This window comes from Streptosporangium sp. NPDC087985 (genome assembly GCF_044741965.1).
In the GTDB taxonomy this organism is placed as follows: domain Bacteria; phylum Actinomycetota; class Actinomycetes; order Streptosporangiales; family Streptosporangiaceae; genus Streptosporangium.
On sequence record NZ_JBIUTQ010000002.1, the window covers coordinates 113,626 to 169,240 of the forward strand.

Sequence of the window (55,615 nt, forward strand, 5' to 3'; positions counted from 1 at the left end):
GACCCGGTCGTCACCCAGGGCCAGTGAGGCCTGCGCGATCTCCAGGCACGGGAGTGGGAGCCCGCGCATGACGGCCATCACCGCGAACCCGTTGCCCAGCCGCTGCGCCAGGGTGTCCAGGCGGCGCGGCCACGGTGGGGCGATGGCGTCCGGCCGGTTCGCCAGCACTCGGGTGAGCCGTTCTTCGTCGAGGGTTTTCAACCAGCCGAGCAGGTGATCGTCCATCTCGCAGCTCTCTCAGGAATCTCGCGCGGGGACTCTCCGTGAGCCATAGGAATCCACGGTAATGCAGAGGGCATCCCCGACGGCATGTACCGCGCAGAATGCAACGCGTTCCGGAGGTGTTCTCTCGCATTCTTGACCGGTCCCGGGACCGCCGGCGGGGGGGACGCGGCGGTCCCGGAACCGATCGGCGCCAGGCGAGGGAGGAGACGGCGCCTTTCGGGAGGGTCTGGTGATGTCCGGAAAAGCCCTGAGGACCTTCCCGCAGGCCCTATCGGAGGATGGCCCAGACGATCTTGCCGTAGGGAGCCAGCGGCGCCCAGCCCCAGCGGAGGCTGAGCGACTCGACGATGTGCAGGCCGAGGCCGCCGATGTCCAGCGGTGACGGGTCGCGGAGCGTGGGGAGGCCGGCCCCGGGATCGTTGAGCGCGCAGGCGACGAGGCCGTCCCGGCGGAGCAGGGAGAGCCTGATCGGTTCCTTGGCCCGTGATTCGGCCAGCCTCAGGCCGTGTCTGAAGGCATTGGTGGCCAGCTCCGAGACGACCAGCTCCATGTTCTCGCTCAGCTCGGTGAGCCTCCAGCCGGCGAGGGTGCCCGTCGTGAAACTGCGGGCGGAATGGACGGACTCGGCCTGTGGGGGGAGCACGAAGGTGGCACTGGCCATGGCGGGGGAGCCGGACAGGAGGTCACGGGCCGTGTCTGGCCACCAGCCGACTGGGGGCCACCAGTCGAGCGCTGTCCAGGACGTTCGAGGGGGCGCGGTTTGGGCGGACTGCACATCGATCATCATGGTGCAAACTCATGTGCAGGTGCAAGAGCGAATGCACGTGCATAAGGGGTGTGCAACCGCTACGGTTACCCCAGATTCGGCAACCCGGAGGGAAAGGGGACCTTGTCCGCGGCTAAGGAATCTTGGGCCGCAAAGTGACAGACTGTCGGTGAGGGAAGCGAGCAAGGAGCACACACGTGTCCATGGACCCGCCCGGTACCGGTTCCACCGTTCGGCGCATCATGCTCGGCGCGAGCCTGCGTCGCCTGCGTGAGGAGAAGGGGCTCACCCGGGAGGTGGCCGGATTTCACATCCGCGCCTCGGAGTCCAAGATCAGCCGAATGGAACTCGGTCGTGTGGGTTTCAAGACACGGGACGTGGAAGACCTGCTCACCCTGTACGGCGTGCTCGACGACGCCGAACGACGTGGCCTGCTGGAGATGGTCCGCCAGGCGAACACCCCCGGCTGGTGGCACAAGTTCGGCGACCTGTTGCCGAACTGGTTCACCACCTATGTGGGACTGGAGGAGGCCGCGGACGTGATCCGCACCTATGAGGTGCAGTTCGTCCCCGGTCTGCTGCAGACGTCCGCCTACGCGCGCACGGTGATGCGGTTGGGTTACCCGGACGCGCCGGAGGTGGAGATCGAGCGCCGTGTGCATATGCGCATGCAGCGACAGGATCGCCTGACCAGAAGGAACGGTCCGCGTCTATGGGCGGTCATCGACGAGGCAGCCCTGAAGCGGCCCATCGGAGGCAAGGAGATCATGCGTGAACAGCTCCAGCACCTGCGGGAAGTGGCCACGTTGCCCAACATCACCATCCAGGTGATGCCTTTCCGGTTCGGTATGCACGCGGCCGAGGGTGGCGCGTTCAGTATCTTGCGGTTTCCTGAGTCCGACCTGTCGGACGTCGTTTATGTCGAGCAGCTCTGGGGTGCCCTCTACCTGGACAAGCGTGAGGATATCGATCCATACCTCACAGCCATGGAGCAGTTGTGCGTGGAAAGCACCACGCCTGGGGGCACCGCCGAGATCCTCGGCGACCTTCTCAGAGAGATTTAAATGGAGCAGACTTACAACGGCATGCCCGCCACGGACCTGGCTGGAGCCAGCTGGCGCAAGAGCCGTTACAGCAATTCACAGGGGAACTGCGTCGAGCTCGCCGAGCTGTCAGACGGCAGTATCGCAGTCCGGAACTCCCGTTTCCCCGAGGGTCCGGCCCTGATCTACACCCGCGACGAAATCCGCGCGCTGGTGCTCGGGGTGAAAGACGGCGAGTTTGACAGCCTGACGGTGTAACACTGTTTTTACGTCCGGCACATCTTTCAACCCGGGTGCGCCGAGGATGTAACCCGAGAAGTAGGCGGGTCAGGAAGAGTCTGAGTTCCCCGAGGGACAGGAAAGCGGAGAAATCGGGGACCAGACCATGCTTGACCAGACGACCTTGTATCCCGTGGCCGACGACATGCTGTCCGCGCCCGAGGTGGCCCGGGGGCGGCTCCCACAGTGAGAGCGGCAGTTGACGACCGGCGCCGGGTGCGGTCACCGACCGTACCCGGCACTCCGCGTGTCCCGGTCAGACGGGAGCGTTCCAGCTGAGGACGACAGGCTCGCCGTGCTCGGAGCCGAGCCGGGAGTAGGTACCGGTGTCCAGGCGGAAGAACCGGCCGTCCTGCGGGGACAGCCCGAGCCAGCGGGCGCACAGCACCCGCAGGAAGTGCCCGTGGGCGACCAGCACCACGTCGCCGTCGACCGCGCGGGCCCGGCCGATCACCCGGTCGGCGCGGGCGCCGACCTTCTCCGCGCTCTCGCCGGGGTGCTCGGCGTCGCCGGGGATGACTCCGTCGCGCCACAGGTACCAGCCGGGACGGGTCCGGCGGATGTCCGGGGTGGTGATGCCCTCGTAACCGCCGTAGTCCCACTCCCACAGGTCGGGATCGGTGTCGTAGGCCGTGAGCCCGGCGAGTTCGGCCGTCCGGTGGGCACGGAGCGCGGGGCTGACAAGAGCCAGGGCGAAGGTCCGGCCCCTGACCAGCGGGGCGAGCGCCCGCGCCTGATTCTCGCCCTTCCCCGTGAGTGACAGGTCGGTGCGCCCGGTATGGCGGCCGTCCCTGCTCCACTCGGTCTCGCCGTGCCTCAGCAGAATCATCTCGTTCATGGTGGAACCCATCATGCCGGTACGGTCTGCGGTGACCGGTCAGCGCCTCGCGCGCTCCGGTGACCGGGAAGTTAACCGGGAGTGAAGATGTCCAGGCCGCCGTCCATCATGTCGGAGGCACTGCCGTGGTCAGGGCACGGGAGCGTGAGAAGCTGAGCCAGTGACGATATCTGTGGGTTTGGTGGGCGCGGGACCCTGGGCGGAGAGGGTGCACGCGCCGATGCTGGCCGCCGGCCCGGACACGCGACTGGTGGGAGTGTGGGCGCGGCGACCCGAGTCGGCCGCGAGGTTCGGCGTCCCGGTCTTCGAGCGCGTCGAGGAGCTGTTCGACAACTGCGAGGCGGTCGCGTTCTCGGTGCCGCCCGCCGTACAGGCCGAGATCGGCGTGCTCGCGGCCAAGGCGGGCAAGGCGCTGCTGCTGGAGAAGCCGCTCGCCGCCGACCTGGCCGGGGCCCGGCGGCTGGCCGAGGCGGTCGGCGAGGCCGGCGTGGCCTCACAGATGGTCCTCACCTGGCGTTATTCGGCCGCCACCCGATCCTTCCTGGCCCGGGTCTCGGCCCTCGAACCATTCGGGGGATACGCGGCCAACATCTCCGGGGCCCTGCTCGGCGGCGACTTCGCCAGCCCATGGCGGCTGGAGCGCGGCGCGATCCTCGACGTCGGCCCGCACATGATCGACATGCTGGACGCCGCGCTCGGCCGCGTCACCGGGGTCCGCGCCCACGGCAACACGCTGGGCTGGGCCGGGCTGCTGCTGGAGCACGAGACCGGGGCGGTGAGCGAGGCCTCGCTCTGCATGAGCGTGCCGGGCGCGACACCGCCCTCCAGGGTGGAGGTCTACGGCCGGCTGGGCCGGCAGGCCATCGAGGGGGACCAGCTCGGCTCCGACGTCTTCGCCGTCATGCTCTCCGAGTTCGCCGAGACCGTGCGCCGGGGCGGGGGGCATCCCCTCGACGCCGCGCACGGCCTGCGCCTCCAGGAGATCATCTCCGCTGCGGAGCAGCAGCTGGGGTAGGGGACAGTGCTGCCGGTCTCCGGGGCGGAAAGGGCGGAACGGCAGCCCGCGGCGCCGGAGTGCCCGGCACACTTGGTAACGTTTGTCCCACGCGCAGCGCATAGCGAAGTCCGGTGTGAGTCCGGCGCTGTCCCGCAACTGTCATGGTCCTCACGGATCGAGCCAGGTCGCCTTCCGCTGCGTCGACGCCGTCAACCCTCGTGGAAAAGGGTGATCCGTCCCTCTGCGGGTCTCTCGGTTCCGGTAACTGAAAGGACCTCGCTTGAGGCCCGTACGTACCGCCTTCGCCGCCGCGCTCCTCGGGATGCTGACTCTGGCCGGATGTGGCCAGAGCACCGCCCCCGCCACCCCGGACGCGGCCACCACGTCTCCCGCCCCGGCGGGCTTCCCCGTCACCGTCGAGGCGGCCAACGGCTCGATCGCCATCGCCAAGAAGCCCGAGCGGATCATCTCGCTGTCGCCCACCGCCACCGAGACCCTGTTCGCCATCGGAGCCGGACCCCTGGTCGTCGCGGTGGACGACCAGTCGAACTACCCGGCCGAGGCACCGAAGAGTGACCTGTCGGGGTTCAAGCCGAACGCGGAGGCGATCATCGCCCAGAAACCCGACCTGGTGGTGCTCTCCAACGACATCGACGACATCGTGGCCAAGTTGACCAAGGTCAACGTCCCCGTGCTGCTGGAGCCCGCGGCAACCCAGCTTGACGAGGCCTATGACCAGATCACCGACCTCGGCGCGGCCACCGGTACCGGGGCCAAGGCCGACGAGGTCGTGACCGGGATGAAGAAGCAGATCGACGAGCTCGTGTCGGCCGCACCCAAGGACAAGAAGCTCACCTTCTACCACGAGCTGGACACCACGCCCTACTCGGTCACGTCCACCACCTTCCTCGGCCAGATCTACGGCCTGTTCGGGCTGACCAACATCGCGGACAAGGCCCCCGAAGCGGCCGGCGGTTACCCCAAGCTCTCCGCCGAGTTCGTCGCCCAGGCCGACCCGGACCTCGTCTTCCTGGCCGACACCAAGTGCTGCGCCCAGTCCAAGGACACCCTCGCCAAGCGCCCCGGCTGGTCCAAGCTCTCCGCCATCAAGAACGACAAGGTCATCGCCCTGGACGACGACATCGCCTCCCGCTGGGGACCGCGTGTCCTGGACCTCGCCCAGCAGGTCGGCGACGCCGTCCAGCAGGCCGCGACCGACTAAGTGGCCGACCTCCCCCACCTCTCCGGCACCGCCAAGGCAGCCGGCCCCCCCATCGGGACCCCCTCCCCGGGCTCCGATGGGGGCAGGGGCGTCCCAGCGCGGATCTTCTCCCCGGCCGCCGACGGGGACGAGGGTGTCCCCGCCTTCCCAAGCCCCGACGGGGACGAGGACGTCCCCGCGCGGACCGTCTCTCCGGGCTCCGGTACGGCGGGGCGTGACGCGGGGACGGCCGGTGTCCCGCCACGGCGGGCGACCGGACTCCGCCCGCGGGCGTCGCTGACAGCGTCGGCCCTCCTGCTGGCCGCCATGCTCGCCGGCCTGCTGGTCGGCGCGGCGGACATCGCGCCGGAGAAGGTGGCGCTGCAACTGCTCGACTGGCTGCCGTTCGTCTCGGCAGACTCCGGGCTGGCGCCGATCGAGCAGGGCCTGCTGCTGGAGCTCCGGCTGCCCAGAGTCCTGCTCGCCGCGATCGTCGGCGGCCTGCTGGCCGCCGCGGGCGCCGGCTACCAGGGCGTGTTCCGCAACCCGCTGGCCGACCCCTACCTGCTCGGGGCCGCCGCGGGTGCCGGGCTCACGACCACGGCGGCGATCGTGTTCATGAAGGGCGACGACAACGCCCTCCTCATCCCGGTCGCCGCGTTCGCCGGGGCCATCGGCGGCGTCCTGCTCGCCTACGCGCTGGGCAACGTCGCCGGCCGGGGCGGCGGCACCGCCACGCTGGTCCTCGCCGGGGTGGCGGTCTCGTCCTTCCTCACCGCCGTCCAGACCTTCCTGCAGCAGCTCAAGGTGGAGGAGCTCCGGCGCATCTACGCCTGGATCCTCGGCGACGTCGGCGGCGGCTGGGACCAGGTCAAGCTGGTCGCGCCGTACGCCGTGATCTCGGTGGTGATCCTGCTGCTCCACGGCAGACTGCTCGACGTGCTCTCGGTCGGCGACGACGAGGCGGTCAGCCTCGGCCTGAACGTCGCCCGCGTCAGGCTGGCCGTGCTGCTCGCCGCCTCCCTGGCCACCGCGGCGGCCGTCGCGGTCAGCGGGCTGATCGGCTTCGTCGGCATCGTCGTCCCGCACGTGGTCCGCCGCCTGGCCGGAGGGTCGTACCGGATCGTGCTCCCGCTCTCGCTGATCGGCGGCGCCGCCTTCCTGGTCCTCGCCGACCTGATCGCCCGGACCGTGCTGGCCCCGGCCGAACTGCCCATCGGCGTCGTCACCGCCTTCTTCGGCGCGCCGTTCTTCGTCGCCGTGCTGCGCATGACCCGGCGGGTGGAGACATGAGCGGACCGGCCGGCGGGGCGAGCCCCGGGAACCCAGAGCGGGGAGACCGGGTGAGCCACCTCAGGGTGCGGGACCTCACCGTCGCCCTGGAGACGCGGACCGTGCTGTCAGGCGTCGACTTCCAGGTGCGCGGCGGTGACTGGCTGGCGATCATCGGGGCCAACGGCGCAGGCAAGTCCACGCTGCTCAGGGCGGTCGCCGGGGTGCTGCCGTGCTCCGGCGAGGTGCTCATCGACGGCACCCCCGCCCGCAGGCTCAGGCCCAGGGACCGGGCCCGGCTGCTCGCCTACGCCCCGCAGGCCCCGGCGCTCCCCGTCGACATGACCGTGTTCGACTACGCCCTGCTGGGCCGCACGCCGTACATCTCCTATCTGGGCAGGGAGAGCCGCCATGACCGCGAGGTGACCGCGTCGGTGCTGGACCGGCTCGACCTGGCGTCGTTCGCCTCCCGCACGCTCGGCCACCTCTCCGGAGGCGAGCGCCAGCGCGTCGTGCTCGCCAGGGCGCTGGTCCAGCAGGCTCCCGTGCTCCTGCTCGACGAGCCCACCACCGCCCTGGACCTGGGGCACCAGCAGCAGGTCCTGGAACTCCTCGACCGGCTCCGCCTGGCCGACGGGCTGACCGTGGTCACGACCCTGCACGACCTGAGCCTCGCCGGCCAGTACGCCGACTCGATGATGCTGATCGCCGGAGGCCGGGTGGCGGCTTCGGGCGCCCCGGCCGAGGTGCTCACGGAGAGACTGATCGGTGAGCACTTCGACGCCCGCGTCCGCGTCGGGACCGGCTCCGGAGGCAGGCCCGAGGTCCATCTGGAACGCCCATGAGGCCGGGGCTCGCCGGCCCGGCCGACACCCGAGTGGAGTCCCCCGTGAAGCTGAGTCACCGTCAGGAGGACGGGGCCCGGCTGGCCTCGCTGCTGTGGGAGTTCGGCCCCGGCCGGCGGGCGATCTCCTCGGCGATGGTCGGCGGCGGCATCGGCCCGGCGGAGTGGGTGCTCAACGCCCAGGTGGCCGGCGGCTACTCGCGGATGGACCCGGTGGACCACCTGCTGGAGATGGCCCCGCCCGGTCCCGGGGTCGGCATGCTGACCGCGGCCTCGGTCGACCGGTTCACCCGGGCGGCAGACGGGGGAGTGGAGGCGGTGGCGACCGTCGGCCTGCGCGTCCCCACCTGGGCCGCGGCCCCCGACGGCGTCGCCGACCCCGAGCTCGCGCCGATGTACCTGCCCGGGACGATCAACATCGTCGTCGTCGTGCCGGTCGCGATGACCGACGCCGCCCTGGTCAACGCGGTCATGACGGTGACCGAGGCCAAGGCCCAGGCGTTACTGGAGGCCGGTTTCCCGTGCACGGGCACGGCCTCCGACGCGGTCTGCGTGGCCGTGCCCGACGACGGCCCCGAGGAACTCTTCGGCGGTCCCCGGTCGGTCTGGGGTGCCCGCATCGCCCGCGCCGTCCACGCCGCCGTACGCAGAGGCGCCCGTGACTGGGGAAATCGTGATGTATCGACTACCCTGAGTCAGGGAATTGCGGGAAGTAGCATGTGAGCGAGGGCCAGACTCCCGATACTGAGCAGGTGACCGCGATGGCGACGACGGAGCCGACGACCAGGCGGACGGTTCTCCAAGGGGAGCCGCCGTTCACCGTCGACGACCTGCTCACGTTCCCCGACGACGGGAACCGTTATGAGCTCTTCAACGGGAGCCTGCTGGTGAGTCCCTCTCCTACCCCCCTGCACCAACGTGCGATCGCCCGTCTTCTGAGAATTCTCGAAGACGCCGCGCCGCCGGAGTTCGAACCGCTGCCGGAGGCGAATCTCCGGGTGGGGCCCCGTGACTTCTTCATTCCCGATCTTGTCGTGGTGCGGGCGGAGGTCGTGGAGGACACGGAGTTGATGTTCGCGCCGGACGATATCCTGCTGGCCGTCGAATTAGTCAGCCCGACCAGTCAGATGCGCGACAGGCACATGAAGAGGTCGGCCTACGCGGCGGCGGGCATTCCGCTGTACTGGCGGATCGAGCTCGGCGACGGTCCCTCCCTCCATGTCCACGAGCTCGCCGGTGACGACTACAAGCCCGCGGCCAAGCACCCTGCGGGGCAGGTGGCGACGCTGTTCGCGCCGTTCGAGGTCTCCTTCGATCCCGCCGCGCTACTGCGCCCGCGCGGCTGACGGGGAGCCGTTGCCCGCATTCTCTGGACCGATCCGTCCTTTTCGTGCGTAAATTTCGTATTTGTGAATGCGGCGGTGCCGTCTGGCCGCCGGAGAATCGCAGGTTGTCTCTCCGGTAATCACTTGTCTGTCCATTGTTCTATTGACATCTGCACTACGGTTGCCACGCTGGTCCTTATCCCCCTTTGGAGTGGCGATGCGGCGATTCGGCTCTGCTCTGACGATCTTTGGCGGCCTCGTGCTGGCGGTCGCCGTGATGCCCCCCGCCATGGCGCACGAGCATCCCAGCGGGATCACCGATCTGGTGACCCCCGCCGTCGTCCGGATCGAGGCGAAGGCGCACGTCGACATCACCCTGCTGGACCACATCGGCGAGCTGGTCCACGTGGAGCGGAGCTACGAGGTGTCGATCGGCAGCGGCACCGGGACGGTGATCAACCCCGAGGGCGGCATCGTCACCCTCACCCGGGTGGTCAAGACCGACAGGAAAGTCGAGGTGTACGCCGCCAACAAGATCTTCGCCGAGCACTACAAGGTCAAGATCCCCGACGACTTCGAGCGGCACACGGTCAAGAACGACCTGCTCAACCATCACCTGCAGGAGTGCTACCCGCCCAAACAGCCCACGGCGACCTGCATCATCGACGTGACCACCGAGATCCACGTCTTCCCCAACATCTCCCCTCCCGACAAGGAAGGGTTCAAGGCCGAGATCGTCCGCGCCGACTCCCGGCCCGACGGCCCCGCGGTGCTGGTGCCCATCGGGCGCGCCGACGGCAGCGCGGGCCTGCCCACGGCGCCGCTCGCGGACACGGTGCCCGACAAGGACGGCTCGCCGGTGGCGGTCGCCGGGTTCACCGGACGGCCCGCCGCCAACCTGCCCGAGACCGTGGACATCGCGCACCTGCGCGCGGAAGTCGCCGGTGAGAACGGGCGGCAGTTCAAGGACCCCCAGGGCAAGGCCAACGAACCGGAGAAGCTCGGCGCCCTCGTCGACAGGGGGCTGCTCGGCGGCCCGGTGATCGAGGACAAGAAGGGCGAGGTCATTGGGCTGCTGACCGGCGGCGGCAAGGACGGCCGGATGATCGGCATTCAGGAGATCACCAGGGCGCTGGCCGAGGCGAAGGTCACGCCCAGGCGCGGCCCGATCGACGCGGCCTTCGAACAGGCGCTGACCCGATTCCACACCAAGTACTACGGCGACGCCGTACCCGCCTTCCAGCGGGTCCTGGACCTGTATCCCGGGCACACCGTGGCGGCGGCGCACCTGAAGACGTCCCAGCAGAAGCGCGGCACCGCCGAGGACGAGGGGGCCAGGAAGACGGACGCCGCCGCCGGTGCCACCGGGGGCGCCGGGCCGCCGCTGTGGACGTTCCTGGTAGCCGGCGGCGTGCTGGTGGTGGCCGTGGTGGCCGCCGCGCTGCTGCTCTGGAGGCGCAGGTCCTCGCCGGAGCCCGCGGGGGGGCCATCCATGAGCACCCGTCCCGGCGGCAGTCCCACCGAGGGCACCCGGCCGGGAGACACCCCCGTGCCGATCCCGGGCGTGGCGCCCACGCTGCGGCACACGCCGGCCGAGGAGGGGGCCGCCCCGACGGTCGTGGTCGGCCGGTCGTTCCCCGCCCTGCCCCGGACGTCCCCCACCTCGCCGGGACAGCCCCTGCTGGTCGCGCGAGATCCCGGCGCCAAGCCCGCGGATCCGCCCGCACAGGGGCATACCGGTGCCCGGCCCGCGGACCCGGCCGCCCAGAAGTACTGCACCGCCTGCGGGATGCGGCTGGGCCCCGCACACCGCTTCTGTGGTTTCTGCGGCCACCCCTCCGAGGGGTGACGGTCGTGAACGAGCGGGCCCTGATCGGGCAGGAGGTGGCCGGTTACCACGTCGAGGACATCATCGGTAAGGGCGGCATGGCCGTGGTCTACCTCGCGGTGGACCCCCGGCTCAACCGCAAGGTGGCGTTGAAGATCCTCAATCCGCTGCTGGGCGAGGACGACCGTTTCCGCCAGCGCTTCGTCCTGGAGTCGCGGACGGTCGCGAGCATGGACCACCCCAACATCATCCCGATCTACGAGGCCGACTCGGCGGCAGACGGAACGCTCTACATCGCGATGCGCTACGTCGACGGCCCCGACCTGCGCCGCCTCTTCTACGACCGGGGGCCGATGCCGATCAGCCAGGTCAACAGGATCTTCGCTCAGGTGGCCGCCGCGCTGGACACCGCGCACGCGCACGACCTGATCCACCGTGACGTCAAGCCCGCCAACATCCTGATCGCCGGTCACACCGAGGGCGACCACGCCTACCTCACCGACTTCGGCATCACCAAGCACCGCACCTCGATCTCCGGGCTGACCCAGACCGACCAGTTCATCGGCACCCCTCGCTACATGTCCCCCGAGCAGATCAACAAGGAGCGCATCGACGGCCGCTGCGACCAGTACGGCCTGGCCTGCGTGGTCTACGAGGCGCTGACCGGGCGGCTGCCGTTCCAGCGCGACAACGAGATCGCACTGCTCTGGGCCCACCTGGCCGAGGCGCCCACCCCGATCAGCACGCTCCGGCCCGAGCTCCCGCTGGAGGTCGACGGCGTCATGATGCGGGCGCTGGCCAAGTCGCCCGAGCAGCGTTACGACACCTGCACGCAGTTCATCGCCGAGCTCCGTGACGCGATCAGCGGCCAGCCCTACCAGCTCGCCCAGAACCCCCCGGCCGCACAGGCGGAGAAGAAGAGGAAGAAGGAGCCCAGGTCCGGCGGCAAGGGCATCCTCGTCGGCGCGGGAGTGGCGATCGCGGTGATCATCGCGTTGGTGGCGGTGCTCGCGATGGTCCTGCGGGGCGGCGACACCTGGGTGTCCTACGAGGGCTCGACCGCCGTGCCGATCGCCTTCGACCATCCCGGTGACTGGACCCTGCGCCCGCACGCGGACGTGTTCGTGGTGGCCTCGCCGAAGGTGGAAGAGTTCGACGCGCTGTTCGGCACACCGGTCACCGCTGACTGGGCGGCCGTCAACGAGATCATCAGGGACGCGCCGGAGAAGGCCACCGGTGTCTACGCGCAGACCCTGGCCACCCTCGATCCCCGTGGCGGCGCCCAGCAGCTCCAGGAGACCCTGCAGTCCTCGCTGCCCGGCGCGGTCAACGTCTACTCCGAGGTGGTCCAGGTGCGTGTGGGCGGCAAGCCCGCCGTACGGCTGGAGGGGTCGATCACGGACCCGCAGCGCGGGGGCCGGCTCGACTTCAGGGGATGGGCCGTGGAACGGCCGGGCGAGCCCGCTCTCATGATCTACTTCTGCGCGCCCAGCAGGTGTGACGACGCGCTCGCGAACCGGCTCGTGCGGAGCGTGTCGTTCCAGACGTCGTGACTTGCGGCCTACTTGCAACCGGCCTGCCCGGGGGGTCTGTCCTATAGGCAACGAGGGGTCGAAGGCTTACCCTCCCCGCATGACGGTTCCCTTCCTCCCCGCCCGGCGGCGTGTCCACGTCACCCCACCGGTGTCCGGTGAGGTGTCCGCGGACGGGCGGCTCGGATGAGCCGATGACAGGGCGACCCTGTGAACGGGCCGATCACCCGCTGGGCGAGGAGAAGAAGTGAGCATCCGCATCGTGATCGCCGACGACCAGGCGATGGTCCGTGCCGGGTTGAAGCTCGTCGTGGAGAGGGAGCCCGGCATGGAGGTGGTGGGGGAGGCGGCCGACGGGCTGGAAGCCGTCACCTTGGCCCGCCGTACCCGGCCGGACATCGTGCTGATGGACATCTCCATGCCGCGCATGGACGGTCTCGCCGCGGCCAGGCAACTGCTCGGCTGGCCGGACCCGCCGAAGGTCGTCATGCTCACCACCTTCGACACCGACGAGAACCTCTACGCCGCGCTCCGCGCCGGGATCAGCGGGTTCCTGCTCAAGGTGTCACCGCCCGAGCAGCTCGTGGAGGCCCTCCGCGTCGTCGTCGGCGGCGAGGCTCTGCTCGACCCGGCCGTCACCACCCGGGTCATCGCCTCCTTCGCCGGCCGTCACGACCCCGTGCCCTCGCCGCGGCTCGCCGACCTCACCCCGCGCGAGCTGGAGGTGTTGCGGTTCCTGGCCCGGGGCCTCACCAACGCCGAGATCGCGGGCGGGCTGTCCGTCGGCGAGGCCACGGTCAAGACCCATGTGGCGCGGGTGCTGATGAAGCTCCACCTGCGGGATCGGGCTCAGGCGGTGGTGTTCGCGTACGAGTCGGGCGTGGTCAGGCCCGGAGCGGGCCGATGCCGTTCATGACGGTGGTGACCAGGTCGTCGACGAAGCCGGACGGGACCTCCAGGGCGGCCGGGGCGGAACCGTGGAACAGGTAGGGCAGGACCAGTTCGTGGCAGGCGCCGATGATCATCGTCGCGGCGGCTTCGGCGTTGACCTCCGGGGCGAGGCGGCCGAGGTCCTTCTCGGTACGGAGGTATGCGGTCAGGTCCGCCTTCAGCCCGCGCCCCTTCCCGGCGGGGCTGGGCATGCCGGTCAGCAGGCTGAGGACCTCCGGCTGGGACAGCAGCCCCGCGAAGGCGGGCAGGATGGCGGTGTGCAGCGCCAGGCCGTAGGTGACGTAGGCGCGCAGGTTGTCCGCGACGGTGCCGCTACCCGCCTCTGCGGGCAGCTCGCCCAGCTCGCGCTCGACGGTTCTGACGTGGGCGTGCAGGGCGAGCGCGAGGAGTTCCTCCTTGCCCGCGAAGTGGTTGTAGAGCACCCCGTCGGCGACCTGGGCCTCCCGGGCGATGTCGCGCACGGTGAGCCCGGCGGTGCCACGCCGGGATATGAGGCGTTCGGCGGCGGCGACCAGGTGCTCGCGCAGACTCTGGCCGCCGCCGTCACGCAGGACGGCTGCTTTTCTCGGTGACATCACCTTGCATCGTAGGCGGTGGCCGGGAATCAGCGGCGGACGGTGGTGACCGGGCGGTCGGTCGGACGGATGGCGGTGACTGGGCGGTCAGGGACGGACGGCGGTGACCAGCAAGGCGGCGCCGCGCAGCCGTACGGCGTCGGGCTCCTCGTAGGGGCGCAGCGCCGCGGTGAGCGCGTCCCGCGCCCGGGTGGCGGCCGCCTGGTCCACCTGGTCGAGCAGGAAGCGCACGGGCCCCCATGCGCCGAGGAAATCCCCCGCGTCCTCGGCGTTGCGGCCCCATACCTGAGGGGCGTCGACGGCAGTCGAGGTCACCTTCTCGAATCCCGCGCCGGTGAGCACCTCCTGGATATGGGCCGGATCGGCCAGTGACTCCGGCCCGGGACCACCGGGCTCCGTGAAGACCAGCCGCTGCGGGAGGTGCTCGGCCATCGCCGCGAAGACGCCGCCCAGGTCGTGGTGGCTCATCTCCCGCATGGACAGGAAGGCCAGACGTCCCCCCGGCCGCAGCGCGCGGCCGATGTTGGCGAACGCGGCGACCGGATCGGCGAAGAACATGATCCCGAACCGGCTGACGGCCACGTCGAAGCCGGCGGCGGGGAAGGGATGGATCTGGGCGTCGCCCTGCTCGAAGGTCACGTTGGTGATCCCCTCGCCGGCCGCGGTGGCCCGCGCCCGCTGGAGCATCGGCGCCGACAGGTCGATCCCGGTGGCGTGTCCGAGCCGCGCCCGCCGGGCGGCCAGCCGCGTCACCTGTCCGTTGCCGCAGCCGACGTCCAGCAGCCGGTCCCGCTCGCCGACGACGGCGGCCTCCAGCAGGTAGTCGTTGAACCCGCTGTTCACGGCGTCGTAGCGGTCCTGGTGATCGGCCCAGTGGTTGCCCTCGTAGCCGTTCCACGCATCGGCCTGCTCGGTGTTGACGATGGAGTGCATCTGTTTCCTCCCGCACTCGTCCCCGGGCGCCGGACCATCTCGTCGGCCCCGGCGTCCATTCGATCTCTGTTATGAACGGCTGTTCATGAACGAGTATTCATAATGAGGCGACGGACCGAGGGGCGTCAACCCTGAGAGGTGTTGCGGACTCCCGCGCCCCGGCTACCGCGCTCGGTGACGGAGACGCGTGAACGTACGGGCGGCACGACGGGACGCCAGATGGGGAGTGGGCGGCCAGGGGCCTACATTGTGGGCATGGTCGCGATGGTCCCCTTCTTCTCCACTTCCTTCTCCACCGGTCCCGTGGCCAGTGCGCTGGACGGCGCCGACCCGTCCGTGGCACCGACGCAGGCGGGATGAGCCAGATGCCTCTGACCACAGTCGCCTGCTGCCAGCTCGCTCTCACCGTGGGGGACCCGGAGGGCAACCGCGCCGCCGCCCGGCAGGCCGTCGAACGCGCCGCGGCGGCCGGCGCCCGGGTCGTGGTCCTCCCCGAACTGGCCAACAGCGGATACATGTTCCGCGACGCGGAGGAGGCGGGAGAACTCGCCGAGCCGCTGGACGGTCCCACCGTCGAGGGCTGGGGCGCCGCCGCGCGGCGGCACGGCCTGATCCTGGTGGGCGGGCTGTGCGAGCGCGACGAGGACGGGCTCGTACGTAACTCCGCCGTCCTCGTCGACGAGAGCGGCGTGCGGGCCGTGTACCGCAAGGCCCACCTGTGGGACACGGAGAAGGCCGTCTTCGTCCCCGGTGACGAGCTGCCGCCGGTGATCGAAACGCCGGTCGGCCGGGTCGGCGTCCTGGTCTGCTACGACCTGAGGTTCCCCGAGTGGGTCCGCACCGTGGCGCTCCGCGGCGCCGATCTGCTCTGCGCTCCCACGAACTGGCCGCTGTCCCCGCGTCCCGCTGGGGAGCGCCCTGTCGAGGTGGTACGGGTGCAGGCGAACGCCTCGGTGAATCGCATGTTCGTCGCCGTCTGTGACCGGGCCGGACCCGAGCGCGGCGTCGCCTGGGTCGGCGGCTCGGTCGTCACCGACGCCGACGGCTTCCTCCTCGCCGGGCCTCGCCCCGCCTATGACGAGGGCCTGGTGATCGCCGAGTGCCGGCTCGGCGACGCCCGGAACAAGCGCATCAGCGAGAACAACGACGTACACGCCGATCGGCGGCCGGAGCTGTACCGGTCGATCGTGGAACCCGGGCAGGCCCTCCCTCGCTCCCCGCGCTGAGTCCCGGCACGCCCCCTTCTGGATCCCCAGGTGATTGCGGAGGCCGCCCGGATCCATCCTGGGGGAGGCGGTCACCACGCCCGGCCGGATCAACCGGCACCGCGGACGATCTCTCTGCCCCGGTCCGACTCCCAGGAAGATCCTCGGTCTTACCTCGATGATCCCGTAAGGGATGTGCCTATATTTGGACGGATTGTGTATATTTTCCGTCATTGGATCCCATCTGGGGGAGGATTTGTCGTGAGAGCTTTCCCGCGCGTGCTGTTCGACGAGGCACACAACGAGTCGTGGACCATCCGGCGGGACGTTGCCGAGACGATGAATCCCGGGCATCCCGACGACAACAGCTACGCGCGGGCCGCGGACCTCCTGCGCCGCCTCGGTCACACCGTGACCGCGCACACCGAGGGTCCGATCATTTCCACTCTGCTGAGCGCGGCCGACGTCTTCGTGATCGCGCACCCCTCGGCCGACCGCTGGGAGCGCACCACCGGCCTGGGCAGCCCCGTTCTCTCCGTCGAGGAGCTCGACGCGATCGAGGGCTACGTCAGCGGCGGCGGCGGCCTGGTCGTGCTGGCCGAGTGCGAGCAGGAGAAGTACGGCAGCAACCTCGACGAGCTGCTCGCCCGCTTCGGCGTCGGCGTCGAGCACACCACCGTCCAGGACCCCCGGAGCGCCCACAACGGCGTGGCCTCCTGGGTCCTGGGTTCCCCCGGCGACATCGGCGAGCAGGACCTTCTCTCCGGAGCCCGCCGCGCGTGCTTCTACCGCGCCGGAGTGCTCACCGCCCCCGAGGACGCGACCGTCCTGTTCCGGACGTCGCCCACCGCAGACCCGGCCGGCCGCCCGCTGGCGGTGGCCGTACAGCACGGCAGGGGCCGCGTCGTGGTCGTGGCCGACTCCGACCTGTTCGGCGACGACTCCATCGGCGACTACGACCACGCCGCGCTCTGGGGCAACCTGATCACCTGGGCCGCGCGCGTCCCCGCCCCGGCGGCGGCCGCCGGGGAGTCGGAGGCCCGCGAGGCCTTCCAGGGGCTCAAGGACGCCGTCGAGGCGCTCAAGCCGCTGCAGGCCAAGGACGGCTCGATCGAGGGCGACCGCGACGAGGCGGCCAGGCTGGTCTCCGAGATCGTCGGCCATGTCGTACGGCTCGCCCCCCGCTTCCCGCACGACGAGGCCTACCTCGACGCGGTGGTCGCCGACTTCCGCAGGTGGGTCGAGGACGGCCTGGGCATGCCCGACTTCCTGGACTCGCTCAACGCCTTCCACCCCGACACCCAGCGGATCGACGGCCTGGAGCACCTGGTCGTCTTCCCGATGTACACCCAGAACGGCACCACCTTCCGCTACATCGAGGCCGTCTGGATCCGCACCGTCTGGCCCGAGTGGCTGGCCGAGCTGGAGAACACCCGCTACGACAACCCGCTGTTCGTGCCGATCGCCTTCGAGGACTTCACCTCCGGCTACGACACCAACTCCGCGGTGCTCTTCCCCGAGACCGTCGCCGTCCGCCAGACCCCGTCCCGCTTCACCTGGGGCGGCATCTTCTGCGACCGCGAGGCGGCCCGGTTCCGCGCGGTGAGCAGGGCAGCCGCGGAGACGCTCAAGCTGGCGCTGCCGCCGGACGCCACCCGGCTGATCGAGTCGCAGGAGCTGGCCCAGGACACCTTCGTGCTCTGGGACCTGATCCACGACCGCACTCACAGCCACGGCGACCTGCCCTTCGACCCGTTCATGATCAAGCAGCGCATGCCGTACTGGCTGTACTCCCTGGAGGAGCTCCGCTGCGACCTCACCGCGTTCGGCGAGGCCGTGAAGCTGGAGAAGGAGGGCGTGCCGCACGCCCGCTACGTCCAGATCGCGGTCCTCTTCGACAGGATCTTCCGCTTCGCGATCACCGGTGACCGGGTCCGCAACTACGACGGGCTCGGCGGGCAGTTGCTCTTCGCCTACCTGCACCGCAACGACATTGTCCGGTGGACCGACAACCGGCTGAGCGTCGACTGGACCCGGCTCGCCGACGGTGTCGCCGACCTGCGGGTCGAGGTGGAGAAGCTCTACCGGGACGGCATCGACCGCTCCAAGCTCGCCCACTGGCTGGCCGCGCACCAGCTCGTCGCGGCCTACGTGGCGCCGCACCCCGCCTCGGTGTGGGCCCGCGGTGTGGACGCGCTGCCGGTGGAGGGGTTCCCGAAGGCCGTGGTGGACGCGGTGCTGCCCGACGAGTTCCCCCTGAGCATGTTCTACGAGGCCCTGCGCCGTAAGCTCGTCGATGTCGTTGACTCCACGAAGGGTATCCGAGCATGATCATCGTTGTTGCCGGTGCGGCAGGCCCCGCGGGCCAGGCCGTCGTCCGCCGCTTCACGGACAAGGGACACACGGTCATCGGTGTCGACAAGTCCGGTGCCGACGGCACGCTGGCGGTCGACCTGCTCGACTTCGACGCCGTGAAGCAGCTCGCCCGGGATGTCGAGGCCGAGCACGGCAGGGTGGACGGGCTCGTGCATCTGGTCGGCGGCTGGCGCGGCTCCGCGACCTTCGCCGAGACCAGGCTGGAAGACTGGGACCTGCTGCACGATCTTCTGGTCCGCACCCTCCAGCACGTCACGCTCGCCTTCGAGCCGCTGCTCAAGGCGTCCGAGCGGGGCCGGTTCGCCATCGTCTCCGCCAAGGCGGCCGAGCGCCCCACCCAGGGTAACGCGGCCTACGGCACCGCCAAGGCCGCCTCCGAGGCCTGGACCCTGGCCTTCGCCGACGCCCTGGAGGGCACCGGCTCGACGGCGAATATCCTGGTGGTCAAGGCGCTGGTGAACGAGGCCATGCGCGCGGCGAACCCGGAGCGGAAGTTCCCCGGCTTCACCGACGTCGACGACCTCGCCGAGGCGATCGACGGCCTCTGGGACACCGACGCCAACGGCACCAGGATCGACCTCACCCGCGGGTGAGGTGACAGGAACGACAGCTCACCCGCGGGTGAGGCGACCGCGCGACGGCTCGCCCGCGGGTGCGACGACAGGTACAACAGCGGCCGGCTACCCACACCGCCGGGCCGCCTCGCTGAGGGGAAAAAGTGACGGACGCGATCCGCAGGCACGACCCGCTGGTGAAGGGTTTCGCCAGCGACAACTACGCCGGGGTGCACCCGGAGATCCTCCAGGCGATCGCGCTCGCCAACGAAGGGCACCAGACCTCCTACGGCGACGACGTCTACACCCAGGCGCTGCAGGAGGTCTTCAGGGAGCACTTCGGCCCCGCGGCCGAGGCCTGGCCGATGTTCAACGGCACCGGCGCCAACGTGGTCGCGCTCCGCGCGATGACCGCGCACTGGGAGGCGGTGGTCTGCGCCGAGTCGGCGCACATCCACACAGACGAGGGCGGGGCGCCGGAGCGGTCGGCGGGGCTCAAGCTGCTGCCCGTGCCCACCCCGGACGGCAAGCTGACCCCCGAACTGATCGACAGGCAGGCGTGGGGCTTCGGTGACGAGCACCGGGCCCAGCCCAAGGTCGTCTCGATCACCCAGACCACCGAGCTGGGCACGCTCTACACCCCGGCCGAGATCAAGGTGATCTGCGACCACGCCCACGAGCTGGGCATGCTCGTCCACCTCGACGGTGCCCGCGTCACCAACGCGGCCGCCGCGCTGGACGTGCCGCTGCGCGCGTTCACCACGGACGCGGGCGTGGACGTGCTGTCCTTCGGCGGTACCAAGGCCGGGCTGATGTTCGGCGAGGCCGTCGTGGTGCTCAACCCCGACGCCGTGCGCGGCCTGCGTTACCTGCGTAAGAGCGCGATGCAGCTCGCCTCCAAGATGCGGTTCGTCTCGGTCCAGTTCGAGGCGCTGCTCGCGGGCGACCTGTGGCTGCGCAACGCCCGCAACGCCAACGCCATGGCCCAGCGGCTGGCCGCCGCCGTCCGGGAGATCCCCGGCGTCGAGGTCCCGCGTCCGGTGCAGGCCAACGCGGTCTTCGCGATCCTGCCGCGGGACGTGACCGAGCGCCTGCAGAAGCGCTTCCGCTTCTACACCTGGAACGAGGCCACCGGCGAGGTCCGCTGGATGACCGCCTTCGACACCACCGAGGCCGATGTGGACGCCTTTGCCGCCGCGGTGGCGGAGGAGCTAAGCTTCCGGGCATGAACAAGCACAGTCTGGGTCTGTGGCGGGCCGCCCATCGGCGGACCCGCTAGCCAGTCCAGACTGCGCAACCAGACGGCCGCCGTGAACCGGCGGCCGTTTCGCGTTGCGTACGGCCCGGCGCGCGGCGGTCCCTTCCCACCCAGGAGTGACCATGACCAAGCGCGTCTTCTCGGCGTTCAAACCCACCGGCCACCTCACGCTCGGCAACCTTCTCGGCGCGATCCTGCCCGCCGTGCAGCTCCAGGACGAGGCCGACTGCGTCTACGCGGTCGCCGACCTGCACGCCCTGACCGTCAGGCACGACCCGGAGCGGCTGCGCGCCCGCACCCGGGAGGCGGCGACCCTGCTGCTGGCCTGCGGCCTGGACCGGTCGCTGGTCTACGTCCAGTCCCAGGTGCCCGCGCACACCGAACTGGCCTACCTGCTGGAGAGCACCGCCTACTTCGGCGAGATGCGGCGGATGATCCAGTTCAAGGAGAAGTCCGCCGGGCAGGAGGAGGTGCGGCTCTCGCTGCTCACCTATCCCGCGCTGATGGCCGCCGACATCCTGCTGCACCGGGTGCAGTCCGTCCCCGTGGGGGAGGACCAGCGCCAGCACGTCGAGCTCACCCGTGACCTCGCCCTGCGGTTCAACCGTCTCTACGGCGAGACGTTCACGGTGCCCGAGGCCCTGCACCCGCAGGTCGCCGCCAGGGTCATGGACCTGACCGCGCCCACCTCGAAGATGGGCAAGTCCGACGGCTCGGCCGCCGGGACGCTCTATTTGCTCGACCCGCCCGCCGACGTCCGCCGCAAGATCATGCGCGCGGTGACGGACTCCGGCAGCGAGGTCCGTTACGACCCTCGGGAGAAGCCCGGCGTCTCCAACCTGCTCACCCTGCTCGCGGCCTGTTCCGGGCAGCCGGTCGGGTCGCTCGCCTACGAGAGCTACGGCGCGCTCAAGCGGGACACGGCCGAGGCGGTGGTGGAGAGGCTGCGGCCCATCCAGGAGCGTCACGCCGAGCTGTCGGCAGACCAGGCCGAGCTGTCGCGGCTGCTGGCCGCCGGGGCGGCGCAGGCAGCCGAGCGCAGCGCCGGCCTGGTGGCCGCCGCCCGTCAGGCGATCGGCCTGCCCTGAAGGAGGCCGTGTGACCCGGAGGACACGGCCTCCGGGTCAGTTCTTGCGACCCGTCTCGTTCTCGTAGGCGGTGAGCTGCTGCTCCAAGGCCTTCATCAGCTCGAACACCTGGTTCGGAGGGATGCGGATCCGGCTGACGATCCGGGTCGGCACGCTGACGAAGTGCTGTCCGGAGGAGGGGTCGTTGGCGAGCTGGGGTGGTCTGGTGATCACCGCGAAGTCCAGGACGAAGCCGTCCTCGGTGTGCCAGACAGAGGCGAAGTTGGCGTACTGGCCCGCTTCGACCTCGGCGGAGATGCTCACCTCCAGGCGGTTCTCGGGCTCGTCGTTCACCATTGTCCTTCTGTCTCCTCCGGCCAGGTTGGCTCCATGCTGCCCTGACCGGAGACCGGCCGTGCAGGGACGCGCCGACGCTATTACAGGATGGAAGGCAGCGGCTGGGCGCCGCGCTGTCTCAGCATGTCGGTCATCAGATTGATCTCCCCGGTCTGACCGTTGACCGTGTGCCTCGCCATCGTGGTCACCTCGTCGCGGTCCGACAGTTTCAGCAGACCCTCGGCCATCTGCACGCCGCCCTCGTGGTGGCGGATCATGAGCTGCAGGAAGAGGATCTCCTGGTCCTGGCCGGTGGCCTCGTGGAGCTTTCTGAGCTCGTCGTCGCTGGCCATGCCGGGCATCGGGCCAGGCGCTCCGGCCGTTCCACCGTGGCCGTGACCGGCCATCCATGCCATCGGCGGTCGCTCGGTCGACTGGTTGAGCCCCCACTGCTGGAGCCAGCCCATGAAGATCCCGCGCTGGGCGGACTGCGTGACGATGATGTCGTAGGCGAGCCGCCGCAGAGTCTCGTCCTTGCTGCCGTCTCTGACGGTGAAGGACATCTCGACGGCCTGGGCGTGGTGGACGGCCATGTCGCGGGCGAACCCCGCCTCCGCCGAGGCGTCGGTCGGGGCCGCAGCCCTGCCGACGATCAGGAACAGGACGGTCGCCACGGCCAGACAGCCGAGCAGCAGGCCGAGCACCATACGGCGCCTGGGATCCGGGACGTCACGGGGAAGCGTTTCCATCGCACGACCAGAGTACCCACTGTCAGGAATCATTGCTCTATCACCCGTTACGACTCGTTTATTCCTCACATACACCAGTAGGGCATAGTGTGACCCGAAATTGGTTCCCGGCTGGAGGGTCGATGACGGAGAAAAAGGCACAGGCGAGACGGGAACACCTCGCCCGGATGCGCCAGGAACAGAAGCGCAAGGAGCGCCGGACCGCGTTCCTGATGTGGGGCGCCGGAGGGGCCGTCATCGTTCTGCTCGTCGGGCTGGTCGGCTTCTACCTGGTCAACGAGCGGGCGACAAGCTCGCTGGACGCCGTCGCGAGTGCCAAGTACACCGGCGGCCAGCACGTCCAGACCACGGTGAGCTACAAGGAAAACCCGCCGATGGGCGGCGAGCACAACCCCGCCTGGCAGAGCTGCGGCATCTACGACCAGCCGATCAACAGCGAGAACGCCGTCCACGCGATGGAGCACGGCGCCGTGTGGATCACCTACCAGCCGGACCTGCCCAAGGACCAGGTGGACAGACTGAAGGAGCTGGCCTCCAAGGACTACATGCTCCTGAGCCCGTACCCGGGGCTGCCCGCAAAGGTGGTGGCCAGCTCCTGGAACAAGCAGCTCAAGCTGGACAGCGCCGACGACCCGCGCCTGCCCAAGTACATCGCCAAGTACAGGAACAACAGCGCGGAGACTCCCGAGTTCGGCGCCTCCTGTAGCGGTGGCGTGACCACCACCACCGCCGAGGCCCCGATCCCCACGGAGACCCCGACGGACGCTCCGACGGACGCGCCGGGCTCGTCCACGGCCCCGGACATGAAGCCGGACACGACTCCGTCGCCCGAGGTCACGCCGAGTTCCTGACGTCGCCGGTACGGCGTGTGCCGGACGCACGCCGTACCGGCCGGGTGACCACCTAGTCCAGCACCTGCTCCAGGGGCACCGCCTCCTGCCCGTGGGCCTCAGCCACGGGCAGGTTGGTCAGGCGCCCCTCGTGCGTGTTCAGGCCGAGGGCCAGCGCGGGGTCGCCTCTCAGCGCCTCGCGCCAGCCCAGATCGGCGATTGCCAGGGCATAGGGCAAGGTCACGTTGGTCAGCGCGTACGTCGAGGTGTGCGGGACCGCGCCCGGCATGTTGGCCACGCAGTAGAAGATCGAGTCGTGTACCCGGTAGGTCGGCTCGTCATGGGTGGTCGGCCGGGAGCTCTCGAAGCAGCCGCCCTGGTCGATGGAGATGTCGACCAGGACCGAGCCTGGCCGCATCCGTGAGACCAGCTCGTCGCTGACCAGCGTGGGCGTCTTGGCGCCGGGCACCAGCACCGCGCCGATGACCAGGTCCGCGGCCAGGACCGCGCGCTCGACCTCGTAGCTGTTCGACGCGACCGTCTGGCAGTGGCCCTGGTAGATGAGGTCGGCCTGGCGGAGCCGGTCGATGTTCCTGTCCAGCAGTACCACCTCGGCCTGCATGCCGAGCGCGATGGCCGCGGCGTTCATGCCGGACACTCCGGCGCCGATCACGACCACGTTGGCCGCGTGCACGCCCGACACCCCGCCCATGAGTACGCCTCGGCCGCCTTCGGGCCGCATCAGATGGTAGGCCCCCACCTGCGGGGCGAGCCGTCCGGCCACCTCCGACATCGGGGCCAGCAGCGGCAGCGAGCCGTTCGCGCTCTGCACGGTCTCGTAGGCGATGCCGGTGATGCCGGATTCGAGCATGGCCCGGGCGCACGCCTCGGACGCGGCCAGGTGCAGGTAGGTGAAGAGCACCTGTTCCTTGCGCATCCGGTGGTACTCCTCGGGGACCGGTTCCTTGACCTTCAGCACCAGCTCGCCCTCGGCCCACACCTCGTCCGCCGACTCCAGGACGGTGGCGCCCACACTCCGGAAGTCGGCGTCGGTGATCGAGGACCCGGCACCGGCGTCTTTCTCGATGTAGACCCGATGGCCGTGCCGGACGAACTCGTGGGCTCCGGCGGGAGTGAGAGCCACGCGGTACTCGTGGCTCATGACCTCGCGGGGAACTGCGATCTTCACGGCCCCTCCAGGATTGCGCCTGTATTTTCTTCACTCTGCGCCTCCTGGAAAGGGATCAAAATGAGCAAGGTGGAAGGAATGAACAGAGGTTGGCGACACCCTGTCAGCCGTGGTGAACCGCCGTGCCCGCAGAGACGGCCTGACCGGCCGGTTACCCGCTCCTTTCGGCGATCGGTAAGATCGCCGCGAGCAGATGTGAGGAATGTAGACATATGACGATGGAGACGCACGCGGGTCCGGGAGACCCACTCGGGCCTCAGGACCCCCCCTCCGGGCCGTCCGAGCCTCACGACTCCCCACCTCCCGTACCTCCCTCGGGGCCACGAGGTCCGCAGGGGCCGGGGCAGCCGGGAAGCCCGCAGGGACCGGGGCAGCCGGGAGCCGTTCCCGGTGGCGGCGTGCCGGACGGACCCAGGGCGAGCCGGGTCACCACCGTCGTACTGACCGTCGCACTGGTCGTCGTCGTACTGATCACCGGCGTGCTCGGCACCCTCGCGGTGCTCATGACCAGGAACCCCGACGTGCCGCTCGGCGCGCCCCCTCCCCAGCACCTGCCGGCCCCGATCCACTTCGCCCCGGTGACCGGTTCGCAGCCCGGTGCCTGCACGACCCCCGACGGTGTGCCCGACGACGAGGGACAGACCTGCTACACCCTCGCCGCGGGAGTCAGCGTGAACGCCGTGCGGAAGATCGAGACGGTCCAGGAGAAGAGCGGCGCCTACTCCGTCAGGATCGCGTTCGCGCCCGCCTTCCGTGACCAGATCAACGACCTGACCCAGGAGGCGGTCAGGCAGCAGATCGCGATTGTCGTGGGGGAGAGGGTGGTGGCGGCCCCCCGCGTCGCCCAAGTGATCACCGAGGACAGCCTCAGCATCGCTGGATCCTTCACCAGGGAACAGGCGGACGCCATGGTCGTCCGGCTGCGCGGAACCACGGGCGGGGCGACGCCACCCCCTGGCCAATCCACGACGCCACCCTCTGGTCAGTCCGCGACGACCGATCAGCCCGCGACCTCACCGGAGAAGACCGATCCGGCCGGGACCGCCGTCACCGGCAACGCGTCCGCTCCGGGCCGGGACGCGACCACCGTTCCGGCCGGGAATGACGCACCCTAGGCGAACAGCGCCTGGATGCCCTCGATGGCGAAGTACGCCGCGAAGACCAGCGTGACCACCCAGAGCAGCCACGGGATGCTCCGGATCCGGCCGGTCGCCGCCTGGATGACCGTGTAGGAGATCACGCCCGCGCCGACGCCGTTGGTGATGCTGTAGGTGAACGGCATCAGGGCGATCGTCAGGAACGCCGGGATGGCCAGCGTCAGATCCTCCCAGGGCACGTTCCTGGCCTGAGTCATCATCAGCGCGCCCACCAGCACCAGCGCGGGAGCCGCCGCGGCGGCCGGCACGACCGTCGCCAACGGTGTGATGAACAGGGTCAGCACGAACATGACACCGGTGACCACGGCGGCCAGGCCGGTCCTGGCACCCTCGCCGACACCGGCCGCAGACTCGACGAAGACGGTGTTGGCCGAGGCACTGGAGAACCCGCCGACCATCCCGGCCACGCCGTCGACGGTCAGGATGGTCCCCAGCCGGGGCACCCGGCCCTCGGCGTCCACCAGGCCTGCCTCGTCGCTCACCCCGATGATCGTGCCCATCGCGTCGAAGAATCCGGACAGCACCAGCGTGAACAGCACGACCGTCGCCGTCACCGCCCCCGCGCGGGTGAACCCGCCGAGAATGTCCACCTGGCCGATCAGCCCGGCGTCCGGCAGCGACACCACCGCCTCCGGTACCCGGGGCACCACGACGCCCCAGCTCGCCGGGGCGATCTCCGTGATCGAGTTGACCGTGATCGCCAGCACGGCGGTGACCACGATGCCGATCAGGATGGCCCCCTGGATCCTGCGCACGGACAGTACGATCACCAGCAGCAGACCGAAGCAGAACAGCGCCACCGGCCAGCCCTTCAGGTGCCCCGTGGCGCCGAGCTGTACCGGCGTCCCCGTCCCCTTGGCGACGAATCCCGCGTCCACCAGCCCGATGAGCGTGATGAACATCCCGATCCCCACGCTGATCGCGTGCTTCAGCGCGAGCGGGATGGAGTTCATGATGAGCCGGCGCACCCCGGAGACCGCCAGCAGCACGATCACCAGTCCCTCCAGCACGACCAGCCCCATCGCCTGCGCCCAGGTCATGTGCGGCGCGGCCTGGTAGGCGACCACCGCGTTCAGCCCCAGTCCCGCGGCGACGCCGAACGGGGCGTTGCCCACCAGCCCGATCAGGATCGTGCTCACCGCCGCGGCGGTGATGGTCGACGTGGTGAGCTGGGGGATCGACAGCTTCGCCCCGGTGACGTCGACCGCCCCGCCCAGGATGATCGGGTTCAGCAGGATGATGTAGGCCATGGCCATGAACGTGGTCAGACCGCCCCTGACCTCCCGGCCCATGGTCGAGCCGCGTGCCGACAGCTCGAAGAACCGATCCATGACTCCCCCTCGTGCGAGGGGGATGAGCGGTTCCTACCCGTTCAACGCGATGTCATGGGGACGGATGGGCACGCGGGACAGGGGCAGGCCGGTGGCGGCCCGTACGGCGGCGGCCACGGCCGGGGTGGACGACAGCGTGGGAGGTTCGCCCGCGCCGCGCAGGCCGTAGGGGGCGTGCGGATCGGGGTTCTCCAGGATCGACACCCGCATGGGTGGCATGTCGAGGATGGTGGGGATCAGGTAGTCGGTGAAGGAGGGGTTGAGCACCCGCCCGTCCGTGACCTGGATCTCCTCCATCAGCGCCAGCCCCAGTCCCTGCGCGGAGCCACCGTGGATCTGCCCCTCCAGCGCCTGCCGGTTCATGATCTTCCCCACGTCCTGTACGGCCGCCAGCTCCACCACCTTGACCAGGCCGAGCTCGGTGTCCACGTCGACCACGGCGCGGTGCACGCACAGTGCGAGCTGGGTGTGGGAGTCGCCCTGGCCGGTGACCGGGTCCAGCGGGAAGGTCGGCCGGTGCCGGTACTCCCGGGTCTCCTCGACCGCGCCGGCCCGCTCCAGTGCCTCCACCAGCGACGCCCCGCCGGCGCGCAGCTCCGCCAGCCGCTCCCGTACGGCCTCGCAGGCGGCTCTGACCGCGCCGCCGGTGACGTAGGACTGGCGGGAGGCGGACGAGGACCCGGCCGAGCCCACGGCCGTGTCGGCCTGGGCGACCGTGACCCTGTCGATGCCCAGCTCGGTGCGGGCGATCTGCTCCTGGAGCGTCACCAGGCCCTGGCCGACCTCCGCCGCCGCGGTGTGCACGAGGACGTGCGGCTCGCCGCCGAGCAGCTCGACCCTGACCCGGGCGGTGGAGTAGTCGTCGAAGCCCTCGGAGAAGCAGATGTTCTTGATGCCCACGCCGTAGCCGACGCCCCGCCGCACCCCCTCGCCGTGGGTGGTCTGCGACACGCCGCCGGGCATGTCCAGCAGGCCCCCGTCACCGGTCTCGGGCAGCGGCATGGCCGCCAGTTCGCGGAGCATGTCGGCCAGCGGCGCGGGGGTGTCGATCACCTGCCCGGTGGCCAGCGTGGAGCCCTGGGAGACCGCGTTGCGGATACGGACCTCGACCGGGGAGATACCGCACGCCTCGGCCAGCCGGTCCATCTGCGACTCGTAGGCGTAGCAGGCCTGCACGGCGCCGAAGCCGCGCATGGCGCCGCAGGGCGGGTTGTTGGTGTAGACGCCGTAGGCGTCGATCCGGACGTTGTCCACCTCGTACGGGCCCACTCCGAGCGAGGCGGCGTTGCCCACCACGGCGGGGGAGGAGGAGCAGTAGGCGCCGCCGTCGAGCAGGATCTCCGCTTTCACGTAGACCAGCCTGCCGTCGGAGGTCGCGCCGTGCTCGTAGCGCATCCGGGCCGGATGCCGGTGCACGTGACCGAAGAACGACTCCTCGCGGCCGTAGACGATCTTCACGGGGCGGCCCGTGCGCAGCGCCAGCATGCACGCGTGCACCTGCATGGACAGGTCCTCGCGGGCGCCGAACGCGCCGCCCACCCCGGCCAGCGACAGCCGTACCCGCTCCGGCTCCAGCCCGAGGCAGGGCGCGATCTGGTCACGGTCCACGTGCAGCCACTGGGTGGCGACGTACAGGTCCACCCCGCCGTCCTCGGCCGGTACAGCCAGGCCGGACTCCGGGCCGAGGAAGGCCTGGTCCTGCATGCCCACCTCGTACTCCCCGGTGACCACCACGGGGGCCTCGAAGTGGGAGCCGACCCGGACCGGCTGGTGACGCAGCACGTTGCCGTGCTCGTGGACCGTCGGGCAGGAGGGGTCGAAGGCGGCCCGGCGCGGATCGGTGACCGCCTCGCGCACCTCGTACTCCACGACGATCGCCGCGGCCGCCCGCCTGGCCCGCTCGGGATGGTCGGCGGCCACCAGCGCCACCGGCTCCCCCTGGTAGCGGACCTGGTCGACGGCCAGCACCGGCTGGTCCCTGTGCTCCAGGCCGTAGAACTTCTCGCCCGGCACGTCCTCGTGGGTGAGCACCGCCAGCACGCCCGGCATGGCCAGCGCGGGACCGACGTCGATGGAGCGGATCCAGGCGGACGGGTGCGGGCTGCGCAGCGTCACCCCCCAGATCATGCCCGCGAGGTACAGGTCGGAGGAGTAGGCGAACTCGCCCGTCACCTTCAGCGTCCCGTCGGGGCGCGGCACACTCTCGCCGACGCCCCGGCTCCGGCTCTGCCGCGTCTCTGTGCCGCTCATCACAGCAGTACATCAGCCCAGGTCAGAGGTGAACATAGTGGGCGCGACGAAACCTGGGACGGGGCTGTTGACGGCTCTTGTAGTTTTATCCAATCATGCGGATACGTGACCTGGTCGGGATAGCGGAGCTCGGGCTCACCCTGCTTGCCGGTGAGGAGCATCTGGACCGTGACTTCACCGGCGTGCAGGTCACCGACCTGCCCGATCCCGGGCGTTACCTGTCGGGCGGGGAGCTGGTCCTGTCCGGGCTCATGTGGCGCAACGGGCCCGAGGACTCCGAACGGTTCGTCGGACGCCTGGTCGAGGCGGGGGTGGCCGCGCTGGGCGCCGGCAGCGCCTGGTTCGGCGCGGTGCCCGAGGATCTGGTCCGGGCCTGCCGTGCGCGTGGCCTGCCGCTGCTGACGGTACCCGTCGAGGTCTCCTTCCGGACGGTCGCGGAGATGGTCACCCCCCGGCACACCGAGCTGCGCGACGCCCTCGGCCGCCACCGCAGGATCGTCGCGGCGGTCGCCGAGGGTGCCGGCCTGCCGGAGCTGTTCGCGCTGATGGACACCGAGCTCGCGATGGCGGGCGCGGTCATCTCGGCCACCGGCACGGTGATCGCCGGAACCCTCGACCGGGCCGACGCCGTACGGCTGGCGCACGAGTATCTGACCGCGCCCCGGCTGCCGCACGCGGTCCGCGATCCGTCGGGGAGTTTCACGATCTTCGGCGTGGGCCGCGAGCACCGCGCCGCGGGCTGGGCACTGGTCTGCGGCGGCGACCTGCTGGGCGAGGCCGACCTCGGTTTCGAGCTGGCGGCCTGCGTCGCCCTGGAGCGGACCAGGATGGAGGAGGGCAGGCGGGTCGAGCGCCGTCTCGCCGAGCAGCTGATCGCGCTGGCCCGCTCGGCCGGCAGCGATCCGGCCGAGCTCAACGCCGGGCTGCGGACCTGCGGGATCGGCCCGGCCGAGCCGTACTCGGTGGTGAACGTGACCGTCGCCCGGCCCGGGACGGCCGGGAGGCCGGACCCGGCGACGCTCGGCGGTCAGGTTCTGGAGGAGCTGCTGCGCCCCCGGGTGGTGGCCGCGGCGGGGGAGGACGGGGCGGTGGCACTGGTGCCGCTGTCCGGTACGGCGGGCGAGCTGGCCGAGACGTTGCGGGCCGACGCGCGGGCGCTCACGGCCGGGCTGCCCGGCCTCCGGGTGTCGATCGGGGTGAGCGCCGCGCTGACCGGCCCGTCGGCGATCCGGGGTGGCGCGGAGGAGGCGGGTCATGCCCGGCGGCTGGCCGAGGCGCGGGGCGGGGCGGTCGTGACCAGCGATGAGATCTACACGCACGCGCTGCTGCTGGCCACCGTCCCCGACGACGTGCGGCGGTCGTTCGCGGCGAGGATGCTCGACCCGCTGTTCGACTACGACCGGCGCCACCAGTCGGATCTGGTGCGGACGCTCGATACGTTCCTCGACTGCGTGGGTTCGTGGAACACCTGCGCCGAGCGGCTGCACGTGCATGTCAACACGGTCCGCTACCGCATCCGCCGGGTGGAGGAGCTCACCGGGCGGGACCTGTCCACGATGACCGACCGGGTCGACCTGTTCCTGGCCCTCAGGGGATCATGACCCCGCCCCGAGCCGCGCTTCCCCTGGCGTCCAGGAGAGCCTCGCCACGCCACAGGTCCAGAGCCTGTTCGAAGTGGTGGTGGGCGGTGCCCAGGTCGCCGTCCCAGGATGCGCGCCTGCCCCGCCGGACACGGTCCCGGAAGGTCAGCAGGTCAAGGTCTTCCGGATCAGGGGCAATGAGATATCCGTCCGCTTGCGTCTCCATGGGGGCCGAGCGCCGATCATCAGGGCAGAGCAGCTTGCGTAATGTGTGAACGTATGTCTTGAGGTTCCGCTCCGCCGACGGCGGGGGGTTGTCATTCCACAGCGCCTCCATCAGCTGGTGGTTGGAGACGGGGGTGTTGGCCCTGAGGAGAAGCGTCGCCAGAAGCTGGCGATGTTTAAGGCGCGGGATGGAGACGGTCGTGCCGCCGGTGTCGCGGACCTCCACCTTGCCGAGCATCAGAAAGGTCACGTGATGAGTTCCAACGTCAGTTCACCCAAACCGTCTCAAGTGCCTCCGACCAGGCTGCTCAGGTTAATGATATTTGGATTCCGGCTCAAGTGATGAGAGCCGGCTCTCCAGTAACCTGTAATGAATCGGCAGTGTATTTCTGCTCCTCCGCATTCGAGGCCCATAGTGGAGACACTGCTGAATGGGCTGGCCCTCCAGAGCGGGAAGCGGCGAGTCAGAGGGTCATCTGATGTGACCCCTCGCGTCTGGCCCGGAACAGGCGAAGGTATGGCCGCGATCATAGAGACAGCGGCGGCGACCTCAGTTGATACGGGTGTGACTGCCATGGCGGAAGGGGTGCCGATGGTGAGGTTGCAGAAGACGGGCCGTGTGTGCGACGGGCCGTCGCCGGGTGCTGGGGTGACACCTTCGTCAAAGGTGAGGCGCCTGGTGTCATGTGTTGCATGCTGGATGCTCCATGACATGACCGGGCGTCAATTATTCTTCTTCCGGGTCGGCTGACCCGGTTGACCGGATCTCACTCCGACCGCTTACTTGCATAAGTGTGTTTCGCTCAATTGGACAGGTGTTCTTTAATTGAGTGACACGTTGTGAACCCCGAAATGCCGTCAAATATTCGAATTTTTAAATTCTTGGGCCGATCCGAGTCTTTCTTTGCCGTGGCTGAGCGGTCCGTTCCGCGTTCGGCAAGAATGACTCGGGGAGGGCTATTCTCGAAGTGGACATGATTGACCGCGCGCGGGACGCGAATCTGGACATGTAAACGTTGGCGGCGGGGCCGCCGAGGATCCAGATCTGGCCGGGCCGGGCGCGGCGGTTCGAATATTTGACGGCCTTTCGGAGTTCACAACGTGCCGCACTGCTCTGAGAACGCCTGGAGAAAATTAGTCACGTGCGCGATCCCGATGAGGCGGACGCATACGTGCTGTTGCCGGTCGCCGTTCCCGTCAGTGTGTGGCGCTCGTCCGTGGCCAAGACGCTTGATGCGCTGCTCGGCTACGACCGGCGCCACCACTCCGACGCGGGGCGGGCGTTGGGCGCAGGCCTTCCTTTACCAGGGGTAGTTCCACCCAAGGGAGGAAGAAGATTGGGCGACAGTCTGCGCGGGGGCAGACGAATCGGCGCTGGCGGTCATAGCATTGCCTGTGGCGGCAATAGTGGCCGTAACGAGAACGGCGAGGGCGGACAGGGCAAGGCGTTGGCGCATGGGGAGACTCCTATCGTGGGTTCTGCTGCTCAAGAGTATCTTTCAAGGAGTAACGTGACCGGTCAAGTGTTAGTTGGACAGCGCATCAAGATGGTCCGCCGGCAACGTGGTCTTTCTCAGGCTCAGCTGGCCCATCCAGAATTATCGGACAGTTACGTATCTCTAATCGAGAGTGGCAAACGCACTCCGACACCCGCGGTTCTCGAACTCCTGGCTGAAAAGCTTGACTGCTCCCTCACCTACCTGATCAACGGGGTGACGGCCGAGCAGATGCAGGAGATCGAGCTCGCTCTGAGCTATGCGCGTATGGCGATGGAGAACGGTGAGGTCGCCGAGGCGCGCACTCGCTACATCGAACTGCTCGCCGACGACCGCTTGGCGGGTCTGCCCAAATTCCGTGGCGACGCCGAGTACGGCCTGGCCCTGGCGACCGAGTCCTGTGGTGATCTGGAGGAAGCGATCGCCCTGCTCAACAGGCTGCGCCAGGATGACTCGGCCAACATGTCGCCTGAGCGGCATGTCGCCCTGGCCGTCGCGCTCTCTCGCTGTTACCGCGAGCAGGGTGACCTGGTGCGGGCGGTGCAGGTCGCAGAGATGATCTTGGGGAACGCGGTGCGACCGGCCTGGACCAACGAGCTGATGGCACTGGGCACCCAGCTTCTCGCCGCCTATATCGAACGCGGAGACCTGCTCCGCAGCCGATACTTCGTGGCCGAACTGCTGGCCGCCGCCGAACTGCTCGGCACTCCATACGCCCTCACGCTGGCGCACTGGGGAGCCGCGATCGTCGGAGTGGAGACCGGGCACGGGGATGAGGCGGTCAAGCACGCGGAGCGGGCTGTCGCCATCCAGTCCGAGTTCGGCGAATCCAGCCGTCTGGGACGGCTACGCGGCGACTACGCCCAAGTCCTGCTGGCTGTACGGCCCATGGAAGCCGCCGCGTGGCGGGACATGCTGGTGAGGGTGGAGACCATGCTCTCGGAGAGCTCCGCCAACCCCATGGACAAGATGCGCTGCGCGGTGAACCTCGCGCGAGCCGAGTTGCTGCTCGCCCATCCCCAGCGGGCCGGAGAGCACCTCCAAACCGTCTGCGCCATGCTTGAGGGTATGCCGCAGGCCCTACAGGGCGAGGCCAAGCTCCTGTCTGGTCAGACCTTTGCCGAACTGGGCAGGCAGCAGGATGCCTCGCAGGAACTGCTGGAGGTGGCGGGCTGGCTGGAGGGCGCGCCAGCCACCAGGCAGACCGCTCACTGGTGGCTGACCGCCGCGCAGGTGCTGGAGCGGATCGACGAGCCGGAGCGGAGCGTGGAGGCCTACCAGCGGGCGCTGGCCTGTGTGGGACTGTAGACGGGACGGGGAGGTAAGGACCGCGTGAGGGCGTCGGTAGCCTTGGGAGTGCCATGAAGACTTCCCCAGTCGCGGTCGTTCTCGCGCTTCTCGCCACTCTCGTCCTCGGCACGGCCTTCGCCTCGCCCGCCCTCGCCCACGACTCGCTCAAGAGCAGTGATCCTGCCAAGGGCGCCAAGGTCGAGAGCCTGAAGCAGGTGAAGCTGACGTTCAGCGCCACGGTGCGCTTCCCGAACGTCGTCGTGCACAGCGAGGACAACGTCGCCCACCAGGACGGCAAGCCCGTCGTCGACGGCCCGGTAGTCACCCAGAAGCTCAAGGGTGACCTGCCGCCCGGCAAATACGTCATCGCCTACCGGGTGGTGTCCTCCGACGGTCACCCGATCGAGGGGGAGATCCCCTTCACCCTCGTCGGCACGGCGTCCCCGTCCCCGTCGGTGTCCCCGTCCGAGAGTGATTCCGCGGCCCCGGCGCCCACCGAGAGCCCGGTCACGGCCCCGCTCGCACCCGCACCTGTGACGCAGCCGCAGGCGCAGGACGAGCCGGAGCCCTCCGGCGGCGTGCCCGGCTGGATGTGGCTCATCGTCGGCGGCGTGAGCGGTGTCGGCATCGGCCTGTTCTTCAGCTTGAGGAAAAAGAAGCAGCCGTGAGCAACCAGGAGCAGGTCGCCCAGGCTGAGCGGGCGGGCAACGGCCGGACGGCGAAGCTCGCACTGGCCGGTGCGGGCGCGGCCGTGGCCGCCCTGGTGATCGCCATGATCGCCGGAGGCGCCGCGACCCCGCGCATCATCCCCGGCCTGCCCGACGAGGGCACGATCACCCGCTGGGGAATGCCGCTGTCCAAAATGGCGATGGACGTGGCGGGCGTGCTCACCGTGGGCGTGCTGCTGGCCGCCGCGGCCCTCCTCCCCAGCGACAAGGGCCTGCTCGGCAAGCCCGCCCTGGCCTACGTCAAGGCCGCTTCGTGGCTCGCACTCGCCTGGGCGGGCGCGGCGGCTGCGACGATGGTGTTCAGCCTGTCGGAGATGCTCGGCCTCCCCCTCGTCGACGTGCTCGGCGGCAACGAGCTCACCAGTTTCGCCAGTCAGGTGACCCAGGGCATCGCGCTCACCCTGGTCGTGCTGTTCGGGGTGGCGATCGCGCTGTTCGCCCGGGGGGCGATCACCGTCGGCGCGGCCGGCGGCCTGCTCGTGCTCTCCCTGGCCGCCCTGCTGCCTCCCGCGCTGACCGGGCACTCCTCCTCCTCGCCCAACCATGACCTGGCCATCACCGGCGTCGCCATCCACATGATGGTCCTGGCGCTCTGGGTGGGCGGGCTCGCCGTGCTCTGCGCCCACGCGCTGCGTCGGCAGCCGCATCTGGAGACGGTCGCCACCAGGTTCTCCTCGATGGCGCTGTGGTGCTTCATCGCCGTGGGCCTGTCGGGGCTGTTCAGCATCGTGGCCCGGCTGACCTCGGTCTCCGAACTCTTCACCTCCGCCTACGGGCTGCTGCTGCTGGCCAAGACCGCCGCGTTCGCGGGTCTCGGCGCCATCGGCTGGTGGCACAGGAAGCGGACCCTGCCCCAGCTCGCCGCCGGCGGACCGGGCGCCTTCATCCGGTTCGCCTCCTGCGAGATCCTCGTCATGTTGGCGACCGTCGGACTGGCCGTCGCTCTCTCACGCACCGCTCCGCCCCCCGCGGTCCTCCCCGTCGACCGGGCCTTCGAGGTGCTCGGTTACCCCATGCCGCCGGAGGTCTCACCGGCCAACCTGGTCTCGCTGTGGTGGTTCGACCTGTTCTCCGGCACGCTTATCGTCCTGCTCGGCGGGCTCTACCTGGCCGGAGTCGTACGGCTCGTCCGGCGCGGCGACTCCTGGCCCGCGGGCCGTACCGCCGCGTGGTTCGTCGGCATGCTGATTCTGACCATCGCCACCCAGAGCGGCGTCGCCCGCTACGCCAAGGTGCTCTTCAGCGTGCACATGGCCGAGCACATGACGCTGTCCATGCTGGTGCCGATCTTCCTGGTGCTCGGCGGCCCCGTGACGCTCGCGCTGCGCGCGCTCAAACCCGCCGCCCGCCGGGGGGACCGGGGGCCGCGCGAGTGGCTGACCACGATCCTGCACAGCAGGTTCGTCGGCTTCGTCGCCCATCCGGCGATCGCCACCTCGATCTTCATCGTCTCCACCTACGCGCTGTACTTCACCCCGCTGTTCGCCGCCGCGATGGAGGAACACCTCGGCCACATCGCCATGACGGTGCACTTCCTGCTCAGCGGCTCCCTGTTCTTCTGGGTGATCATCGGTGTGGACCCGGCGCCCCACAAGCTGCCCCACGTGGCCCGGTTGATGGTCCTGTTCGTCACGATGCCCTTCCACGCGTTCTTCGGCATCGCGCTGATGAGCATGGGCACCCTGCTGGCCAGCGAGTGGTACGACCAGCTCGGCCGCACCTGGGGCGTCTCCTCGATCGTCGACCAGCAGGCCGGCGGGGCCATCGCGTGGGGTTTCGGTGAGATTCCGACGCTGCTGGTGCTGATCGCGCTGGCCTTCCAGTGGTGGCAGGACGACAACCGTAAAGCCAGCCGGGCCGACCGCCGTGCCGACGCCGCCGCGGCCCGCACCGGTGGCACCGGCGACGTGCAGCTCGACGCCTACAACGACTATCTGGCCAAGCTCAGCAAACGGGACCGCGCCCAGTAAGAGGAAGTGCGCATGCGTGGGAGGCGGAGCCACGGTCTCGCCCAGACCCTTGAGGAGCATCTCTCCCAGTGGGCCGAGCGCACCGGAACCGTCGTCGAGATCTGGGCGCTGCCCGGCGATGACGTTCCTCCCCGGGTCGCCCGGGCCGTTCTGGCCACGCTGGGTGAGGCACTCGCCAACGTCGAGCGTCACAGCCGCGCCACCACCGTCTCCGTCGCCGTGACGCTGGGGAGCAGCGGCCTGCGCATGACGGTCAGCGACGACGGCGCCGGCCTCTCCGGGCCGGCCGCCGGCCCGGGTGTCACCGCCATGCGGGCCCACTTCGCCGAGCTCGGAGGGACACTCACCGTCAGCGGCGTCGAGGGCGTGGGCACCACCGTCACAGCGGTGGCGCCCAGACGAGGTGGCCGGACCTAGGGGAGCGTCAGAATCTCGTGGCCGGTGTCGGTGACCAGGATGGTGTGCTCGAACTGGGCGGTCCGCCTGCGGTCCTTGGTCACCGCGGTCCAGTGGTCGGGCCAGATGTCGTAGTCGATGGTGCCGAGGGTCAGCATGGGCTCGATGGTGAACGTCATGCCGGGCTCCAGCGTGACGGCCAGCGCCGGATCGTCGTAGTGCGGGACGATCAGGCCGGAGTGGAACGTGGTGCCGATGCCGTGGCCGGTGAAGTCGCGGACCACGCCGTAGCCGAACCGTTTGGCGTAGGCCTCGATGACGCGGCCGACCACGTTGAGCCGGCGGCCGGGGGCGACGGCCTTGATGGCCCGGTTGGTGGCCTCGCGGGTGCGCTCGACCAGCAGGCGTGACTCCTCGTCCACGTTGCCGACCAGGAAGGTGGCGTCGGTGTCGCCATGCACGCCGCCGATGAAGGCGGTGATGTCCACGTTGACGATGTCGCCGTCACGCAGCACCGTGTCGTCCGGGATTCCGTGGCAGATCACCTCGTTGATCGAGGTGCACAGCGACTTGGGGTAGCCCCGGTAGCCGAGCGTGCTGGGGTAGGCCCCGTGGTCACAGAGGAACTCGTGGCCGATCCGGTCGAGCTCGTCGGTGGTGACGCCGGGCGCCACGTGCCTGCCGACCTCCTCGAGCGCCTGACCCGCCAGCTTGCCCGCGACCCGCATCCGCTCGATGATCTCGGGCGTCTTGACGTCGGGCTCACCGGTCTTCGGGGATTTCTTCCCGACATACTCCGGCCGCTCGATGCCGGCGGGGACCTTGCGGAGGGGCGAGATCCGCCCGGGCTGGAGCAGTGTCGTCATGGTCCCCCAGTCTAGTTGCGGTTCCCAGTGGGCAGTATTGCCATCATGAGTGATCGATGGTGGTTCTGCCTCACGCATATGGCGGTCGAGCCCGACGAGGGCTGCCCCAACAAGGACCGGATGGGGCCCTACGAGACCAGGGAGGCCGCGGCCAACGCGCTGAAGACCGCGGCCGAGCGCAACGAGGCATGGAGGGAAGAGGACAAGGCCTGGGAAGGGGACGACTGACCCGTCAGTCGGTGACGTGGGGGCCGCTGACCCGTTCCAGTAGCCTGGCCAGCCGGTCGCGCAGGCCGGGGCGCCGGTCCGCCTCGCCCGCCGCCATGCTGACCAGATGCTGGGCCCCGTCGAAAGTGATCGGGGCCTGGCCGGGGACCGTCAGCGCGTCGTGGGCCAGCCCCTCCAGCTCGGGGTCGCCGCCGTCCAGGGCCAGGATCGTGGCCCCGGAGCGCCGGGCGTCGCCCACCCGTTCCAGCAGGGACTCGGGTGCCTGCTGTTCGGTCACCACGAACAGCGTCTCGCCCCGGCGGGCCCGTTCGAGCCGCTCCATCCCGACCCGCAGGTGCGCGGGCGCGTCCGCGGCGGGCGCCCAGCGGACCAGCGTCGGGGCGAGCTGGGGCAGCCCGGCCAGTCTGGCCTCGTCGCCGAGGTGCGCGGTCAGGTGCCAGGGCTCGTCCGCGGGGGAGCCCACCATCAGCAGACCCCCCGCGGACCGGGTCGCGCGTAGCGCGAGACCGAGCTCGCGGGTGCGCTCCACCCAGCCGGTGGAGTCCAGAACCTCACGCAGAAGTGCCACTGACCGAGCGTCCATGCGCTCCATGGTGCCCCAGCCACCCTGGATGATCCTGGGAACGCGCGTCCTGGCATGATCTGACCATGCGCTGTGGCCGGGTGAGTCCCGCGCCGATCGGCCGGGAACGACGAGGAGCAACGAGTGAGCACTGACAGTCCGGACGTGAGCGGAGTCTCGATCGGGATCCTGGGCGGCACCGGTGATCAGGGTAAGGGCCTGGCCCGGCGATTCGCCATGGCGGGACACCCCGTGCTCATCGGTTCGCGCAGTGCGGAACGGGCCCGGGAGGCGGCGGAGAGCATCGGGCTGTCGGCGCGCGGCGCCGAGAACGCGACCGTGGCCGCCGAGGCCGACGTGGTGATCGTGGCGGTCCCGTGGGAGGGTCACAGGTCCACCCTGGAGTCCCTGCGGGCCGAGCTGGCCGGCAAGATCGTCATTGACTGCGTCAACCCGCTGGGCTTCGACAGGCAGGGCGCCTACGCGCTGGCCGTCGAGGAGGGCAGCGCCGCCCAGCAGGCCGCCGCGGTCCTCCCGGACAGCCGTGTGGTCGCCGCCTTCCACCACGTCTCGGCTGTCCTGCTGCTGGACCCCGAGATCGCCGAAGTCACCCTGGACGTGCTCGTCCTGGGTGACGACCGCGAGGCCACCGACACGGTCCAGGCGCTCGCGGGCCGGATCGCGGGCGTCCGCGGTGTATACGGCGGCCGCCTGCGCAATGCCCACCAGGTCGAGGCGCTGACCGCCAACCTCATCTCCGTCAACCGCCGCTACAAGGCCCACGCGGGTTTCCGCATCACCGACATCTAGAGCGGGCGATTCCCGAGGGTCGCCATCTCTGCCCGAATAATTCCTGTATGCCTCTCGTTACCCAGGTAACGCTGGTGTAGAAATAAATCATGATCCTTAGGGGTGCGCTCAGGGGCCTGTCCTGGCCGGTGTTGATGGCTGTCGTGCTGCCGCTGGCGGGTTGCGGCTCGGCGGAGGCCGATCCACTCCCTCAGGCGGGGACCGCACAGGGCGTCGGCCTGCCGGGGAGCCTGGGCAATCCGCGGGTGCTCAACTGTCAGAACCGCAACGGTGACGTGCCGGAGGAGAAAACCAGGGTCCTGATCACGGGACCGGATGACCTGGTGGCGGGACCGCTGGTCGTTCCGGGGCTGCTGGCCTGGGGACGTGCCCGCTCCCAGGAGTACGGGGCCAACCACAGGTTCAAGGTCGGAACGGTGGTCAGGAAGGGCGGGACGGTCACCCTCTCCATCCCGGCCGAGTTCCACGACAGCGCCGGATTGCTCTACTCCGAGCCCTCCAGAACCGCACGCACCCCCGCCGAGGCCGATCACGCGGTGACGTTCACCGCCTGCGCCGAACACGACACCGTCTTCGTCGGTGGCTTCTACGTGCTCGAACCCCGGTGCGTCGTGTTGGAGATCCGCCCGCAGGGCCAGGCCGCGATCCGCCGCGAGATCTCCTTTTTCGACGGCGACTGCTGAGCCGGCCCGGAAAAGCCCACCGGGCCGGGCCTGTCAGGCCCGACCCGGAACCAAGCTCGTGGGCTCAGCCCGCGAACAGCGTCGCGACCACTCCGGCGAACACCAGCGTCAGCAGGCCCAGAGCCAGCCGGCGGAACGGCTTCTCCCGGTCCATGAGCCAGTTCATCAGCCAGACCGGCTCCTGCGGGCCCTCCGGATCCCTCTTCGGCGGCACGGCCGTGACCAGCACGATCCCGGGAATCGTGAAGCCGAGCGCGTAGGCGAGGCCGGCCCACCAGGGCACCAGACCGAACAGGGTGACACCGAGCGCCGCCCAGCTCAGGGAGGTCACCCGGAAGGTGGTCATCACCAGGCCGGTGTCCAGTCCCCACGCGAGCGCGCCCCAGGCGGGGCCGAACTGGGCGAAGTGCTGCTGCGGGGTCTGCCGCCGCCACATCGGCGTGCGCAGTCCGAACAGGCCGGAGTCGACGGCCATGCACCAGAGCATGATCAGCGCGGCGGCGACCTTCGCGACCGTGCCGGGCATCCAACCGACCAGGCCGTAGCCGAGCAGGTGGACCAGCCCGTACGTGGCGACCGCCGAGATGGTGAAGCCGAGCGTGAGCATGAGGATCGGCCGGTACATGGCCTTCTCCTCAGGAACTCTCCCCTGAACCAGGGGGCGGAGATATCCGACGAAAGAAAGGCCTCAAAAGCTGAACACCTGCGCGAAGCCCGCACAGGCGATGAGCAGCAGCAGCGCGGTGACCACCCAGACATCAAAAGACAACGCATCCTCCACCCTGAGTGGCCGCCCACGCGCTCGGGCGTCAGGCGGCCACTCGGTTCCCTGTCAGCAGCCGTTGGCGTTGACGGTCCATCCCGCGGAGCAGATGAACGGCCCCGTACTGCAGTTCGAGCCCTTCGTGCACTCTCCGCAGGCGTATCGCCGCTGGAACGGCGCGGAGCCGCTGCAGCAGGTCCAGGTCTTCATGGTGTAGCCCGTCGGGCAGATGTACTGCGCGCTGCTGTTGGTCTTACAGAAGGTGTTCGGCAGGGCGAGGCTGCAGCACGCCCAGTTGGCGGCCTCGGCCGTCTTGCTCGTCGCCGCCAGGCTCGCGACCACGCCGATCGTGGTGACGCCGACCTTGCCCATCCAGCCGAGGAACCTCCGCCGGTCCGCTCTCTGATAACCGGGTTCGTCAAGCCCCGGGGCCGACGCCTTGTTCATGTGCCCCATCTGTTGCCTTTGCCTCTCTGTCCGTGCGCTGGAATCGGATCAGTGCCGTGCGGGCGACTTCTTGGCCAGGGTGTGCTTGTAGGCGATGGGAGCGGCCGCGTACATCTGTCGGACCGTCGGCACAGTGTGGGCCCGTGTTAGCTGTCCCTCGGCGATGTGGAGGGCGACGGGCGTGAGGTCGAGCCCGAGGCTGCCGACGATGCGCTCGCCCTCGTCGAGGATGACCCGCTCGTTGTACAGCTGGAACTCGGCGATGAACTCGTTGCCGTCTCCGGACACCGGGACGACCACGACCCACATCGAGGGGGGCACCGCGCCACCGCGCAGCGCCGAGGCCAGGTTGCGGCACGTCTCGCACTTGTTGGAGACGAACAGCACCACGGCCCGGTCGGACTCGTCGAGGGAGGCGGGCAGACCGAAGTCGCTTGGCCGTTGGCCCTCCAGGGTTCCCAGCTCCACCGGGGTGGGCTTGTCCTCCATGTCGAGGTATCCGCGGATCTGCTTGACCTGTTCGAACAGCTCCACCTGCGCGCCGATCTGGATGAACAGGACCACTGCCATGAGGCAGATCACGATGAGCAGTACCGTCGTCATGTGGCGGGCACCTCCGGGTTGGGTTTGGTCGGTTCCGGGATCACCATGCGGTCCTCACGTAGCGGCCGCCAGACGCGCAGCTCGGCGAAGAGCTTCCAGGCGACTAGGGCGAGCAGGAGCGCGGACAGGCCGGCCAATCCCTGCTCCCCGTTCCAGCCCGGCGCGCCGGCCTCGGCCAGCGCCGCAAGCGCCAGCCAGAGCGGGAGATACAGCACCTGCCGCCAGCCGAGTACGGCACCGCCGTTCCCGAAGCAGCCACATTTGATCTTCTCTTTGATGCCCAGGGCGCGGATCCCGGCTCCGGCGAACGCCGCGGCCAGCAGCGTGATGAGCACCCTCGGCCAGGTGGCCGCCGGCAGGACCGCGAGCCCGGTCACGGCGAGCAGCTCCGCCATGATCACTGCGATCGCCGCGTTCCCGGCCACCGCTGTCAGCCCGAGCCGTCCGATGGTCCGGCCGAGGTCACGGAAAGTGAGGATTTTCGAGAGTGCGGCGACCATGAAGATCGCGATGAGTGCGATCTGTGCCGCACCTCCAAGCACGTCTGCCAGATTATGGTTCACCCGCTACTCCCGTTAGGGTCGGAATGATCGAAAAATATGCCAATATCCGGAATTGATCAATGCTCTGACACGATCAATTTTTACGAGTTGTAAGCACTGTCAGTTGTCTGGCAGACAGACCCGCGACTCGTTGTCGACCCGGCGAGTGAGGCCCCGGGCATCGAGATGCTCCAGGAGTGGTACGACGACGCGGCGGCTGGAGTCCAGGGCCGCACGTGCCTGGCTGACGGTGAACGGCGAGGGTAGTTTCCTCAGCAGGGTCGCCGCCAGAACGGGTGCGTCCGGCAGCAGGACGACGTTTCCGGCGACGGCCAGTAGCGCCCCTGCCCGTACGGCCGCCGCCAGGGACTTGCCCGTCAGTTCGAGTGCGGCGAGACGCCTGGCGGTGGGAGCGTCGAAGGGCCGCTCGGCGAGTTCGGCCCCGAGCGCGGCGACCGCCTTCGCGATCCGGGAAGGAAGCGGCGCCCGATCCCGGTCACCCTGCTGGATCACCCCTGACCTGATCGTCAACGGCGGCGCGACCAGCGCCTCCACCAGCCGGCGCCCAGGCAGGCCGAGCAGGTGGGCGGCGGCCTCCACGGTGATCCCCTGAGCGTGCCGGGACACCTGCTCGGCCAGGTCGCGGCCGAGTGCGGACCAGTGGCCGGGATCGGCGAACCAGTCACCCGCCACGGGCCGTCCAGCGGATGGGTCGCCGGAGCCCGGCCGTCCGGCGGGCGGGTCGCCCGGCACGGGCCACACGGTGGATCCGGTGGGTGGGACATCAGGCCCGGGGTGCACCGCGGGCGGGCACCCCATCGCGGTCAGATCCGTCCGGTTCAGCAGCCCGTGCCAGCGGAGCAGGTCCGCGGCGGTGGGCACGCTCACCCCGGCGAGCGCCGCCGCCCTCGCCGCCGAGGCTCCACGGCGTCGCAACGGCGTCGGCCGTACGTCCAGGACGCGCACGCCGGCGACGATCGCCCGGCGGCCGGGGGCGCGGAGCAACCCCCGCTCTCCCGACCGGAGCGGCAGGGGCCGGGCGAGGGTGAGCCGTGCAGTACCCTCGCCCAGCGGGCGCAGCCGGGCCGGGACGGCGGCCGAGCCCAGATGGAAGACCAAGTCGCCCTTGGGAGTCTCGCCGGGGTCCAGCCGTACGTCGATCACCTCCGTGGTGATCCAGGCACCAGGGGTCAGCAGCGCCGTGCCCCGGGATAGGACGGCGCGGCCGGTCCCTCTGAGATTGACGGCGACGCGAGCGGTGGCCGACACCAGATCGGTCCGCTGGTTGAGAGCCTGCAGACCCCGGATCTGAACCCGTTCGCCACCGGCGACCAGTTCGTCGCCTACGTGCAGCGTGCCGTGGGCGAGGGTGCCGGTGACAACGGTCCCGGCGCCGGTGACGGTGAACACGCGGTCGATCCACAACCGGACCGGGGACTCCCGATCGGGCTCGGGAAGCTCGGCCGCGAGCCGCCCGAGCGAGGCCTCAAGCTCGGGGATCCCCTGCCTGGTCAGCCCGCTGACGGCGATGGCGGCCATCCCGGCCAGGCTCGTCCCCTCAAGGTGGAGGCGGGCCTCCTCGGTCGCGAGCTCCGGGTCGGCGAGGTCGGAGCGGGTGACCACCAGCAGGCCGTGCCGTATCCCGAGGGCGTTCAGCGCGGCCAGATGCTCGGCTGACTGGGGCCGCCAGCCTTCGTCCGCCGCGACCACGAACATGACCGCGGGGGACGGGCCGACCCCCGCGAGCATGTTGGTGACGAACCGCTCATGTCCGGGGACGTCGACGAACGCCAGCCGCTCGCCCGAGCGGAGCGTGGTCCAGGCGAACCCGAGATCGATCGTCATTCCCCGGCGGCGTTCCTCGGCCCAGCGGTCGGGCTCCATTCCGGTGAGCGCCCGCACCAGCGTCGACTTGCCATGATCCACGTGCCCGGCGGTCGCGATCACCCTCATGTGTGCTCCTCGGCCGCGGTGGTCAGCGGAGGCGGACGGGAATCGAACCCGCCGCGCCGAGATACTCGGCGCCTCTGGTTTTGAAGACTAGGAGGGCCACCAGGCACCCAGACGCCTCCAAGAGGAGAATCCTAGCGAAGGATGATCATATAAATGACATCGCGCGCACGCGGTACGGCGACGGATCGAAGATCCGGGACAATTCTTAGATCCAGCCCGCGTCCTCGGCGATCCGGATGGCGTCGATCTTGTTGCGGGCGCCGGTCTTGGTGATGGCGCCGGTGAGGTAGTTGCGCACCGTTCCGGTGGAGAGATGCAGCCGTCCGGCGATCTCCTCCGCCGGGGCGCCGTTCGCGGCCTCCCTGAGCACGGTGGCCTCGCGGGGGGTCAGCGGGCTCGCGCCGTAGGCGATGGCCGTGGCGACCAGTTCGGGATCCAGCACCCGCAGGCCCTGGGCGGTGCGCCGGATCGCGTCCGCCAGGTGGTCGCCGGGGGCGTCCTTGACCAGGAACGCCTGAATGCCCTCGGCCAGCGCCCTGCGCACCTGTCCGGGCCGGCCCATCGCGGTGAGGATCAGGACCCGGCAGCCGGGCAGCCTCTCCCGCAGTTCCGCCGAGGCGGTGATGCCGTCGATCCCGGGCAGGTCGATGTCCAGCACCGCCACATCCGGCAGGGTCCGCAGGGCCTCGGGGACGATCTGGTCACCGCGGACGACCTCGGCGACCACCTCGATGTCGGACTCCAACCTCAGCAGCGCGCCGAGCGCCGCCCTGATCATGTGCATGTCCTCGGCAAGCAGCACCCGGATCACGCGGCCACCCCCATCCTGAGCCGGAGCCCGCCGATCACACCGGCACCTCCATCGCGAGCCGGAACCCGCCGCTCCCAGTCCGCTCCGCGCTGACCGAGCCGCCCAGGCCGCCGACGCGCTCCCTCAGGCCCGCCAGGCCGTTGCCGTCCGCCGAGCCCTTGCGGGCGCGGTCGTTGACCAGCTCCAGCCGTACGGTGCCCGTCCCGGCCGAGGTGCTGATCGAGCAGGTCGTCGCGTGGCTGTGCCGTACCACGTTGGTGGTCCCCTCGCGCACCGCCCAGGCCAGCGCCTCGTCGACCGGCTGGGAGACCCGGAGCTCGGCGAGGTTGGTCTGGCAGCTCACCCCTGATGCCTCCAGCAACGCGACCGCCCGGTGCACCTCCTCCGTCAATGACATCTCCCGATAGCCCCGCGCGACCTGCCGTACGTCCTGGGCGGCGTCCCTGGCCACGTGGACCAGCTCCGACAGCTCCGCCCGCGCGGCCTCCGGCTCGCGCTCGACCAGCCTGCGGGCGAGGTCGCCCTTCAGGGCGATGGCGGTCAGGCTGCTGCCCAGGCCGTCGTGCAGGTCGCGGGAGATCCGCAACCGTTCCCGCAGCACCGCCGCCTCCGCCAGTTCCGTCCTGGCCTGCTCCAGCTCCCTGCTGACGATGACCAGCCGCACCGCCCCGTAGGTCACCCCGCCCGTCACCACGACCGTGATCAGTTGGTACAACCCCGCCGTCAGACTTCCGTACGGCGAGCCGATGCCCAGCCAGAAGGAGACCGCGCCGATCACGACCACGGCCGGGACCGCGGACCTCGGCCGCAGCCTGACGAGCACCGCCCCCGACAGGATCGTCGGCATGGTCGTCGCCCAGTTGTAGCCGATGACGATCCACAGGGACGCCAGGTAGGGGATCGGCGCGTAGGTGGCCACCGTCTGGACGATCAGGAGGGCCGGGACGCCCCGCTGCTCCCCGCCCCGCAACGCCGCCCGGATCAGCAGGTGGTGCGGGATCAGGAAGGCGACCGCGGCGACGGTCAGCACCGTGGCCTCCAGCGGGGACCTGACGATGGTGAGCATGGTGGCGGTGAAACCGATCGAGATGGTGTAGATGATGCCCACGGTCAGGCGCTGGGGGTTTATCCGCATGTCAATGAATTTATGACTTCCGCGTTTCCCAGCGGAACCACCGCATGAGCGCGACGAGCCCGATCGCCGCCCAGACGGCCAGCCGCAGCGCCGGTACGGCCGCCGCACGCAGGTCACCGGCGAGGGTGCCGTCAGCCGCGTAGGCCACCTTGGCGGCCTCGACGATCGAGCCGGTGGGCAGCAGGCCGAGCACCGTGCCGACCCAGCCGGGAAGCACGTCCAGGACCGGGCCGAAGCCGCCGGCGCCGATACCGGCCAGAAGGAAGAACGGCATGGTCATGACGGGCGCGATCTCGGTGCGGGGGACGATCGCGGTCAACGCCGCTCCGAGCAGGCACAGGACGGTGGCGCCCGCGACCACGGCCACCAGGAACAGCAGCGGGTCGCGGGGGACCGGCAGGCTGGTCAGCGCGTACAGCGCCACCGAGATCACGACGGTCAGCAGCGTGCTCTGCAGGACGAGGTTGCCGATCTCCCCGCCGAGGATGGCGCGGTCGCTCAGCCCGGTTGTCCGCAGCCGCTTGAGGACGAGCTGGTCGCGACGGGCGCTGAGCGTGATCGCGATCTGGCTGAACGTCGCGATGAGGAGCACCATCGCGAGCACCCCCAGGTGCTGGTCCAGCACGAACTGCGGGTTACCCGGGCGCAGCCTGTCCATCATGAACGGCAGACCGATACCCAGGCCCAGGAACAGCGCCACGGACGTGGTCAACGTCGTGCGGTCCCGCCAGAACAGGCGGCCGTTGAAGCGGGTGACGACCGCCAGATCGCGTGCCGACATGGTCACGCCACCTCCTTCTCGTACTTCTTGTCCTTCTCGCCGGTGGCGAGGTCCAGGAACAGGTCTTCGAGCGTCGCCGTACGGACCTCCAGGCCGCGCAGGCGCAGGCCGCGCTCGCCCGCCCAGCCCAGCAGGGTCTGCGCGGCGAGATCGGGGTCGGTGACGCGGCAGACCGCGGTGCGGCCCTCCACCGTGGCGACGGGCACCGGCAGCTCCTCCGGGGTGACGGCGGGGGGCAGTTCGAAGGCGACCCGGCCCGTCTGGGCGGCCAGCGTCTCGGCCATGCCACCGCTCGCGACGATCAGCCCCTGATCCAGGATCGCCATGCCGGCGGCCAGCCGCTGGGCCTCCTCCAGGTAGTGCGTGGTGAGCATGATCGTGGTGCCCTGTCCGGCGAGGCCCCGGATGACCTCCCAGGTGCTCCTGCGCGCCTCCGGGTCCATCCCGGTGGTGGGCTCGTCGAGGAACAGCACGTCGGGCCGGCTCAGCACGGCCAGGGCCAGATCCAGGCGGCGTTTCTCCCCGCCGGAGAGCTGCCGGACCTTCGTGGCGGCCTTGGCGTCCAGCCCGGTGAGTTCCAGGGCCTCGGCGCGCGGCCGGGGGGCGGCGACGAAGTCCCGCCAGGCGTCCACGGTCTGCGCCACGGTCAGGTCCGGGAAGAACCCCGCCTCCTGGAGCATGATCCCGGTGCGCGCCCGCACCCTGGCCCGGTCCCTGACCGGATCGAGCCCCAGCACGCGCACCGTGCCCTCATCCGGAGCCTGGAAGCCCGCCAGCGTCTCCATCGTCGTGGTCTTCCCGGCGCCGTTCCTCCCGAGGAGGGCGAAGATCTCCCCCGGGGAGACGTCGAACGAGACGCCCTTGAGGGCCGCGAAGTCTCCGTAGCTCTTTGCGAGCCCCTCCACCTGAATCGCTGTCATGCCTTTGATCCTGGAGATCGGCGGTGTCCGGCGACAGTGAGGAATTCACGACTTCGACCGGATGATCCATCCGCGACGGCGGGAGCGGTCAGCGGCCCTGTCTCACCTTGTCTTCCGCGTGACCCGGCGTTGACCGCTCCGTCCTCCGCCGTCGCGGAGGCGGTGGCTAAACTCGGCTTCCATGCCCGGCGAGCCCGACCAGCCCCGTCTGGAGACCCGCATCGACCGCCTGCCGGGGGCCGCGGAGACGGCCCGCCACGGGATCGGTGAGGGCACGGTCCGGGGCGCGGAGGGCATCGGGTACATCGAGGATCTCCGGCCCGATTCCCCTCAGGTGCTTCCCTGATTTTTCGTGGAATGCGACTGTGTAGTCCGGAAAATCAGTTTCGGAAGGTGGATCAATGCCGCTGAAGAGCTACGGGGTTCTCGCGGGGTGGGCCGTGGACAGCCGGCGCGAGGGCGGCGCCGGCACCCCGCACTACCAGATCCACCTCGTCGACCAGGCGGGGACCTCCTACCGGGTCGCGGTCAACGTCAAGTCCCAGGAGGCCCCGTCCGAGCTGCTCCAGCTCGTCGACGACGACTTCCGGCACCCGGTGACCCAGGGACTTTCCCAGGCCGCCGCAGGCTGGACGGCGCTGCCGTCCCGCCCCGGCGACACGGCCCTCGACTACATCCGGGGCAACCTGTTCAACCCCGCGGCCCTGAGTCCGCTCCCGCCCGACCTGCCGGGAGTGGACAACGACCTGGCCGACAGGCTCGACCACTACGTCCGGCGGGCGATCGCCGATCCCGGCGCGGTCGTCTACGCCTTCGGCGAGCGCTGGGGCCCCGAACCGGCGACTCCCGACAAGGTCTTCGGGTTCCGGCCGGGCAACGGCGTGCACGACATCCACATGAACCAGGGGAACTCCGGGCGTTTCCGCGGTGACGACGGCGTATGGCAGGACGGCGGCCTTCTCCTGCACTTCCCCGCCGAACCACGCTGGGTCGCGATCTTCCTGGCCTTCCAGTCCCAGGCCTGGCACACCGACGACAGCACGGGCCACACCCTGGACGGCGCTCCCGTACGGCAGGGCGCCGGCGAGGAACCCGTCCGCGTCCTGGCCGCGCTGGTCAACCCCGTCGGCCCCGCGCCCGAACACGAGGTCGTCACCCTGCTGAACGCCTCTCCGGCGCCGGTCGACCTCACCGGCTGGCACCTCGCCGACCAGCAGAAGAACACCTTCCCGCTGCCGGCCGGCCCGCTGGCCCCCGGCGCCGTGCTCACGCTCGCCGTCGCGGCCCCGTTCGCGCTCGGCAACGGCGGGGGCGCGATCACGTTGCTCGACGCGGCCGGGCTCAAGGTCCACGGAGTCTCCTACACTTCGGCGCAGGGCCGCAGGGAAGGCTGGACGGTCACCTTCTGAGAGGGGAGCGGGCGTGCGCGTGTCGGTTGAGGATGTGCGGGAGGCCGCCGAACGGATCGCCGGGTACGCCCGCCGGACCCCGGTGCTGGAGGTGTCGCCTGGGCTGGTGCTGAAGCTGGAGGGGACGCAGCACTCCGGGTCGTTCAAGGTCCGGGGTGGCTTCAACCGCGCCCTGGCCGTGGCGGAACTGCCCGAGGCGGGGGTGATCGCGGCGAGCGGCGGCAACCACGGCCTGGCGGTGGCGTACGTGGCGCGGGTGCTCGGCGTCAGGGCCGAGATCTTCGTGCCGGAGGTGTCCAGCCCCGTCAAGGTCGCGGGGCTGCGGGCGCTGGGCGCGCACGTGACCCAGACCGGGGCCATCTACGCCGAGGCGTACGAGGCGTCGGCCAAACGGGCGGCCGAGAGCGGCGCCCTGGAGATCCACGCCTATGACCAGGCCGAGGTGGTCGCCGGGCAGGGCACGGTCGGGCTGGAGGTGCTGGAGCAGACCGGGGGAGTGGACACGGTCCTGGTCGCGGTCGGCGGCGGCGGCCTCGTCGCCGGGATCACCGCCGCCGTCGACGGCAGGGCGCACGTGGTCGCCGTCGAGCCCGAGCTCATCCCGACCCTGAATCGGGCGCTGGAGGCCGGAGGTCCGGTGCGGGTGGAGGTCGGGGGCGTGGGAGCCGACGCCCTGGGCGCCAGCCGGGTCGGTGCGATCGCCTACGAGGTCACCGCCGCAGCGGGAGTCCAGAGCGTCCTCGTCTCCGACGAGGCCATCGTCGAGGCCCGGCGGGAGATGTGGCGGTCCTACCGGATCGCCGCCGAGCACGCGGGAGCCACGGCCTTCGCGGCCCTCCGCTCGGGCGCCTACACCCCGGCCCCAGGAGAGCGGGTGGCCGTGGTCGTGTGCGGCGCCAACACCGACCCGGTGACCCTGGTCTGAGCGGTCCCGGGGCGGTGGCAGGCCGTGCGGCGGCAGTGCGTCAGTGGTAGCTGTGCTCGGGGGCGGGGAAGACTCCGCCGGTCACCTCGTCGGCGAAGGCGCGGATGGCCCTGTCCATCTCCCCGGCCAGGTCGGAGTACTTCTTGACGAACTTGGCGGGGCGGGCGGTCAGGCCCATGAGGTCCTGCCAGACCAGGACCTGGGCGTCGGTGGCGGGACCGGCGCCGATGCCGATGGTGGGGATCGACAGGGAGGAGGTGACCCGCTCGGCGAGGTCGGAGGGGACGCACTCCAGGACCACGGAGAAGGCCCCGGCGTACTCCAGATCCTTGGCGTCGGACATCAGCTCGTCCCCGGACTGGCCGCGGCCCTGCACCCGGTAGCCGCCGAGGGCGTTGACCGACTGGGGGGTCAGGCCGAGGTGGGCCATGACGGGGATGCCGGCCGAGACCAGGGCCTCGACCTGGGGGAGCACGCGCCGGCCACCCTCCAGCTTGACCGCGTGGGCGCCGGCCTCCTTCATGAAGCGGACGGCCGTCTCCAGCGCCTGCTGCGGTGAGGACTGGTAGGAGCCGAACGGCAGGTCGGCGACCACCAGCGCGCGCGACGAGCCGCGTACCACGGCGGCCGTCAGCGGCATGAGGTCGTCCACCGAGACCGGCAGCGTCGAGTCGTAGCCGTACACGACCATGGCGGCCGAGTCGCCGACGAGCAGCACCGGGATGCCGGCTCCGTCGAAGACCCGGGCGGTCATCGCGTCATACGCGGTGACCATCGGCCACTTCTCGCCGCGCTCCTTGGCTGCGGCGATGTCGCGGACCGTGATCCTTCGTCCAGCCTGGCCGCCGTAGAGAGCAGTCGGACGGCCGGTGACGGAAGAGGACATGAGTACCCTCCAGAAGAGTCTCGAGGCGCCCCAGCGGCGTCCCCGGACGTTTCCGATGATTGCATGCGTACGGCTCGTTAAACACCCCCGGCCCCGGTGGTAATCCAGTGGCGGAACTGTCAGGGCCGTACGACACAATGCATGCGGAGGTAAGCAATCACAATGGCTATAGAACCTTACCGTCGCCTGCTCACCCTTCCGGGAGTGCGGACGTTGCTGCTGGTGGGCCTGCTCGCCCGGATCCCGGCCACGGCGACGGGTATCACGCTGACGCTGCACATCCGCAGCCTCGGTCTGGGCTGGCTGGCGGCGGGGGTGGTCGGCACCGCCACCACGGTGGGGATGGCGGTCGGGGCGCCGCTGGCGGGCCGGTTCGTCGACAGGCACGGCCTCCGCCCGGTGCTGCTGGTGACCACCGTCGCACAGCTTGCCTTCTGGTCCTCCGCCTGGGCGCTGCCGTACCCCGTGCTGCTGGTCGCCTCGGTGACGGCCGGACTGCTGGGCCTGCCGGTGTTCAGCGTGATCAGGCAGTGCCTGACCGCTCTGGTCCCGGTGGAACAGCGCAGGATCGGTTTCTCCCTCGACTCGATAATGGTCGAGCTGTCCTACATGACCGGCCCCGCCCTCGGCGTCCTCGGGATCACCCTGCTCGGCAGCGCGTGGACGATGTCCATCGTCGCGGCCGGTCTCACCTGTTCCGGCGCGGCGCTCATCCTGCTGAACCCGCCGACCCGCTCGGCCGAGGAGATGGAGGCGCCGGCGGAGAAACTCCGGAGACGGCAGTGGCTGACCCCGGGTCTCCTCACGCTGCTCGGCACCGCCTCCGCGGCCACCTTCGTGCTGACCGCGACCGAGCTCTCGCTGGTGGCGACGATGGAACACAGCGGCGACACGGCGTGGACCGGTCTGGCCATCGGTCTGTGGTGCTCCTACTCGCTGATCGGCGGCTTCGTGTACGGCGGGCTGCCCAGAGGTTTCTCCCCCCTGATCCTGATCGGCGTGATGAGCCTGCTCACCATCCCGGTGGGGCTGGTGGGCGGTGACTGGCGGTGGGTGATCGTGGCGCTCATCCCGGCGGGGGTGCTGTGCGCTCCCGGGCTGTCGTCCACGGTGGAGACCCTCAGCCGCTGGGTTCCGGCGGGAGCCCGGGGCGAGGCGATGGGCCTGCACGGCACGGCGCTGCTCATCGGCGGTGCCTCCTCCGCGCCGATCGCCGGAGCGGTCATCGACGGTGCCGGTCCCGGCTGGGCCTTCGCCCTCGCGGGGCTGGTCGGTGTGCTGATGGTGCTGGTCGCGCTGCCGTTCTGGCGGCGGATCCCGGCACCGGCCGAGCAGCCCGTGCCGGTCGCCGCCTGACTCCCGGGTGAACGTCGTGTTAATACGAAACGAAACAGTTGCGTATCGAAACCATGGGAACTACGGTAGGGCTTCGAAACTTTGACGTATCGAAAACGGGGTTCCATGGAACAGCAGCTGGGCCATCCGAGACGGTGGCAGATCCTGGGAGTGCTGGTCTTCAGCCTCCTGGCGGTCGTACTCGACAATACGATCCTCAACGTCGCACTCAAGACGATCGCCGACCCCGTGGAGGGCCTGGGCGCGACCCAGAGCCAGATGGAATGGGCGATCAACTCCTACACCCTCGTCTTCGCCGGGCTGCTGTTCACCTTCGGCGTCATCGGAGACCGGACCGGGCGCAAGCGCATGCTGTTGGTCGGCATGGTGCTCTTCGGCCTCGCCTCGCTGGCCAGCGCCTACTCCCAGGATCCCGGGCAGCTGATCGTGGCCCGGGCGTTCATGGGGATCGGCGGCGCCGCGATCATGCCGGCCACACTCGCGATCATCTCCAACGTCTTCCCGCCCCAGGAGCGCGGCAAGGCGATCGGCGTCTGGGCCGGCGGCGTCGGCATCGCCGTGGCGATCGGCCCGATCACCGGCGGTCTGCTCATCGAGCACTTCTGGTGGGGCTCGGTCTTCCTGATCAACCTGCCGATCGTGCTGGTCAGCATGGTGCTCATCACCCTGGTCGTGCCCGAGTCGCGTGACCCCAAGCCGTCCAAGCTCGACCCGGTCGGCGTGCTCCTGTCCATCGTGGGCCTGGTCGCCATCACCTACGGCATCATCCGCGGCGGGGAACTGGCCACCGTCGCCAGCGCCGAGGTGCTGGTCCCGACGCTGTTCGGCGTGGCCGTACTGGCAGCCTTCGTCTGGTACGAGCGCCGTATCGACCACCCGGCCTTCGACGTCACCTACTTCCGCGACGCCCGCTTCTCCACCGCGGTCGGCATGGTCGGCATCGTGTTCTTCGCGATGATGGGGGCGATGTTCTTCCTGGTCTTCTACCTGCAGATCGTGCTGGGCTTCAGCCCGATGCAGGCGGGCGCGCTGATGATCCCGTTCGCCGCCGCGCAGATCATCTTCGCCCCGCTCAGCCAGCAGATGGCCAAGCGCTTCGGCGGCAGGCTGACCGCCACCGTGAGCATGGTCATCGTGGCCGCCGCGCTGGGCAGCTACGCGCTGATGGACCAGAACACCCCGGTCCTGGTGATCGAGATCGTCTTCTTCGTCCAGGGCGCGGCGATGGCCAACATCATGCCGCCCGCGACCACCGCCATCATGGAGTCGTTGCCCCGTGAGAAGGCCGGCGTCGGCTCGGCCATGAGCAACACCGTCCGCCAGCTCGCGGGCGCGCTCGGCGTGGCCCTGCTGGGCTCGCTGCTCTCGGCGACCTACCGCGACGAGATCGCCCCCGCGCTGACCGGCCTGCCCGACCAGCTCAGGCACATCGCGGGCGAGTCCCTGACCGGCACGCTCGGGGTGGCCCAGGGGCTCGGCGCGCCCGGCGCGGTGCTGATCGAGCCCGCCAAGCGGGCCTTCATCGACGGCATGCACGTCACAGCCCTGGTCTCGGCCGTGATCGCCCTGCTCGGAGCCCTGGTGGCACTGAAGTGGCTGCCGGGGAAGAACGCCACGGTTCCCCCTGCCCCGCAGATGGATCACGACAGGGAACCGGCAGTAGTGTAGACACGCTATGACCACGACGGATGAGACGCGGCCAGCCCGCCCGGCGGGCCGTCCCCGCAGCGCCAGGGCAGAGAAGGCGATCATTGACGCCACTCTCGACCTGATAGGCGAGGGCATGAGCCTCGCCGAGCTGTCGATCGAGGCGATCGCCGCGCGAGCGGGGGTGGGCAAGACCACGATCTACCGGCGCTGGTCCAACAAGGAGGACCTGTTCGTCGACGCGCTGGCCACGCTCAAATCGCCCCTTCCGCAGGTGAGGGGCAGGTCGGTCCGCGAGGATCTGATCGCCTGCCTTGAGGCCGTCCGCCGTGACGCGTGCGACGCGCGCAGCCGGTGCGTGATGAGCATCGTGATGAACGACGCCGAGCGGCACCCGCGCCTCGCGGAGCGGGTCCGCCAGGCCTCGATCGAGCCGCGCAGGGCGGCGATGGCAGCCCTGCTGCGGCGGGGAATCGCGACAGGTGAGCTCCGTGCCGACCTCGACGTGCCCATCGCGATGTCGACGCTGGTCGGCACCATGATGTGGTACGCGCGGAGTATGGGATCCGGCGAGGACGCCGAGTTCCCGGACGGCATCGCCGAGCGGATCGTCGACGAGCTCCTCACCGGCCTCGCCCCGTAAGCCGCGTCCGGGGCGGGCCGTCAGGAGGGCCTGGTGTTTGGAAACGCTCCGAACCTCAGACGGTCGTCTCGCGCCAGCGGTTGGTGATGGGGAGGCGGCGGTCGCGGCCGAAGTTCTTGGGGGTGATCTTGGGACCCGGGGGATACTGGCGGCGCTTGTACTCGGCGAGGTCGACCAGGCGGATGATGCGGGCGACCAGAGCCGGGTCGTGGCCGGTGGCGATCAGCTCGGCGGAGCCCATGTCCTTCTCGACGTAGTCGTCCAGCAGACGGTCCAGCACGTCGTACTCCGGCAGGGAGTCGGTGTCGCGCTGGTCGGGACGGAGCTCGGCGCTGGGTTCCTTCTCGATGGAGTTCTCCGGGATCGGCGGCACGGTGAAGCCGTGCAGGAACTCGCTCGAGGTGCCCGCCTGCTCGTTGCGCCAGCGTGACAGTTTCCACACCTGGGTCTTGAGCACGTCCTTGATGGGCGCGAAGCCGCCCGCGGAGTCGCCGTAGAGGGTGGAGTAGCCGACGGCCAGCTCGCTCTTGTTGCCGGTGGTGAGCACCAGGTGCCCGTGCTGGTTGGACAGGCCCATCAGGATCATGCCGCGCACCCGGGCCTGGAGGTTCTCCGCGGCCAGGCCGGACAGCTCGATCTCCTTCTCGAAGCCGTCCACGATGTCGGCGATCGGCACGACCTGGGCGTTGATCCCCTGCCGGCTCACCAGTTCCCAGGCGTCCTCCAGCGAGTGCTCCGAGGAGTAACGCGAGGGCATCATGACCCCGTGCACCCGGTCGGGGCCGATCGCGTCGGCGGCGATCGTCGCGGTCAGCGCCGAGTCGATCCCGCCGGACAGGCCCAGGATGACCGACCCGAAGCCGTTCTTGGCCACGTAGTCGCGGACCGCGAGGACCAGCGCCGAGTAGACCTCGGCGCTGTCGTCGAGATGCGGGGCGGCCGAGGGGGGCTCCGGCGTGTACGGCTCGACGGGGAAGGCGGACAGCTCGATCCGCTCCACCGTGATGACGGTCCCGTCCCCGGCGTCCACCTGGAAGGTGCCGAGACCG

At 69.9% G+C, this 55,615-nt stretch carries 56 protein-coding genes and 1 tRNA gene (2 of these 57 running past the window's edge); 32 read left to right on the forward strand and 25 right to left on the reverse strand.

Translation table 11 applies throughout. The annotated features are described in order from the left end of the window. A protein-coding gene (locus ACIN94_RS05700; RefSeq protein WP_400700168.1) for a helicase-associated domain-containing protein crosses the window boundary here: on the reverse strand, window positions 1-225 show its 5' portion. Its footprint begins 2,175 nt before the window's first position; only the first 225 of its 2,400 coding nucleotides appear in the window; it begins with the start codon at window positions 223-225; its stop codon lies off the left edge, out of view. Between the two features lie 268 nt (window positions 226-493). Further along, window positions 494-1,009 (reverse strand): ATP-binding protein, encoded by a 516-nt coding sequence (locus ACIN94_RS05705; RefSeq protein WP_400701635.1) that lies wholly within the window; start codon window positions 1,007-1,009, stop codon window positions 494-496. Window positions 1,010-1,194: 185 nt separating this feature from the next. Between ACIN94_RS05705 and ACIN94_RS05710 the strand changes: the two genes are divergently transcribed. Together ACIN94_RS05710 and ACIN94_RS05715 are read left to right on the forward strand one after the other, a co-directional pair. Next, window positions 1,195-2,055, forward strand: coding sequence for a helix-turn-helix domain-containing protein (locus ACIN94_RS05710; protein ID WP_400701638.1), 861 nt, complete (start codon window positions 1,195-1,197; stop codon window positions 2,053-2,055). Beyond that, a complete protein-coding gene (locus tag ACIN94_RS05715) occupies window positions 2,056-2,292 on the forward strand; it encodes a DUF397 domain-containing protein (RefSeq protein ID WP_400700170.1) in 237 nt (78 codons plus the stop codon). It begins immediately after the preceding gene. Window positions 2,293-2,569: 277 nt separating this feature from the next. Here ACIN94_RS05715 and ACIN94_RS05720 read toward each other — a convergent pair whose 3' ends face one another. Continuing rightward, complete coding sequence (locus ACIN94_RS05720; protein WP_400700172.1) at window positions 2,570-3,151, reverse strand: histidine phosphatase family protein; 582 nt, start codon at window positions 3,149-3,151, stop codon at window positions 2,570-2,572. Window positions 3,152-3,311: 160 nt separating this feature from the next. On the opposite strand from ACIN94_RS05720, the gene ACIN94_RS05725 reads away from it, so the two are divergent. The 9 genes from ACIN94_RS05725 to ACIN94_RS05765 all read left to right on the forward strand — a co-directional run bounded on the left by ACIN94_RS05725 (window position 3,312) and on the right by ACIN94_RS05765 (window position 13,066). Then, on the forward strand, window positions 3,312-4,166 hold the full coding sequence (locus ACIN94_RS05725) for a Gfo/Idh/MocA family protein (RefSeq protein WP_400700174.1): 855 nt from the start codon (window positions 3,312-3,314) through the stop codon (window positions 4,164-4,166). Window positions 4,167-4,428: 262 nt separating this feature from the next. After that, window positions 4,429-5,370 (forward strand): helical backbone metal receptor, encoded by a 942-nt coding sequence (locus ACIN94_RS05730; protein ID WP_400700176.1) that lies wholly within the window; start codon window positions 4,429-4,431, stop codon window positions 5,368-5,370. Between the two features lie 306 nt (window positions 5,371-5,676). Further along, window positions 5,677-6,642 (forward strand): FecCD family ABC transporter permease, encoded by a 966-nt coding sequence (locus ACIN94_RS05735; protein ID WP_400701641.1) that lies wholly within the window; start codon window positions 5,677-5,679, stop codon window positions 6,640-6,642. Between the two features lie 50 nt (window positions 6,643-6,692). Beyond that, window positions 6,693-7,466 (forward strand): ABC transporter ATP-binding protein, encoded by a 774-nt coding sequence (locus ACIN94_RS05740; protein WP_400700178.1) that lies wholly within the window; start codon window positions 6,693-6,695, stop codon window positions 7,464-7,466. Continuing rightward, window positions 7,463-8,188, forward strand: coding sequence for an adenosylcobinamide amidohydrolase (locus ACIN94_RS05745; RefSeq protein ID WP_400700180.1), 726 nt, complete (start codon window positions 7,463-7,465; stop codon window positions 8,186-8,188). Before ACIN94_RS05740 ends, ACIN94_RS05745 begins: the two co-directional genes overlap by 4 nt. Window positions 8,189-8,226: 38 nt before the next feature. Beyond that, the gene (locus tag ACIN94_RS05750) at window positions 8,227-8,811 is read left to right on the forward strand and encodes a Uma2 family endonuclease (RefSeq protein ID WP_400700182.1); all 585 of its coding nucleotides are present in this window, start codon (window positions 8,227-8,229) and stop codon (window positions 8,809-8,811) included. Between the two features lie 196 nt (window positions 8,812-9,007). Next, window positions 9,008-10,639 (forward strand): trypsin-like peptidase domain-containing protein, encoded by a 1,632-nt coding sequence (locus ACIN94_RS05755; protein WP_400700184.1) that lies wholly within the window; start codon window positions 9,008-9,010, stop codon window positions 10,637-10,639. Window positions 10,640-10,644: 5 nt separating this feature from the next. Further along, complete coding sequence (locus tag ACIN94_RS05760; protein WP_400700186.1) at window positions 10,645-12,171, forward strand: serine/threonine protein kinase; 1,527 nt, start codon at window positions 10,645-10,647, stop codon at window positions 12,169-12,171. Between the two features lie 226 nt (window positions 12,172-12,397). Next, the gene (locus tag ACIN94_RS05765) at window positions 12,398-13,066 is read left to right on the forward strand and encodes a response regulator (RefSeq protein ID WP_400700188.1); all 669 of its coding nucleotides are present in this window, start codon (window positions 12,398-12,400) and stop codon (window positions 13,064-13,066) included. Here ACIN94_RS05765 and ACIN94_RS05770 read toward each other — a convergent pair. Then, a complete protein-coding gene (locus ACIN94_RS05770; RefSeq protein ID WP_400700190.1) occupies window positions 13,035-13,676 on the reverse strand; it encodes a TetR/AcrR family transcriptional regulator in 642 nt (213 codons plus the stop codon). The genes ACIN94_RS05765 and ACIN94_RS05770 overlap by 32 nt on opposite strands. Before the next feature lie 87 nt (window positions 13,677-13,763). Then, window positions 13,764-14,609 carry a class I SAM-dependent methyltransferase gene (locus ACIN94_RS05775; RefSeq protein ID WP_400700192.1) on the reverse strand — a complete coding sequence of 282 codons (846 nt, stop codon included), beginning with the start codon at window positions 14,607-14,609 and terminating at the stop codon, window positions 13,764-13,766. 365 nt (window positions 14,610-14,974) lie between these two features. Between ACIN94_RS05775 and ACIN94_RS05780 the strand changes: the two genes are divergently transcribed. The 5 genes from ACIN94_RS05780 to trpS all read left to right on the forward strand — a co-directional run bounded on the left by ACIN94_RS05780 (window position 14,975) and on the right by trpS (window position 21,090). Next, window positions 14,975-15,835: a nitrilase-related carbon-nitrogen hydrolase gene (locus ACIN94_RS05780; RefSeq protein WP_400700194.1), complete on the forward strand. Its 861-nt coding sequence runs from the start codon at window positions 14,975-14,977 to the stop codon at window positions 15,833-15,835. Window positions 15,836-16,075: 240 nt separating this feature from the next. Beyond that, window positions 16,076-18,145, forward strand: a complete 2,070-nt coding sequence (locus tag ACIN94_RS05785) for a DUF6421 family protein (RefSeq protein WP_400700196.1) — start codon at window positions 16,076-16,078, stop codon at window positions 18,143-18,145. Continuing rightward, entirely contained in the window at window positions 18,142-18,783 is a 642-nt protein-coding gene (locus ACIN94_RS05790) for an SDR family NAD(P)-dependent oxidoreductase (RefSeq protein ID WP_400700198.1), read from the forward strand. The genes ACIN94_RS05785 and ACIN94_RS05790 overlap by 4 nt, the downstream gene beginning before the upstream one ends. 125 nt (window positions 18,784-18,908) lie before the next feature. Beyond that, window positions 18,909-19,973 carry a threonine aldolase family protein gene (locus ACIN94_RS05795; protein ID WP_400700200.1) on the forward strand — a complete coding sequence of 355 codons (1,065 nt, stop codon included), beginning with the start codon at window positions 18,909-18,911 and terminating at the stop codon, window positions 19,971-19,973. Between the two features lie 151 nt (window positions 19,974-20,124). Beyond that, the gene (gene trpS, locus ACIN94_RS05800) at window positions 20,125-21,090 is read left to right on the forward strand and encodes a tryptophan--tRNA ligase (protein WP_400700202.1); all 966 of its coding nucleotides are present in this window, start codon (window positions 20,125-20,127) and stop codon (window positions 21,088-21,090) included. Between the two features lie 36 nt (window positions 21,091-21,126). Here trpS and ACIN94_RS05805 read toward each other — a convergent pair whose 3' ends face one another. Beyond that, window positions 21,127-21,426 (reverse strand): DUF3467 domain-containing protein, encoded by a 300-nt coding sequence (locus tag ACIN94_RS05805; protein WP_400700204.1) that lies wholly within the window; start codon window positions 21,424-21,426, stop codon window positions 21,127-21,129. 80 nt (window positions 21,427-21,506) lie between these two features. Continuing rightward, window positions 21,507-22,154, reverse strand: coding sequence for a DUF305 domain-containing protein (locus tag ACIN94_RS05810; protein WP_400700206.1), 648 nt, complete (start codon window positions 22,152-22,154; stop codon window positions 21,507-21,509). A 122-nt stretch (window positions 22,155-22,276) separates the two neighbouring features. On the opposite strand from ACIN94_RS05810, the gene ACIN94_RS05815 reads away from it, so the two are divergent. After that, window positions 22,277-23,005 carry a DUF3105 domain-containing protein gene (locus tag ACIN94_RS05815; protein WP_400700208.1) on the forward strand — a complete coding sequence of 243 codons (729 nt, stop codon included), beginning with the start codon at window positions 22,277-22,279 and terminating at the stop codon, window positions 23,003-23,005. Between the two features lie 52 nt (window positions 23,006-23,057). Here ACIN94_RS05815 and ald read toward each other — a convergent pair whose 3' ends face one another. Beyond that, window positions 23,058-24,173 (reverse strand): alanine dehydrogenase, encoded by a 1,116-nt coding sequence (gene ald / locus ACIN94_RS05820; RefSeq protein WP_400700210.1) that lies wholly within the window; start codon window positions 24,171-24,173, stop codon window positions 23,058-23,060. A gap of 398 nt (window positions 24,174-24,571) precedes the next feature. Between ald and ACIN94_RS05825 the strand changes: the two genes are divergently transcribed. Then, complete coding sequence (locus tag ACIN94_RS05825; protein ID WP_400700212.1) at window positions 24,572-25,288, forward strand: SecDF P1 head subdomain-containing protein; 717 nt, start codon at window positions 24,572-24,574, stop codon at window positions 25,286-25,288. On the opposite strand, the gene ACIN94_RS05830 is transcribed toward ACIN94_RS05825, so the two are convergent. After that, window positions 25,285-26,661, reverse strand: a complete 1,377-nt coding sequence (locus tag ACIN94_RS05830; protein WP_400700214.1) for an NCS2 family permease — start codon at window positions 26,659-26,661, stop codon at window positions 25,285-25,287. The two genes, ACIN94_RS05825 and ACIN94_RS05830, sit on opposite strands and share 4 nt — an antisense overlap. 33 nt (window positions 26,662-26,694) lie before the next feature. Further along, window positions 26,695-28,911: a xanthine dehydrogenase family protein molybdopterin-binding subunit gene (locus ACIN94_RS05835; RefSeq protein ID WP_400700216.1), complete on the reverse strand. Its 2,217-nt coding sequence runs from the start codon at window positions 28,909-28,911 to the stop codon at window positions 26,695-26,697. Between the two features lie 95 nt (window positions 28,912-29,006). Between ACIN94_RS05835 and ACIN94_RS05840 the strand changes: the two genes are divergently transcribed. Continuing rightward, a complete protein-coding gene (locus tag ACIN94_RS05840) occupies window positions 29,007-30,512 on the forward strand; it encodes a PucR family transcriptional regulator (RefSeq protein WP_400700218.1) in 1,506 nt (501 codons plus the stop codon). Here ACIN94_RS05840 and ACIN94_RS05845 read toward each other — a convergent pair. Then, complete coding sequence (locus ACIN94_RS05845; RefSeq protein WP_400700220.1) at window positions 30,499-30,966, reverse strand: winged helix-turn-helix domain-containing protein; 468 nt, start codon at window positions 30,964-30,966, stop codon at window positions 30,499-30,501. The genes ACIN94_RS05840 and ACIN94_RS05845 overlap by 14 nt on opposite strands. Before the next feature lie 1,273 nt (window positions 30,967-32,239). Between ACIN94_RS05845 and ACIN94_RS05850 the strand changes: the two genes are divergently transcribed. Genes ACIN94_RS05850 through ACIN94_RS05865 form a run of 4 tightly spaced genes read left to right on the forward strand, consistent with a single transcriptional unit; the run spans window position 32,240 to window position 36,617 of the window. Next, on the forward strand, window positions 32,240-33,520 hold the full coding sequence (locus ACIN94_RS05850) for a helix-turn-helix domain-containing protein (RefSeq protein WP_400701644.1): 1,281 nt from the start codon (window positions 32,240-32,242) through the stop codon (window positions 33,518-33,520). Between the two features lie 53 nt (window positions 33,521-33,573). Continuing rightward, a complete protein-coding gene (locus ACIN94_RS05855; RefSeq protein ID WP_400700222.1) occupies window positions 33,574-34,170 on the forward strand; it encodes a copper resistance protein CopC in 597 nt (198 codons plus the stop codon). Next, window positions 34,167-36,200 carry a cytochrome c oxidase assembly protein gene (locus ACIN94_RS05860; protein WP_400700224.1) on the forward strand — a complete coding sequence of 678 codons (2,034 nt, stop codon included), beginning with the start codon at window positions 34,167-34,169 and terminating at the stop codon, window positions 36,198-36,200. The genes ACIN94_RS05855 and ACIN94_RS05860 overlap by 4 nt, the downstream gene beginning before the upstream one ends. Before the next feature lie 12 nt (window positions 36,201-36,212). Then, window positions 36,213-36,617: a sensor histidine kinase gene (locus tag ACIN94_RS05865; protein ID WP_400700226.1), complete on the forward strand. Its 405-nt coding sequence runs from the start codon at window positions 36,213-36,215 to the stop codon at window positions 36,615-36,617. Here the strand turns inward: ACIN94_RS05865 and map are convergent. After that, the gene (gene map / locus ACIN94_RS05870) at window positions 36,614-37,462 is read right to left on the reverse strand and encodes a type I methionyl aminopeptidase (protein WP_400700228.1); all 849 of its coding nucleotides are present in this window, start codon (window positions 37,460-37,462) and stop codon (window positions 36,614-36,616) included. The genes ACIN94_RS05865 and map overlap by 4 nt on opposite strands. Window positions 37,463-37,507: 45 nt before the next feature. Between map and ACIN94_RS05875 the strand changes: the two genes are divergently transcribed. Continuing rightward, entirely contained in the window at window positions 37,508-37,690 is a 183-nt protein-coding gene (locus ACIN94_RS05875) for a hypothetical protein (RefSeq protein ID WP_400700230.1), read from the forward strand. A 4-nt stretch (window positions 37,691-37,694) separates the two neighbouring features. On the opposite strand, the gene ACIN94_RS05880 is transcribed toward ACIN94_RS05875, so the two are convergent. After that, window positions 37,695-38,273 carry a hypothetical protein gene (locus ACIN94_RS05880; RefSeq protein ID WP_400700232.1) on the reverse strand — a complete coding sequence of 193 codons (579 nt, stop codon included), beginning with the start codon at window positions 38,271-38,273 and terminating at the stop codon, window positions 37,695-37,697. A gap of 123 nt (window positions 38,274-38,396) precedes the next feature. On the opposite strand from ACIN94_RS05880, the gene npdG reads away from it, so the two are divergent. After that, complete coding sequence (npdG, locus tag ACIN94_RS05885; RefSeq protein WP_400700234.1) at window positions 38,397-39,062, forward strand: NADPH-dependent F420 reductase; 666 nt, start codon at window positions 38,397-38,399, stop codon at window positions 39,060-39,062. Window positions 39,063-39,151: 89 nt separating this feature from the next. Next, window positions 39,152-39,745, forward strand: a complete 594-nt coding sequence (locus tag ACIN94_RS05890) for a hypothetical protein (RefSeq protein WP_400700236.1) — start codon at window positions 39,152-39,154, stop codon at window positions 39,743-39,745. Window positions 39,746-39,809: 64 nt separating this feature from the next. Here the strand turns inward: ACIN94_RS05890 and ACIN94_RS05895 are convergent, their stop codons facing one another. The 10 genes from ACIN94_RS05895 to ACIN94_RS05940 form a co-directional block, all read right to left on the reverse strand. Next, the gene (locus tag ACIN94_RS05895) at window positions 39,810-40,370 is read right to left on the reverse strand and encodes a hypothetical protein (protein ID WP_400700238.1); all 561 of its coding nucleotides are present in this window, start codon (window positions 40,368-40,370) and stop codon (window positions 39,810-39,812) included. A gap of 207 nt (window positions 40,371-40,577) precedes the next feature. After that, window positions 40,578-40,955: a hypothetical protein gene (locus tag ACIN94_RS05900; protein ID WP_400700240.1), complete on the reverse strand. Its 378-nt coding sequence runs from the start codon at window positions 40,953-40,955 to the stop codon at window positions 40,578-40,580. A gap of 48 nt (window positions 40,956-41,003) precedes the next feature. Beyond that, window positions 41,004-41,558, reverse strand: a complete 555-nt coding sequence (locus ACIN94_RS05905; RefSeq protein WP_400700242.1) for a hypothetical protein — start codon at window positions 41,556-41,558, stop codon at window positions 41,004-41,006. Beyond that, window positions 41,555-42,121, reverse strand: coding sequence for a MauE/DoxX family redox-associated membrane protein (locus ACIN94_RS05910; RefSeq protein WP_400700244.1), 567 nt, complete (start codon window positions 42,119-42,121; stop codon window positions 41,555-41,557). The genes ACIN94_RS05905 and ACIN94_RS05910 overlap by 4 nt, the downstream gene beginning before the upstream one ends. A gap of 99 nt (window positions 42,122-42,220) precedes the next feature. Further along, window positions 42,221-44,053, reverse strand: a complete 1,833-nt coding sequence (gene selB, locus ACIN94_RS05915) for a selenocysteine-specific translation elongation factor (protein ID WP_400700246.1) — start codon at window positions 44,051-44,053, stop codon at window positions 42,221-42,223. A 25-nt stretch (window positions 44,054-44,078) separates the two neighbouring features. Next, window positions 44,079-44,172 (reverse strand) — tRNA-Sec (locus ACIN94_RS05920). A gap of 86 nt (window positions 44,173-44,258) precedes the next feature. Then, window positions 44,259-44,864, reverse strand: coding sequence for a DNA-binding response regulator (locus ACIN94_RS05925; RefSeq protein ID WP_400700248.1), 606 nt, complete (start codon window positions 44,862-44,864; stop codon window positions 44,259-44,261). Between the two features lie 34 nt (window positions 44,865-44,898). Next, entirely contained in the window at window positions 44,899-45,999 is a 1,101-nt protein-coding gene (locus tag ACIN94_RS05930) for a sensor histidine kinase (protein WP_400700250.1), read from the reverse strand. Between the two features lie 10 nt (window positions 46,000-46,009). Continuing rightward, the gene (locus ACIN94_RS05935; protein WP_400701647.1) at window positions 46,010-46,780 is read right to left on the reverse strand and encodes an ABC transporter permease; all 771 of its coding nucleotides are present in this window, start codon (window positions 46,778-46,780) and stop codon (window positions 46,010-46,012) included. Between the two features lie 2 nt (window positions 46,781-46,782). Beyond that, on the reverse strand, window positions 46,783-47,700 hold the full coding sequence (locus ACIN94_RS05940; protein ID WP_400700252.1) for an ABC transporter ATP-binding protein: 918 nt from the start codon (window positions 47,698-47,700) through the stop codon (window positions 46,783-46,785). 181 nt (window positions 47,701-47,881) lie between these two features. Here ACIN94_RS05940 and ACIN94_RS05945 point away from each other — a divergent pair, with 181 nt between their 5' ends. The 3 genes from ACIN94_RS05945 to ACIN94_RS05955 are packed head-to-tail and all read left to right on the forward strand — an operon-like array spanning window position 47,882 to window position 50,034. Continuing rightward, window positions 47,882-48,046 carry a hypothetical protein gene (locus ACIN94_RS05945; RefSeq protein WP_400700254.1) on the forward strand — a complete coding sequence of 55 codons (165 nt, stop codon included), beginning with the start codon at window positions 47,882-47,884 and terminating at the stop codon, window positions 48,044-48,046. Window positions 48,047-48,101: 55 nt separating this feature from the next. Beyond that, a complete protein-coding gene (locus tag ACIN94_RS05950) occupies window positions 48,102-49,109 on the forward strand; it encodes a DUF2278 family protein (protein WP_400700256.1) in 1,008 nt (335 codons plus the stop codon). Window positions 49,110-49,122: 13 nt separating this feature from the next. Continuing rightward, window positions 49,123-50,034: a threonine/serine dehydratase gene (locus tag ACIN94_RS05955; RefSeq protein ID WP_400700258.1), complete on the forward strand. Its 912-nt coding sequence runs from the start codon at window positions 49,123-49,125 to the stop codon at window positions 50,032-50,034. Between the two features lie 40 nt (window positions 50,035-50,074). On the opposite strand, the gene panB is transcribed toward ACIN94_RS05955, so the two are convergent. After that, window positions 50,075-50,920 (reverse strand): 3-methyl-2-oxobutanoate hydroxymethyltransferase, encoded by an 846-nt coding sequence (gene panB / locus ACIN94_RS05960; protein ID WP_400700260.1) that lies wholly within the window; start codon window positions 50,918-50,920, stop codon window positions 50,075-50,077. Window positions 50,921-51,082: 162 nt separating this feature from the next. Here panB and ACIN94_RS05965 point away from each other — a divergent pair, with 162 nt between their 5' ends. The 3 genes from ACIN94_RS05965 to ACIN94_RS05975 all read left to right on the forward strand — a co-directional run bounded on the left by ACIN94_RS05965 (window position 51,083) and on the right by ACIN94_RS05975 (window position 54,566). After that, entirely contained in the window at window positions 51,083-52,276 is a 1,194-nt protein-coding gene (locus tag ACIN94_RS05965) for an MFS transporter (RefSeq protein WP_400700262.1), read from the forward strand. 105 nt (window positions 52,277-52,381) lie between these two features. After that, on the forward strand, window positions 52,382-53,944 hold the full coding sequence (locus ACIN94_RS05970) for an MFS transporter (RefSeq protein WP_400700264.1): 1,563 nt from the start codon (window positions 52,382-52,384) through the stop codon (window positions 53,942-53,944). A gap of 7 nt (window positions 53,945-53,951) precedes the next feature. After that, window positions 53,952-54,566, forward strand: a complete 615-nt coding sequence (locus tag ACIN94_RS05975; RefSeq protein ID WP_400700266.1) for a TetR/AcrR family transcriptional regulator — start codon at window positions 53,952-53,954, stop codon at window positions 54,564-54,566. Window positions 54,567-54,621: 55 nt separating this feature from the next. Here the strand turns inward: ACIN94_RS05975 and ACIN94_RS05980 are convergent, their stop codons facing one another. After that, on the reverse strand, window positions 54,622-55,615 hold the 3' portion of the coding sequence (locus ACIN94_RS05980) for an NAD+ synthase (RefSeq protein WP_400700268.1). It continues 791 nt past the right edge of the window; 994 of the gene's 1,785 nt are visible here — the last part of the coding sequence; its start codon lies off the right edge, out of view; the stop codon is at window positions 54,622-54,624.

Coding starts and splice junctions, on each gene's coding strand:
- ACIN94_RS05900 (WP_400700240.1), bottom strand. CDS start 40,955: ATGAACAAGGCGTCGGCCCCGGGGCTTGACGAACCCGGTTATCAGAGA.
- ACIN94_RS05770 (WP_400700190.1), bottom strand. CDS start 13,676: ATGTCACCGAGAAAAGCAGCCGTCCTGCGTGACGGCGGCGGCCAGAGT.
- ACIN94_RS05970 (WP_400700264.1), top strand. CDS start 52,382: ATGGAACAGCAGCTGGGCCATCCGAGACGGTGGCAGATCCTGGGAGTG.
- ACIN94_RS05705 (WP_400701635.1), bottom strand. CDS start 1,009: ATGATCGATGTGCAGTCCGCCCAAACCGCGCCCCCTCGAACGTCCTGG.
- ACIN94_RS05930 (WP_400700250.1), bottom strand. CDS start 45,999: ATGCGGATAAACCCCCAGCGCCTGACCGTGGGCATCATCTACACCATC.
- ACIN94_RS05945 (WP_400700254.1), top strand. CDS start 47,882: ATGCCCGGCGAGCCCGACCAGCCCCGTCTGGAGACCCGCATCGACCGC.
- ACIN94_RS05815 (WP_400700208.1), top strand. CDS start 22,277: ATGACGGAGAAAAAGGCACAGGCGAGACGGGAACACCTCGCCCGGATG.
- panB (WP_400700260.1), bottom strand. CDS start 50,920: ATGTCCTCTTCCGTCACCGGCCGTCCGACTGCTCTCTACGGCGGCCAG.
- ACIN94_RS05755 (WP_400700184.1), top strand. CDS start 9,008: ATGCGGCGATTCGGCTCTGCTCTGACGATCTTTGGCGGCCTCGTGCTG.
- ACIN94_RS05750 (WP_400700182.1), top strand. CDS start 8,227: ATGGCGACGACGGAGCCGACGACCAGGCGGACGGTTCTCCAAGGGGAG.
- ACIN94_RS05720 (WP_400700172.1), bottom strand. CDS start 3,151: ATGAACGAGATGATTCTGCTGAGGCACGGCGAGACCGAGTGGAGCAGG.
- selB (WP_400700246.1), bottom strand. CDS start 44,053: ATGAGGGTGATCGCGACCGCCGGGCACGTGGATCATGGCAAGTCGACG.
- ACIN94_RS05810 (WP_400700206.1), bottom strand. CDS start 22,154: ATGGAAACGCTTCCCCGTGACGTCCCGGATCCCAGGCGCCGTATGGTG.
- ACIN94_RS05805 (WP_400700204.1), bottom strand. CDS start 21,426: ATGGTGAACGACGAGCCCGAGAACCGCCTGGAGGTGAGCATCTCCGCC.
- ACIN94_RS05940 (WP_400700252.1), bottom strand. CDS start 47,700: ATGACAGCGATTCAGGTGGAGGGGCTCGCAAAGAGCTACGGAGACTTC.
- ACIN94_RS05775 (WP_400700192.1), bottom strand. CDS start 14,609: ATGCACTCCATCGTCAACACCGAGCAGGCCGATGCGTGGAACGGCTAC.
- ACIN94_RS05865 (WP_400700226.1), top strand. CDS start 36,213: ATGCGTGGGAGGCGGAGCCACGGTCTCGCCCAGACCCTTGAGGAGCAT.
- ACIN94_RS05855 (WP_400700222.1), top strand. CDS start 33,574: ATGAAGACTTCCCCAGTCGCGGTCGTTCTCGCGCTTCTCGCCACTCTC.
- ACIN94_RS05895 (WP_400700238.1), bottom strand. CDS start 40,370: ATGTACCGGCCGATCCTCATGCTCACGCTCGGCTTCACCATCTCGGCG.
- ACIN94_RS05935 (WP_400701647.1), bottom strand. CDS start 46,780: ATGTCGGCACGCGATCTGGCGGTCGTCACCCGCTTCAACGGCCGCCTG.
- ACIN94_RS05890 (WP_400700236.1), top strand. CDS start 39,152: ATGATCCTTAGGGGTGCGCTCAGGGGCCTGTCCTGGCCGGTGTTGATG.
- ACIN94_RS05790 (WP_400700198.1), top strand. CDS start 18,142: ATGATCATCGTTGTTGCCGGTGCGGCAGGCCCCGCGGGCCAGGCCGTC.
- ACIN94_RS05840 (WP_400700218.1), top strand. CDS start 29,007: ATGCGGATACGTGACCTGGTCGGGATAGCGGAGCTCGGGCTCACCCTG.
- map (WP_400700228.1), bottom strand. CDS start 37,462: ATGACGACACTGCTCCAGCCCGGGCGGATCTCGCCCCTCCGCAAGGTC.
- trpS (WP_400700202.1), top strand. CDS start 20,125: ATGACCAAGCGCGTCTTCTCGGCGTTCAAACCCACCGGCCACCTCACG.
- ACIN94_RS05745 (WP_400700180.1), top strand. CDS start 7,463: ATGAGGCCGGGGCTCGCCGGCCCGGCCGACACCCGAGTGGAGTCCCCC.
- ACIN94_RS05710 (WP_400701638.1), top strand. CDS start 1,195: ATGGACCCGCCCGGTACCGGTTCCACCGTTCGGCGCATCATGCTCGGC.
- ACIN94_RS05965 (WP_400700262.1), top strand. CDS start 51,083: ATGGCTATAGAACCTTACCGTCGCCTGCTCACCCTTCCGGGAGTGCGG.
- ACIN94_RS05875 (WP_400700230.1), top strand. CDS start 37,508: ATGAGTGATCGATGGTGGTTCTGCCTCACGCATATGGCGGTCGAGCCC.
- ACIN94_RS05830 (WP_400700214.1), bottom strand. CDS start 26,661: ATGGATCGGTTCTTCGAGCTGTCGGCACGCGGCTCGACCATGGGCCGG.
- ACIN94_RS05950 (WP_400700256.1), top strand. CDS start 48,102: ATGCCGCTGAAGAGCTACGGGGTTCTCGCGGGGTGGGCCGTGGACAGC.
- ACIN94_RS05835 (WP_400700216.1), bottom strand. CDS start 28,911: ATGAGCGGCACAGAGACGCGGCAGAGCCGGAGCCGGGGCGTCGGCGAG.
- ACIN94_RS05780 (WP_400700194.1), top strand. CDS start 14,975: ATGCCTCTGACCACAGTCGCCTGCTGCCAGCTCGCTCTCACCGTGGGG.
- ACIN94_RS05735 (WP_400701641.1), top strand. CDS start 5,677: ATGCTCGCCGGCCTGCTGGTCGGCGCGGCGGACATCGCGCCGGAGAAG.
- ACIN94_RS05905 (WP_400700242.1), bottom strand. CDS start 41,558: ATGACGACGGTACTGCTCATCGTGATCTGCCTCATGGCAGTGGTCCTG.
- ACIN94_RS05715 (WP_400700170.1), top strand. CDS start 2,056: ATGGAGCAGACTTACAACGGCATGCCCGCCACGGACCTGGCTGGAGCC.
- ACIN94_RS05880 (WP_400700232.1), bottom strand. CDS start 38,273: ATGGACGCTCGGTCAGTGGCACTTCTGCGTGAGGTTCTGGACTCCACC.
- ACIN94_RS05975 (WP_400700266.1), top strand. CDS start 53,952: ATGACCACGACGGATGAGACGCGGCCAGCCCGCCCGGCGGGCCGTCCC.